The sequence below is a fragment of the Vibrio sp. RC586 genome (genome assembly GCF_000176715.1).
GTDB lineage: Bacteria > Pseudomonadota > Gammaproteobacteria > Enterobacterales > Vibrionaceae > Vibrio.
In genome coordinates this window covers 57,672-115,342 of the sequence record NZ_ADBD01000016.1, presented here as the reverse complement: position 1 = coordinate 115,342, position 57,671 = coordinate 57,672, and the positions used below count along the sequence as shown (strand labels likewise).

49 protein-coding genes and 1 pseudogene (2 of these 50 cut by a window edge) are annotated in these 57,671 nt (G+C 46.0%); 23 read left to right on the top strand and 27 right to left on the bottom strand.

Annotated features, from left to right (window positions below; genetic code table 11):
- The 9 genes from acs to VOA_RS00105 all read left to right on the top strand — a co-directional run.
- A protein-coding gene (acs, locus tag VOA_RS00065) for an acetate--CoA ligase (protein WP_001287256.1) crosses the window boundary here: on the top strand, positions 1 to 1,253 show its 3' portion. The gene continues 697 nt to the left of window position 1, outside the view; the window shows 1,253 of its 1,950 coding nt (coding positions 698-1,950); its start codon lies beyond the left edge, outside the window; its stop codon occupies positions 1,251 to 1,253.
- A gap of 381 nt (positions 1,254 to 1,634) precedes the next feature.
- Positions 1,635 to 2,084, top strand: coding sequence for a type II 3-dehydroquinate dehydratase (gene aroQ / locus VOA_RS00070; protein ID WP_000125572.1), 450 nt, complete (start codon positions 1,635 to 1,637; stop codon positions 2,082 to 2,084).
- A 59-nt stretch (positions 2,085 to 2,143) separates the two neighbouring features.
- Positions 2,144 to 2,602: an acetyl-CoA carboxylase biotin carboxyl carrier protein gene (gene accB, locus VOA_RS00075; RefSeq protein WP_000354612.1), complete on the top strand. Its 459-nt coding sequence runs from the start codon at positions 2,144 to 2,146 to the stop codon at positions 2,600 to 2,602.
- 13 nt (positions 2,603 to 2,615) lie between these two features.
- Positions 2,616 to 3,959 (top strand): acetyl-CoA carboxylase biotin carboxylase subunit, encoded by a 1,344-nt coding sequence (gene accC / locus VOA_RS00080; protein WP_000884886.1) that lies wholly within the window; start codon positions 2,616 to 2,618, stop codon positions 3,957 to 3,959.
- Positions 3,960 to 4,237: 278 nt separating this feature from the next.
- Complete coding sequence (prmA, locus tag VOA_RS00085) at positions 4,238 to 5,125, top strand: 50S ribosomal protein L11 methyltransferase (RefSeq protein WP_001145809.1); 888 nt, start codon at positions 4,238 to 4,240, stop codon at positions 5,123 to 5,125.
- A gap of 139 nt (positions 5,126 to 5,264) precedes the next feature.
- Positions 5,265 to 6,233, top strand: a complete 969-nt coding sequence (gene dusB / locus VOA_RS00090; RefSeq protein WP_032468445.1) for a tRNA dihydrouridine synthase DusB — start codon at positions 5,265 to 5,267, stop codon at positions 6,231 to 6,233.
- A 23-nt stretch (positions 6,234 to 6,256) separates the two neighbouring features.
- On the top strand, positions 6,257 to 6,553 hold the full coding sequence (fis, locus tag VOA_RS00095; protein ID WP_000462885.1) for a DNA-binding transcriptional regulator Fis: 297 nt from the start codon (positions 6,257 to 6,259) through the stop codon (positions 6,551 to 6,553).
- A 138-nt stretch (positions 6,554 to 6,691) separates the two neighbouring features.
- Positions 6,692 to 7,690, top strand: a complete 999-nt coding sequence (locus tag VOA_RS00100; protein ID WP_000163089.1) for a substrate-binding domain-containing protein — start codon at positions 6,692 to 6,694, stop codon at positions 7,688 to 7,690.
- 266 nt (positions 7,691 to 7,956) lie between these two features.
- Positions 7,957 to 10,482 carry a dermonecrotic toxin domain-containing protein gene (locus VOA_RS00105; protein WP_001171803.1) on the top strand — a complete coding sequence of 842 codons (2,526 nt, stop codon included), beginning with the start codon at positions 7,957 to 7,959 and terminating at the stop codon, positions 10,480 to 10,482.
- A 138-nt stretch (positions 10,483 to 10,620) separates the two neighbouring features.
- Here VOA_RS00105 and edd read toward each other — a convergent pair whose 3' ends face one another.
- Positions 10,621 to 12,417 (bottom strand): phosphogluconate dehydratase, encoded by a 1,797-nt coding sequence (edd, locus tag VOA_RS00110; RefSeq protein ID WP_000581776.1) that lies wholly within the window; start codon positions 12,415 to 12,417, stop codon positions 10,621 to 10,623.
- A complete protein-coding gene (locus VOA_RS00115) occupies positions 12,414 to 12,932 on the bottom strand; it encodes a gluconokinase (protein ID WP_000919100.1) in 519 nt (172 codons plus the stop codon). The genes edd and VOA_RS00115 overlap by 4 nt, the downstream gene beginning before the upstream one ends.
- A gap of 153 nt (positions 12,933 to 13,085) precedes the next feature.
- On the opposite strand from VOA_RS00115, the gene VOA_RS00120 reads away from it, so the two are divergent.
- From VOA_RS00120 to VOA_RS00140, 5 genes are all read left to right on the top strand, one after another.
- Positions 13,086 to 14,462: a GntP family permease gene (locus VOA_RS00120; RefSeq protein ID WP_000371405.1), complete on the top strand. Its 1,377-nt coding sequence runs from the start codon at positions 13,086 to 13,088 to the stop codon at positions 14,460 to 14,462.
- Positions 14,463 to 14,474: 12 nt separating this feature from the next.
- Complete coding sequence (locus VOA_RS00125) at positions 14,475 to 15,080, top strand: bifunctional 4-hydroxy-2-oxoglutarate aldolase/2-dehydro-3-deoxy-phosphogluconate aldolase (RefSeq protein WP_000151472.1); 606 nt, start codon at positions 14,475 to 14,477, stop codon at positions 15,078 to 15,080.
- 267 nt (positions 15,081 to 15,347) lie between these two features.
- Positions 15,348 to 17,390, top strand: coding sequence for a TonB-dependent receptor (locus VOA_RS00130; protein WP_000338193.1), 2,043 nt, complete (start codon positions 15,348 to 15,350; stop codon positions 17,388 to 17,390).
- 72 nt (positions 17,391 to 17,462) lie between these two features.
- Positions 17,463 to 18,080, top strand: coding sequence for a PepSY-associated TM helix domain-containing protein (locus VOA_RS00135; RefSeq protein WP_000820626.1), 618 nt, complete (start codon positions 17,463 to 17,465; stop codon positions 18,078 to 18,080).
- A 190-nt stretch (positions 18,081 to 18,270) separates the two neighbouring features.
- On the top strand, positions 18,271 to 19,911 hold the full coding sequence (locus VOA_RS00140; protein ID WP_000205018.1) for a methyl-accepting chemotaxis protein: 1,641 nt from the start codon (positions 18,271 to 18,273) through the stop codon (positions 19,909 to 19,911).
- Between the two features lie 120 nt (positions 19,912 to 20,031).
- On the opposite strand, the gene VOA_RS00145 is transcribed toward VOA_RS00140, so the two are convergent.
- The 4 genes from VOA_RS00145 to zntR all read right to left on the bottom strand — a co-directional run bounded on the left by VOA_RS00145 (position 20,032) and on the right by zntR (position 26,340).
- Positions 20,032 to 22,167 (bottom strand): lysine decarboxylase CadA, encoded by a 2,136-nt coding sequence (locus tag VOA_RS00145; RefSeq protein WP_009356204.1) that lies wholly within the window; start codon positions 22,165 to 22,167, stop codon positions 20,032 to 20,034.
- A gap of 109 nt (positions 22,168 to 22,276) precedes the next feature.
- Positions 22,277 to 23,614, bottom strand: coding sequence for a cadaverine/lysine antiporter (gene cadB / locus VOA_RS00150; protein WP_000097846.1), 1,338 nt, complete (start codon positions 23,612 to 23,614; stop codon positions 22,277 to 22,279).
- Positions 23,615 to 24,173: 559 nt separating this feature from the next.
- Positions 24,174 to 25,733 (bottom strand): lysine decarboxylation/transport transcriptional activator CadC, encoded by a 1,560-nt coding sequence (gene cadC / locus VOA_RS00155; RefSeq protein WP_000579506.1) that lies wholly within the window; start codon positions 25,731 to 25,733, stop codon positions 24,174 to 24,176.
- Positions 25,734 to 25,941: 208 nt separating this feature from the next.
- Positions 25,942 to 26,340, bottom strand: coding sequence for a Zn(2+)-responsive transcriptional regulator (zntR, locus tag VOA_RS00160; RefSeq protein WP_000486335.1), 399 nt, complete (start codon positions 26,338 to 26,340; stop codon positions 25,942 to 25,944).
- A 33-nt stretch (positions 26,341 to 26,373) separates the two neighbouring features.
- Here zntR and VOA_RS19745 point away from each other — a divergent pair.
- The 3 genes and pseudogenes from VOA_RS19745 to purD form a co-directional block, all read left to right on the top strand.
- Positions 26,374 to 26,547, top strand: a pseudogene (locus VOA_RS19745) (phosphoribosylamine--glycine ligase); the annotation flags it as partial.
- An 83-nt stretch (positions 26,548 to 26,630) separates the two neighbouring features.
- Entirely contained in the window at positions 26,631 to 28,223 is a 1,593-nt protein-coding gene (gene purH, locus VOA_RS00165) for a bifunctional phosphoribosylaminoimidazolecarboxamide formyltransferase/IMP cyclohydrolase (protein ID WP_001057876.1), read from the top strand.
- A gap of 58 nt (positions 28,224 to 28,281) precedes the next feature.
- A complete protein-coding gene (gene purD / locus VOA_RS00170) occupies positions 28,282 to 29,571 on the top strand; it encodes a phosphoribosylamine--glycine ligase (RefSeq protein ID WP_001197694.1) in 1,290 nt (429 codons plus the stop codon).
- A 92-nt stretch (positions 29,572 to 29,663) separates the two neighbouring features.
- Here the strand turns inward: purD and VOA_RS00175 are convergent, their stop codons facing one another.
- Positions 29,664 to 30,353: a DUF1481 domain-containing protein gene (locus tag VOA_RS00175; RefSeq protein ID WP_000813304.1), complete on the bottom strand. Its 690-nt coding sequence runs from the start codon at positions 30,351 to 30,353 to the stop codon at positions 29,664 to 29,666.
- Positions 30,354 to 30,398: 45 nt separating this feature from the next.
- Positions 30,399 to 30,671: a nucleoid-associated protein HU-alpha gene (gene hupA, locus VOA_RS00180; RefSeq protein ID WP_001044506.1), complete on the bottom strand. Its 273-nt coding sequence runs from the start codon at positions 30,669 to 30,671 to the stop codon at positions 30,399 to 30,401.
- Between the two features lie 371 nt (positions 30,672 to 31,042).
- On the opposite strand from hupA, the gene VOA_RS00185 reads away from it, so the two are divergent.
- Positions 31,043 to 32,104 (top strand): CNNM domain-containing protein, encoded by a 1,062-nt coding sequence (locus tag VOA_RS00185; protein ID WP_000479235.1) that lies wholly within the window; start codon positions 31,043 to 31,045, stop codon positions 32,102 to 32,104.
- Positions 32,105 to 32,151: 47 nt separating this feature from the next.
- Here VOA_RS00185 and VOA_RS0118865 read toward each other — a convergent pair whose 3' ends face one another.
- Positions 32,152 to 32,739, bottom strand: a complete 588-nt coding sequence (locus VOA_RS0118865; RefSeq protein WP_000941131.1) for a YjaG family protein — start codon at positions 32,737 to 32,739, stop codon at positions 32,152 to 32,154.
- A 73-nt stretch (positions 32,740 to 32,812) separates the two neighbouring features.
- On the opposite strand from VOA_RS0118865, the gene VOA_RS0118860 reads away from it, so the two are divergent.
- The 3 genes from VOA_RS0118860 to VOA_RS00195 are packed head-to-tail and all read left to right on the top strand — an operon-like array spanning position 32,813 to position 35,601.
- Positions 32,813 to 33,736: a D-2-hydroxyacid dehydrogenase gene (locus VOA_RS0118860; protein ID WP_001058644.1), complete on the top strand. Its 924-nt coding sequence runs from the start codon at positions 32,813 to 32,815 to the stop codon at positions 33,734 to 33,736.
- A complete protein-coding gene (locus tag VOA_RS00190; RefSeq protein ID WP_000894082.1) occupies positions 33,736 to 34,308 on the top strand; it encodes a uracil-DNA glycosylase family protein in 573 nt (190 codons plus the stop codon). The genes VOA_RS0118860 and VOA_RS00190 overlap by 1 nt, the downstream gene beginning before the upstream one ends.
- Positions 34,309 to 34,362: 54 nt before the next feature.
- The gene (locus VOA_RS00195) at positions 34,363 to 35,601 is read left to right on the top strand and encodes a mechanosensitive ion channel family protein (RefSeq protein ID WP_000894649.1); all 1,239 of its coding nucleotides are present in this window, start codon (positions 34,363 to 34,365) and stop codon (positions 35,599 to 35,601) included.
- A gap of 94 nt (positions 35,602 to 35,695) precedes the next feature.
- On the opposite strand, the gene VOA_RS00200 is transcribed toward VOA_RS00195, so the two are convergent.
- From VOA_RS00200 to VOA_RS00285, 18 genes are all read right to left on the bottom strand, one after another.
- A complete protein-coding gene (locus VOA_RS00200; RefSeq protein WP_000454269.1) occupies positions 35,696 to 37,012 on the bottom strand; it encodes an MBL fold metallo-hydrolase RNA specificity domain-containing protein in 1,317 nt (438 codons plus the stop codon).
- Positions 37,013 to 37,136: 124 nt separating this feature from the next.
- Positions 37,137 to 39,077, bottom strand: coding sequence for a polysaccharide biosynthesis protein (locus VOA_RS00205; RefSeq protein ID WP_000113253.1), 1,941 nt, complete (start codon positions 39,075 to 39,077; stop codon positions 37,137 to 37,139).
- Positions 39,078 to 39,106: 29 nt separating this feature from the next.
- Positions 39,107 to 39,661: a sugar transferase gene (locus VOA_RS00210; RefSeq protein ID WP_000620307.1), complete on the bottom strand. Its 555-nt coding sequence runs from the start codon at positions 39,659 to 39,661 to the stop codon at positions 39,107 to 39,109.
- Between the two features lie 4 nt (positions 39,662 to 39,665).
- Positions 39,666 to 40,577 (bottom strand): NAD-dependent epimerase/dehydratase family protein, encoded by a 912-nt coding sequence (locus VOA_RS00215; RefSeq protein ID WP_001101756.1) that lies wholly within the window; start codon positions 40,575 to 40,577, stop codon positions 39,666 to 39,668.
- Complete coding sequence (locus VOA_RS00220; protein WP_000592096.1) at positions 40,577 to 41,791, bottom strand: glycosyltransferase family 4 protein; 1,215 nt, start codon at positions 41,789 to 41,791, stop codon at positions 40,577 to 40,579. Before VOA_RS00220 ends, VOA_RS00215 begins: the two co-directional genes overlap by 1 nt.
- Positions 41,792 to 42,922, bottom strand: coding sequence for a non-hydrolyzing UDP-N-acetylglucosamine 2-epimerase (gene wecB / locus VOA_RS00225; RefSeq protein ID WP_000734416.1), 1,131 nt, complete (start codon positions 42,920 to 42,922; stop codon positions 41,792 to 41,794).
- A 16-nt stretch (positions 42,923 to 42,938) separates the two neighbouring features.
- Positions 42,939 to 44,045 (bottom strand): UDP-2-acetamido-2,6-beta-L-arabino-hexul-4-ose reductase, encoded by a 1,107-nt coding sequence (wbjC, locus tag VOA_RS00230; RefSeq protein WP_001028646.1) that lies wholly within the window; start codon positions 44,043 to 44,045, stop codon positions 42,939 to 42,941.
- On the bottom strand, positions 44,045 to 45,088 hold the full coding sequence (locus tag VOA_RS00235) for a polysaccharide biosynthesis protein (protein ID WP_001048199.1): 1,044 nt from the start codon (positions 45,086 to 45,088) through the stop codon (positions 44,045 to 44,047). Before VOA_RS00235 ends, wbjC begins: the two co-directional genes overlap by 1 nt.
- Positions 45,085 to 46,368: a hypothetical protein gene (locus VOA_RS00240; RefSeq protein ID WP_000819145.1), complete on the bottom strand. Its 1,284-nt coding sequence runs from the start codon at positions 46,366 to 46,368 to the stop codon at positions 45,085 to 45,087. The genes VOA_RS00235 and VOA_RS00240 overlap by 4 nt, the downstream gene beginning before the upstream one ends.
- On the bottom strand, positions 46,365 to 47,372 hold the full coding sequence (locus tag VOA_RS00245) for a glycosyltransferase (RefSeq protein WP_001171471.1): 1,008 nt from the start codon (positions 47,370 to 47,372) through the stop codon (positions 46,365 to 46,367). The genes VOA_RS00240 and VOA_RS00245 overlap by 4 nt, the downstream gene beginning before the upstream one ends.
- Entirely contained in the window at positions 47,359 to 48,219 is an 861-nt protein-coding gene (locus tag VOA_RS00250; protein ID WP_001049887.1) for a hypothetical protein, read from the bottom strand. Before VOA_RS00250 ends, VOA_RS00245 begins: the two co-directional genes overlap by 14 nt.
- Positions 48,219 to 50,012 carry an ABC transporter ATP-binding protein gene (locus tag VOA_RS00255; RefSeq protein ID WP_000594114.1) on the bottom strand — a complete coding sequence of 598 codons (1,794 nt, stop codon included), beginning with the start codon at positions 50,010 to 50,012 and terminating at the stop codon, positions 48,219 to 48,221. Before VOA_RS00255 ends, VOA_RS00250 begins: the two co-directional genes overlap by 1 nt.
- The gene (locus VOA_RS00260; protein WP_000606842.1) at positions 50,009 to 51,109 is read right to left on the bottom strand and encodes a DegT/DnrJ/EryC1/StrS family aminotransferase; all 1,101 of its coding nucleotides are present in this window, start codon (positions 51,107 to 51,109) and stop codon (positions 50,009 to 50,011) included. Before VOA_RS00260 ends, VOA_RS00255 begins: the two co-directional genes overlap by 4 nt.
- The gene (locus VOA_RS00265) at positions 51,106 to 52,293 is read right to left on the bottom strand and encodes a formyltransferase family protein (RefSeq protein ID WP_009356202.1); all 1,188 of its coding nucleotides are present in this window, start codon (positions 52,291 to 52,293) and stop codon (positions 51,106 to 51,108) included. Before VOA_RS00265 ends, VOA_RS00260 begins: the two co-directional genes overlap by 4 nt.
- Entirely contained in the window at positions 52,265 to 52,687 is a 423-nt protein-coding gene (locus VOA_RS00270; RefSeq protein ID WP_000052682.1) for a sugar 3,4-ketoisomerase, read from the bottom strand. The genes VOA_RS00265 and VOA_RS00270 overlap by 29 nt, the downstream gene beginning before the upstream one ends.
- Positions 52,684 to 53,565: a glucose-1-phosphate thymidylyltransferase RfbA gene (gene rfbA / locus VOA_RS00275; RefSeq protein ID WP_000676089.1), complete on the bottom strand. Its 882-nt coding sequence runs from the start codon at positions 53,563 to 53,565 to the stop codon at positions 52,684 to 52,686. The genes VOA_RS00270 and rfbA overlap by 4 nt, the downstream gene beginning before the upstream one ends.
- 23 nt (positions 53,566 to 53,588) lie before the next feature.
- Positions 53,589 to 54,653, bottom strand: a complete 1,065-nt coding sequence (gene rffG / locus VOA_RS00280; RefSeq protein WP_000699465.1) for a dTDP-glucose 4,6-dehydratase — start codon at positions 54,651 to 54,653, stop codon at positions 53,589 to 53,591.
- Between the two features lie 39 nt (positions 54,654 to 54,692).
- Entirely contained in the window at positions 54,693 to 55,829 is a 1,137-nt protein-coding gene (locus VOA_RS00285; RefSeq protein WP_000096293.1) for an LPS O-antigen chain length determinant protein WzzB, read from the bottom strand.
- A gap of 217 nt (positions 55,830 to 56,046) precedes the next feature.
- On the opposite strand from VOA_RS00285, the gene rfaD reads away from it, so the two are divergent.
- Both rfaD and VOA_RS00295 read left to right on the top strand, forming a co-directional pair.
- The gene (gene rfaD, locus VOA_RS00290) at positions 56,047 to 56,991 is read left to right on the top strand and encodes an ADP-glyceromanno-heptose 6-epimerase (RefSeq protein WP_000587787.1); all 945 of its coding nucleotides are present in this window, start codon (positions 56,047 to 56,049) and stop codon (positions 56,989 to 56,991) included.
- 104 nt (positions 56,992 to 57,095) lie between these two features.
- Positions 57,096 to 57,671, top strand: partial view of a polysaccharide deacetylase family protein gene (locus tag VOA_RS00295; RefSeq protein WP_001023751.1) — the 5' end (the start) only. Its footprint extends 1,200 nt past the window's final position; the window shows 576 of its 1,776 coding nt (coding positions 1-576); its start codon is at positions 57,096 to 57,098; its stop codon lies off the right edge, out of view.

The window sequence follows — 57,671 nt, the reverse complement described above, 5'->3', positions numbered from 1 at the left end:
GTGATATTTGGTGGCACGAAGCGACAGCAAAAGTATCTGACCAGTGCCAACCGGAAGAAATGAAAGCCGAAGATCCCCTGTTTATCCTTTACACTTCAGGTTCAACCGGTAAACCGAAAGGTGTACTGCACACCACTGGCGGTTATTTGGTTTATGCAACCATGACCTTTAAGTACGTGTTCGATTACCAACCTGGTGAAGTGTTCTGGTGTACGGCTGACGTGGGTTGGATCACCGGTCACTCCTATCTGGTGTATGGCCCATTGTCGAATGGCGCAAAAACCATTCTGTTTGAAGGTGTGCCAAACTACCCAACTACAGCACGTATGAGTGAAGTAGTGGATAAACACAAGGTCAACATTCTTTACACCGCACCAACGGCGATCCGTGCGCTGATGGCCAAAGGCGATGAAGCCATTAAAGGCACCAGCCGTGACAGCTTGCGCATCATGGGCTCCGTGGGTGAACCAATTAACCCAGAAGCATGGGAATGGTACTACCGCACTATCGGTAACGAAAAATCACCGATTGTGGATACTTGGTGGCAAACCGAAACAGGTGGCATCTTGATCACGCCACTACCGGGCGCAACCGCACTGAAACCGGGTTCGGCGACACGTCCATTCTTTGGCGTGCAGCCAGCACTGGTCGATAACATGGGCGAGATTGTTGAAGGTGCAACCGAAGGTAACTTGGTTCTACTTGATTCATGGCCAGGTCAAATGCGTACTGTGTATGGCGATCACGACCGTTTTGAACAAACCTACTTCTCAACCTTCAAAGGCATGTACTTCACCGGTGATGGTGCGCGTCGCGATGAAGATGGTTACTACTGGATCACCGGTCGTGTCGATGACGTACTCAACGTTTCGGGTCACCGCATGGGTACGGCAGAAATTGAATCGGCACTGGTGGCATTCAGTAAGATTGCTGAAGCAGCGGTAGTCGGTGTACCACATGACATCAAAGGCCAAGCAATTTACGCTTACATCACGCTCAATGATGGCGTGTACCCAAGTGCTGAACTGCATAAAGAAGTGAAAGATTGGGTACGTAAAGAGATTGGTGCCATCGCCACACCGGACGTCCTACACTGGACTGATGCGCTGCCTAAAACCCGCTCTGGTAAAATTATGCGCCGTATTTTGCGTAAAATCGCCACCGGCGATACCAGCAACTTGGGCGACACTTCAACGCTGGCCGATCCAAGCGTAGTTGATCGCCTAATTGCCGAAAAAGCGCAACTTAAATAACAAACCCTGCGACTTGAAGTTGTAGCCTCAAGTCGCAAAGGGATACACCTTTGCTTGCGATTTCAAACTCCGGTGCACCTGATGGCCGGAGTTTTTCTTTTCTCTCCCCCATCTTCTGAGAAAATGTGCTGAACTTTCCTGTTCAAGCCGATTAGGCTAAGACGAATCCCTCTGGAGCGCCCAATTCTGTTAACTTCACTCCACATTTCAACCCCGAAACTGGGTGATTAGACCAGTAAATTGCTGCCATTTGTTATGAATTGGCTATAATCGTGGGCAATTTAATAAAAACTGCGAACTTTTGACAAAAACTTTATGTCGAATAAGTAAATTTGTGGGAAACTGCTTATTCACCACACAATAAAGGAAGATGGCTACACGATGACTGCAAAATCTCGCATTCTTGTTCTAAACGGACCAAACCTCAATTTATTAGGTTTACGTGAACCCGCCCACTACGGTTCACAAACATTAGAACAGATCGTATCGACTTTGCGCGATCAAGCGCAAAATGCAGGCATTGAGTTAGAGCATCTGCAATCTAACCGCGAATATGAGTTGATTGAAGCGATTCACCAAGCCTTCGGTAAAGTGGATTTTATCATCATCAACCCAGCGGCCTTTACCCATACCAGTGTTGCGTTACGCGATGCTCTATTGGGGGTGGCGATTCCTTTTATTGAAGTGCATTTGTCCAACGTTCATGCACGTGAGCCCTTCCGTCATCACTCCTACTTGTCTGATAAAGCACAAGGGGTGATTTGTGGTTTAGGAGCTCAAGGTTACGAATTCGCTTTGTCTGCCGCTATCCGAGCTTTGCAGGCTAAGTAATAAAGACACTCTGCAGCCCTTCCTGGCTGTCTTATTCACAAGATAAAAGAGAAAGAAACATGGATATCCGCAAAATCAAGAAGCTTATCGAGTTAGTTGAAGAGTCTGGCATCGCAGAACTGGAAATTTCTGAAGGTGAAGAGTCAGTACGCATCAGTCGTTACGGCGCGCCAGCTCCAGCGGCTCAGGTGCACTATGCAGCGGCACCAGCTCCAATGGCAGCACCAGCGCCTGTAGCTCAAGCAGCAGCGGTAGCAGAAGCACCTGCGGCGAAAGTGCCAGCTGGCCATAAAGTGCTTTCTCCAATGGTAGGTACTTTCTACCGTTCACCAAGTCCAGATGCCAAAGCGTTTATCGAAGTGGGTCAAAGCGTTTCTGCTGGCGATACCCTGTGTATCGTTGAAGCGATGAAAATGATGAACCAAATCGAAGCGGACAAATCAGGCGTGGTAACGGCGATTCTTGTTGAAGATGGTCAGCCAGTTGAATTCGACCAACCGCTTGTTGTTATCGAATAACCGAGGCCACCTTATGTTAGATAAAGTAGTCATCGCGAACCGGGGCGAAATTGCGCTCCGTATTCTTCGCGCCTGTAAAGAATTAGGTATCAAGACGGTAGCCGTGCACTCAACAGCTGACCGTGACTTGAAACACGTACTGCTGGCCGATGAGTCCATCTGTATCGGTCCTGCAAAAAGCATCGACAGCTACCTGAACATTCCACGCATTATCTCTGCGGCGGAAGTCACTGGTGCGGTGGCGATCCACCCGGGTTACGGCTTTTTGTCTGAAAACGCGGATTTCGCAGAACAAGTTGAGCGCAGTGGCTTCATCTTTGTAGGTCCAAAAGCGGAAACCATCCGTTTGATGGGTGACAAAGTGTCAGCGATCAACGCGATGAAAAAAGCGGGTGTACCTTGTGTACCAGGTTCAGACGGTCCATTGGATAACGACGAAGCGAAAAACAAAGCTCACGCGAAACGCATCGGCTACCCAGTGATCATCAAAGCCTCTGGCGGCGGCGGCGGTCGTGGTATGCGTGTGGTGCGTAACGAAGCTGAATTGACTAAATCGATCCAGATGACGCGCGCAGAAGCGAAAGCCGCATTCAACAACGACATGGTGTACATGGAGAAATTCCTTGAGAACCCACGTCACGTTGAAGTGCAAGTGATCGCTGACGGTCAAGGCAATGCCATTCACCTAGGTGAACGTGACTGTTCAATGCAGCGTCGTCACCAAAAAGTGGTGGAAGAAGCGCCAGCACCGGGCATCACTGAAGAGTTGCGTAAGTTCATCGGTGAGCGTTGTACTCGTGCGTGTATCGAAATCGGTTACCGTGGTGCCGGTACGTTTGAATTCCTGTACGAAAACGGTGAGTTCTACTTCATTGAAATGAACACCCGTATTCAGGTTGAGCACCCAGTGACCGAAATGATCACCGGCGTTGACCTGATCAAAGAACAGTTGCGTATCGCCGCTGGTCAACCGCTGTCTTTCAAACAAGAAGACATCAAAATCCGCGGCCATGCGATCGAGTGTCGTATCAATGCGGAAGACCCAGAACGCTTCCTACCTTGCCCAGGCAAGATTGAACGTTTCCACGCAGCGGGCGGTATGGGTGTACGTTGGGAGTCACACATTTACTCTGGCTACACCGTACCAGCACACTACGATTCGATGATCGGCAAACTCATCACTTACGGTGAAAACCGTGATGTAGCGATTGCTCGTATGCGTAACGCACTCAATGAGATGATTGTTGAAGGGATCAAAACCAACATCCCACTGCAACAATCGATCATGAAAGATGAAAACTTCCAGAAAGGTGGCACCAACATCCACTATCTGGAGAAAAAACTCGGTATCAAGTAAGCCGCCGTTTTTATTCTCATCGCGCATAGTCCAATCAACACTCCCCAAGCTACTTGGAATTGCAGGTAGGCGGCAAGTGAGTGAATCCCAATGAGCATAGGCAGACTATGTGATTGGGGTGAACGAACGTAGCCAACACCGCTGCAACTTCAAGTAGGCAGGGGATGAAGCCCACTTCGGTGGGCTTTTTGTTTTATATCTGACCACTTTCTGGCCTGAACATCAGCCGTAAATCTGCTACACTCTGCGCCAATCTAAACCCGATGAGATCTTAAGCCATGCCTTGGATTCAAATTAAACTCAATGCGACCAACGACAATGCAGAAGCGATTGGCGATATGCTGATGGAAGAAACAGGCGCTGTGTCTGTCACTTTCCTCGATGCCAAAGATACGCCTGTATTTGAACCTCTGCCGGGTGAAACCCGCCTTTGGGGGGATACCGATGTCGTCGCACTGTACGAAGCGGATATGGATACCTCGCTGATCCTTCAGCAGATCAAAGCAAGCAACATGCTAGCTGAAAGTTTTGCTCACAAAGTGGAGCAAGTGGAAGACAAGGACTGGGAACGCGAATGGATGGATAACTTCCACCCAATGCAATTTGGTCGCCGCCTCTGGATTTGCCCAAGCTGGCGTGAAGTGCCAGACCCACAAGCGGTGAACGTGATGCTCGACCCAGGCTTGGCTTTTGGTACCGGCACTCACCCCACGACCGCACTGTGCCTAGAGTGGCTGGATAACCTCGACCTGACTGGCAAAACCGTGATCGATTTTGGTTGTGGTTCGGGCATTCTGGCGATTGCCGCCATCAAGCTTGGCGCCGCGAAAGTGATCGGGATTGATATCGACCCACAAGCACTACTGGCGTCCAAAGACAACGCAGCGCGTAACGGCGTGGAAGATCAAATCGAAGTTTACCTGCCGAAAGATCAACCAGAAGGTTTGCTGGCTGATGTGGTAGTCGCGAACATTCTGGCCGGCCCACTGCGTGAGCTTTCGCCCATCATCAAAGGACTCCTGAAATCCGGTGGTCAATTGGCTATGTCTGGCATTCTGGATACGCAAGCCGAAAGCGTAGCGGAATTCTACCGTGACGATCTGGAGCTTGACCCAATCGCAGAGAAGAGCGAATGGTGCCGCATTTCTGGCCGCAAGCTAGGCTAGACAAGACTTTGAGACTTAATTGACTGATAAATCGACTATTTGGCAAAACAATTTGCCAATGCTCAAATATTAGTCTTTTCAGGCATCAAAAAAATGCGTAAAATGCGCGCCCTTGCTGGTACGAAGCTGTGAAGACGTTTTGAAAATCGGAAATCATCAACTTAAGAACAATCTGATCGTTGCCCCGATGGCGGGTGTCACCGACAGACCCTTTCGAGAGTTATGTTTACGCTACGGGGCAGGAATGGCGGTCAGTGAAATGATGTCATGCAATCCTGCGTTGTGGAAAACGGCCAAATCGCAAAACCGTATGGTACATGAAGGCGAATCGGGCATTCGCTCAGTACAAATTGCGGGAAGCGATCCACAGCAGATGGCCGAAGCCGCGCAGTTCAGCGTTGAAAACGGTGCGCAAATCATCGATATCAACATGGGCTGCCCAGCCAAAAAAGTAAATAAGAAGCTAGCCGGCTCTGCACTGCTCCGCCATCCGGATGTGATTGAAAACATCCTGAAGACGGTCGTCAATGCAGTGAATGTCCCTGTGACACTCAAAACCCGTACTGGCTGGGATACAGACAATAAAAACTGTGTCTCGATTGCTCAATTAGCCGAAGACTGCGGCATTCAGGCATTGGCTCTCCACGGACGCACCCGTGCCTGCATGTACAAAGGTGAGGCGGAATACGACAGCATTAAAGCGGTGAAAGCGGCTGTGAGCATTCCGGTTATTGCTAACGGTGATATCGATAGCCCGGAAAAAGCCCGCTACGTACTGGAGTACACCGGTGCAGACGCTTTAATGATTGGCCGTCCAGCCCAAGGACGACCATGGATTTTTCAGGAAATCCAACATTTTTTGGAACACGGCACCACAATGCCAGAACTTCCGATTTTGGAAGTGAAAGACATCATGCTTGGTCATGTAAAAGCACTCCATCAGTTTTATGGAGAGTACTTAGGCCCACGGATTGCACGCAAACACGTGAGTTGGTACCTGCAAGAGCATGAACAAGCGAGTGCGTTTCGCCGTACCTTCAACTCCATTGAGACTGCTGACCAGCAACTTGATGAGCTCGAAGGGTATTTTGATAACGTTGCATCATAATTAAGAGAAGAGCTAGACCGAATATGTTCGAACAAAATCTGACTTCAGAAGCTTTAACCGTTACTACCGTAACTTCACAAGACCAAATCACGCAAAAGCCACTGCGTGACTCTGTTAAAGCGTCTCTTAAAAATTACTTGGCTCAACTGAACGGCCAAGAAGTGACTGAACTGTATGAATTAGTTCTAGCTGAAGTTGAACAACCACTTCTGGACACCATCATGCAATACACTCGCGGTAACCAAACTCGCGCAGCAACTATGATGGGTATCAACCGCGGCACTCTTCGTAAGAAACTGAAAAAGTACGGCATGAACTAATCTTCACCGACGTTTTTTAAGCCCTGACCTTGTCAGGGCTTTTTTATTACCTTTTATTCACCACACACAGTGGTTGTACCCATTCCGTCACTTCTTCATAATGTTACTCATAACATTTTATAAAAGACTCAATAACCTATGACAAAAAAACAGCGCGCGACATTGCAAGATGTGGCGGATCAAGTTGGCGTAACAAAAATGACTGTGTCGCGTTATCTGAGAAGCCCGGATTCCGTGGCTGCGGCCACGCGGGAGAAGATAGCGCTCGCCGTCGAGGCTTTGGGATATATTGAAAATCGCGCCCCCGCGATGCTTTCTAAATCGTCCAGTAAAGCGATTGGTATTTTGCTTCCTTCCTTGTCGAACCAAATTTTTGCCTCTTTTGTGCAAGGGATTGAAGCGGTCACCAAAGCTAATGGCTATGAAACCCTGCTTGCTCACTTTGGTTACGATGAAGAGGAAGAAGAACGCAAGGTCGCTTCCCTGCTCGCTTATCAGGTCGATGGACTCATCCTCACCGAAAGCCATCACACCAAACGCACCTTGCAGATGATTGCCAACTCTGGCGTGCCGGTAGTAGAAACCATGGAGCTGCCTGTTAACCCGATTGATATGGCCGTGGGCATGGATCACGTTGAAGCCTCGTATCAGGCGGTGAAGAAAATCATCGCAGCGGGCAAACGTTCGATTGCCTATTTCGGCGCACGGCTCGATACCCGTACCAAACTGCGTATGCAAGGTTACGATCGTGCGATGCAAGAAGCAGGGTTGCCAATTAAACATGTATTAACCGGTTCACACTCCAGCTTCTCTCTCGCCGCTCAGTTGCTTGATGAAGCCTTCACTCGTTACCCCGATCTGGATGGCGTGTTCTGCACCAACGATGACATTGCGATTGGTACTTTGTTGGTGGCGCAACAACGCGGCATTCGAGTTCCCGGACAGCTTTCCGTGGTGGGCTATAACGCCTTGGACATCGGCCGCACTATTACCCCGAAGCTGACCAGTGTGGATACGCCACGTTATGCGATTGGTGAAAAAAGTGCCGAGTTACTGATTGCCGCACTCAAAGGTGAACGCACTGAAGAATCGGTGGTCGATATGGGTTATCGCTTCACACAAGGTGACAGTATCTAAGCCATATTTTCCACTAACACATCTCTTTCGTCGCGAGAAAAAACCTTCTCGCGATTTCATAAACTCAATAATTCACTATGGTTTTGGGTAATTTCACTACGTGATACTAGTGCCAACCTCCAACAAAAACACCTTACAGCCCAAATGACTGTGCTAGGATTCATTTGCTAGGTGAATATAAATATAAGCTTTTGATTAATTTGAATTTTCTTATTTAGAGCTTGCTTAGCATCCTTTCTTACTCTTAATCCTTTAGAGGTGAATGAATGCAAAAACAGATCATAAATCCCCTGCTACTGGTGATGGCCTTAGTGCTTCCCAATAGTGCCCTCTTAGCCAATAGCCTATTGACGAATGAAGTCAGCGCGCCGGTTGAGCAATTAAAGTTTGATAAAGCTTGGCAGCTGCATTTTGCCAAAGATTATGCAGAACTGATCCAAGCAATGCCCGACCCACACAGAGTTGCATCCCGTGAACTCAAAGCGGCTTTAATTAAGCACGGTTATCGGACTATAGACCCCGACAAGGTGTTCTATAACCGCTTTAATGGTTCAGTCAGTAGCCATCGCACTTATAATGGTTGGTCACATTACGAAACACCGATTGAATCATATACGTTGACTCAAGCCGTTTTGTTGAATGTGTTCAACGTGTATCGTGGCACCCCTTCCAATACCATCAATTCAGATACGGGAATTTATACCCAAGGAGCCACGAGCCAACATTATGATGAACGTAATGAAGTTCGTCTGCTTTCTTCCGAGCTGTGGAATATCGCGTACTACGATCTGGACATTCAAAAAACCTACAGCCAAGAACTGAAAAATTTTTGGGGAAAATACGCAAAGCGTTACACCCAATTAATTCGTGATGGCTATGCCTTTTCTGCCCACCAACAATATCGCCTTGGTTTGCTGGATCAAGCACAGTACCAATTGGCACTGTCGCTGCTCAAAAATCAACGAGCAGCGGATATTCATGTCTACCGCTTTGATATTTATGGCTACGATTCGACCGATATTCTGTTGATCGAGCAAGCAGGTAACAGTGCGGGATTACTCTATATTCCGGGGGCTCCGCAACCCTTTTTCCCCTATACCAATGAGCGACAGTTGAAAAAGCATCTGTTCACCAGTCTTAGAAACTCGGCGAATAGAACCGCTTTAGCAAAACACTTTAGCTTAGCGCTAAGACAAGATGGGACAACCTATTCAGGTGTTGATAGCGCTATAAAAGGCTTTGCCAATGGCGCGTGGGATGAAAGCTATATGATGATGAAGCATCGCCCTGTGTACGGTAACGTCTTTACTCGCATCACTGAACAGGTGAAATCCCGCCTGGAGAGCGATGGCGATACCCAAATCAAGTCCAACAGTGAAGCACAACGTGATTATTTCCTCTCTCTAACCTATAGCTTGTTAACACTGTTTCCTTTGGTCGATTTAGTCGCTCCAGAAGTTGGCATACCACTCAGTATTGGCTTCAGTAGTACCCAATTTGGCTTAAGTTTAGATAAGGCGATCCATGGAGATACGCTGGCTGAACGGTTAGAAGGTACCAAAATGAGCGCGATTAATGGTGCTATTCTCGGTGCAACCACCTTGTTTCCTGCCCTTGCCCAATATGGCCGTTCACTCGATGAATCGGTGACGGTCGCCAGTAATGCGTTAGAAAATACCGTTGTGATCAATCGCGGTTTCCCAAAAGAAGACATGCCCAATTTTATCGCTATGCCACGCATCGTCACCCACCCTCAAACAGGGGAAGAGCTGATTGGCGTGAAACTGACGCAAAGTGGCCGTGGTGCGCTACTCAAACCCAATGGTTGGGGTTATTACCTAGAAGTGGATGCCGCGAGCGGCCGTGTACTGAATACTCCCCCGATCCGACGCGCCATCAATCTGGAAACGGGGGAACCGCGATGGTTAGAGAATTCGGGGCAATTGGGGGGCGGAGATGACCTCACTTCGGAGAACAACAGTCACCGCAGTGAATTACCCGATATCCTATTACCGGAAGACCTGCCTGAACGTCCTGGCTTGGGTGGCTCAGGCTATGCCGATATGACAGGGGGACGTGATTTAGAAGCAGCACGTGACTTCTGGGAGCTCGAGCAAAAAGTCGACCCGATGGCTTATCTGACTGATGTCAAAGCACTGCACCGAATCAATCAGCAAGCGCAACAAGAGATCCTCAACGTACCGTTTTTGCGCACCTATCAGCCTGAACTCAGAGGTTCTATGGTGTTTAGAGGCGATACTCGCTTGCCGGATGAAATCTTCCACTCAGGTTTTAATCGTAGAGCTATACCGGTGCAATATGTACAAGCCACGTCACATACTAATGGCATAATCGGTGTCGTATCGACCAGTACTGAACCATCCGTCGCCGTTAACTTTGGTCTGGAGTATCAAAGAGGATACGTTTATGCCATTGAATTGAATAATGGTGGGACTGCAGTGCAAAGCGCGATACGTGGTCAATCCTTACATGAGATCGCCACTCTCAATATCCCACCTGAAGATATTATGTTTGCTGTCGGTCCCTTTAACGCACTCAACTCTGGCTACCGAGATGTGATTGAAAATGAAGAGCTGAGAACGGCAGAGCTGTTGATTAATCCACACTCCATGGCCACACCAGAGGTTGCAAAACGTGCATTTGATCGGTTAAAGGGCACCCTCAAATACGATTTAAGCCCCGAGCTTTCCTTTGAAGAACGTTATGCCAATCGCGCCGATTTGCTGTGGCATGAAGATGAAGCACCTGCAATACCCAGCACTCAGCCTTAGCCATTTAGGCTAGCCATTTAGGCTAGCCATATCTTGCTGAGTCAGTGGGATAAAATAAAACCCGCAGAAGATACTCTTCTGCGGGTTTGCTTATCAAAAACACGAGTCATTTATACCCAGAGCTGACAACGCCGGCACTTAAACAATAAAACTCGCGCCCTGTTCAGCCGAAGAAACCGCTTGGCGCATCACTTTAAATAGCTCGCGTCCCCACATTTGTTGATCGAGCTCGGTATCTAATGCCAAAGCTTGGCGATGGCTCATGTCGGTCCGATTTTCGAGTGTTCCCGTGCTGCAATCTAGGCGCACTAGGTCACCATCACGCACTAAGCCAATCGCACCACCGCGCACCGCTTCCGGTGATACATGAATCGCGGAAGGAATTTTGCCTGATGCACCGGACAAACGACCATCCGTCACTAACGCGACTTTAAATCCGGCCTTTTGCACGTTGCCCAAAATCGGCATTAATTTATGCAATTCAGGCATACCATTTGCCGCTGGGCCATTATGAGTCACCACCACGATGCAATCTTTATTCAGCTCGCCACGCTGGTACGCCGCTTCCACTTCATGCTGACACTGAAATACCACAGCGGGCGCTTCAATGATGCGCTGGTCATCTTTCACCGCCGAGACTTTAATCACCGCGCGCCCCAAGTTACCGCTGAGCACTTTGGTACCTCCAGTGGTTTGGAAGCACTCGCCACTGGCGGCAATCACTTGGGCATCACGTGTGCCTTCGCATGGTGACCAACGCAGCTCGCCCTCCACCAACTCAGGCAGTGATAGTTGATCACTAAACTCACCAAATACAGGCGTTACATCCGCATGCAGTAATTGGGCTTCATGCAAACGCTTCATCAACGCCGGAACGCCACCCGCTTGTTGGAAGGCATTCATATCCGCTGGGCCATTCGGGTAAACCTTAGCCAGTAGTGGAACGACATCCGACAGATCACTGATGTCCTGCCACGTCAGCAAAATCCCCGCCGCACGTGCGACTGCCAACATATGGATGGTGTGATTGGTACTGCCGCCAGAAGCCAGCAGAGCCACAATACCATTGAGTAGGCTTTGCTCGGTGACCACTTGATAGAGTGGGCGATACTGCGCAGAGCCTTGCGTCATGCTGGCAATTTTTACGGTCGCAGCATCATTGAGGGCTTGGCGTAGCGCCGAATGTGGATGCACGAACGCCGAGCCCGGCAGCATCAGCCCCATGGCTTCAAACACCAATTGGTTGGTGTTGGCAGTGCCGTAGAAAGTACAAGTACCCGGCGCGTGGTAAGCCTGACACTCCATATTCAGTAGTGCGTCTTTACCCACTTCACCCGCCGCATACTTCTGGCGAATATCCACCTTCTCTTCATTGCTGATGCCAGTTGCCATTAAACCAGCAGGCATAAAAGCGGTTGGCAGATGCGCATAAGAAAGTGCGCCCATCAATTGGCCCGGCGCGATTTTGTCACAAATACCAAGCAGTAAAGTGGCATCAAACACATTGTGACTGAGGGAGAGTGCGGTTGCCTGCGCAATCAAATCACGCGAAAACAGCGACATATCCATGCCCGGCTGACCTTGAGTCACGCCATCGCACATCGCAGGTACACCACCCGCCACTTGCGCAGTGTGGCCGTACTCGGCCAAGACACTTTTGATGCGATCGGGATAGTGCTGATAAGGCTGATGCGCACTGAGCATGTCATTGTAGGAAGTCACAATCGCCACATTGCTGCGCGTGAAATCGAGAATCGCTTTTTTCTCTGTACTGCAAGAGGCCGCAACCGCATGCGCCAAGTTGCCACAAGAAAGTGAGTTGCGCCCTTTGCCCGCTTTTTCTTGCGCTTGGCTGCGCGCAATGAAGGCGGCACGTGCTTCTCGGCTGCGCTCAACCAGATTCTGAGTAACCTTGGCTAAAACCGGATGAATCATAACGCCCCCTGCTGCTCTTCTAAGGCAAGAAGGGCGCACTGCACAACTTCAGCAACTTCACCATCAATGGGGATGATCAGGGTTTGCGGCTCACCATCCGGGCGCTCTAAGGTTTCAAACTGACTATTGACCATGTTCTCTTTCATGAAATGACCTTGGCGAGCACGCATGCGTGCCATGATCAGCTCTTTCGAACCGTCCAAGAACAAGAAAGTCACATTTTGGTTGCCTTCGCGGATCTGGTCGCGGTACTGCTTTTTGAGTGCCGAGCAGACAATCACGCCGTGTTCATTTTTACTCTCAAGGCTGTAAGCGGCATCGCGAATTCGCTCTAACCAAGGCTTACGATCTTCATCATTGAGCGGCAGGCCGGAGGCCATTTTCTGAATATTGGCACGCGGATGGAGATCATCCCCATCAATGAATTTACGCCCGCTCTGCTTTGCCAATAACTCACCAATGGTGCTTTTACCGCAAGCACAAACCCCCATCACAATGATGCTACTACCGGCCATAACGACTCCTTAATACCAAACTTGCGCGTGATCGCATTTTTAAAATTCACTTCGAAATATGGGTTTATCTTATTAATGTTATGGGTAACATGTTACCGGTAACTTCACTAAATGTGAGCTATAACACAAACTATAAATCTGGACGGTGAACTCATGGACCCCTTACTACAAACCTCTGATCCTACGTATCTATTATCTGTGGCGGCGGTTGCCATTATTGCGCTACTGCTGCTGATTATTCGTTTTAAAATCCACGCTTTTGCTTCACTGACACTCGTCAGTTTAGGCACAGCGATTGCCACTGGCGTGGCGTCTGACAAAGTGGTTTCGACCATGATGAGCGGCTTTGGCGGCACGCTGGCCTCAGTGGCTCTGCTGGTCGGCCTTGGTGCCATGATTGGTAAAATCTTGGAAGTGACTGGCGGGGCGAAAGTGCTGGCAGACACACTGATCGGCCGCTTTGGTGAACAGCGCGCGCCGTTTGCGCTGGGCGTGGCATCTCTGCTGTTTGGCTTCCCCATCTTCTTTGATGCGGGTCTGATCGTGATGATGCCGATCATCTTCAGCGTCGCGAAACGCTTTGGTGGCTCACCACTGAAATACGCACTGCCTTCAGCAGGTGCGTTTGCAGTCATGCACGCGTTTGTACCGCCACATCCGGGACCAGTTGCGGCGGCAGAACTACTTGGTGCAAACATCGGCTTGCTGCTAATTGTTGGTTTGCTCGTGGCTATTCCTACTTGGTACTTGGGTGCTTACCTATTTGGCCTGTATGCCGGTAAAAAATTCGACATCCCACTGTCTAAAGCCTTCTTCAATACCGATGCGATCATTGATGAAGCCAAACTGCCAAAATTCGCCACGGTAATGACCATTCTGGTATTGCCTGTGCTGCTGATTTTCATGGATACCGGTTTGAACACCCTAGCGGTAGCGGGCATCATCGATGGTAAAACACCTGTGGTGGAATTCCTGCGTATGCTGGGCAAAACACCGATTGCTCTACTGATCACTTTGCTGGTTTGTTTGGCGGCGTTTGCCAAAGATTACGGCATGGCACGACTGGAAAAACTGTGTGGTGATTCTCTTGCACCAATCTGTGCGGTGATTTTGGTGACTGGTGCTGGCGGCATGTTCGGTGGCGTACTGCGCGCGAGCGGCATTGGTAGCACACTGGCGAATGTGTTGTCTGACACCGGTATGCCAATTGTGATTGCTGCGTTTGTGATTTCCACCTGTTTGCGTGTGGCACAAGGCTCAGCAACCGTAGCGCTGACCACCACAGCAGCCCTAATTGCACCTACTGTAGCGGCGACCACTGGCCTGTCAGAACTTGACCTGTGCTTTATCGTGATTTCGATTGCCGGCGGTGCTACTGTGCTTTCACACTTTAACGATTCTGGTTTCTGGCTGGTTTCACGTTTGATGGAGATGGATGAAAAAACCACTCTGAAAACTTGGACTGTGATGGAAACCCTTTTGGGCGGTATCGCCTTCCTGATTGTGGCAACACTCAGCTTTATTCTGTAGAGGTATGGACTCATGACCATTGAACAACGATTAAGAGCGATCAAAATCGTCCCTGTTATTGCGATTAACGATGTCGCTCACGCACTGCCACTGGCCAAAGTGTTGGTTGAAAACGGTTTGCCTTGTGCAGAAGTGACTTTCCGTACGGAAGCGGCGGCAGAATCAATCCGCATCATGCGTGAAGCTTACCCTGAGCTGCTGATCGGTGCAGGCACTGTGCTGACTAGCGCACAAGTGGACGAAGCGATTGCAGCAGGTGCCGATTTCATCGTGAGCCCGGGTCTGAACCCAACCACAGTGAAATACTGCCAGCAGCGTCAAATCGCGATCATCCCGGGGGTTAACAACCCAAGTTTGGTTGAACAGGCAATGGAAATGGGTCTACGTACTCTGAAGTTCTTCCCTGCTGAGCCTTCAGGCGGCATTGCGATGCTTAAAGCGCTCAGTGCGGTTTACCCAGTCAGCTTCATGCCAACGGGTGGCATCAATCCAAACAATGCTCAAGAGTATCTGGCGCTGAAATCCGTCGTGGCTTGTGGCGGCACTTGGATGGTTCCAACTGACCTGATGGACAAAGGCGAATGGGATGCGCTAGCGGAGCTCGTACGCAACGTCTAAATCAGAGACTGCAATAGAATTACGAAGACCAAGCCATGCTTGGTCTTTTTTTTGCGCAGTATTTATACAAAACCACATATGAGTTCTTAGGCTAGACCTTTCATTTTTCTGCTCATTCCTCGGCATGGTCAAAATTCACCCACTCAATATCAAGTGCTGAAATAACACTTGAATCAATAATGAAAATTACTATCATTTGCAATTCATTTTTAGAGTGAATGTATTTTACCCTATCCATTGCCCAATAATAAATAGAGTTCATCTTTTATGTGTTACTTTGCTCGCCCAAAGACCTTAGTCTGTCTCGCGGTTCTTGCTGCCACCGCATCGGCTCACGCCGAACAAGAAACCTTAGTTATCACCAGCCAACAAAGCCAACTGCCAGAAGTGGCCACCGCCACCCGCACCGCAACACCGGCGAAACTGGTACCACAAACTATTGAGTCACTTTCAACAGATGAATTGACCGCTTTTGGCGCGCCCAACCTGAGTGAAGCCTTGGTTGGGGTACCAGGCGTTAACGCCAGCGGCGATACCCGTTTTGATGGTGTCACCATTCGTGGCTTTTCTGCCAATAACGATTTTTACCTCGATGGTTTTCGTGATGACATGCAATACACGCGCGATCTCGGCAACATAGAACGTGTCGAGGTGCTCAAAGGCCCAGCCGCGGTTCTGTATGGCCGTGGCAGCACAGGCGGTATCATCAACCGCGTCAGCAAAGTACCGCACACAGGTGATGCCGCGAGTGTTTCCGCACGAATTGGCAGCCATGATTACCAACGCCTTGCCGCGGATCTCAATGGTGAAGTCAATCAGCAAGTGCAAGTTCGCCTGAATATCGCTCAAGAAGATTACGGCAGTTTCCGTCAAGGTGTTGAAGGCAAACGCACTTTGCTTGCCCCTTCTCTCAACTGGGACATCAATGATGACTTAAGCTGGCTTATCCAGTATGAACAGCATTCCCATCACCGCGTGCCAGATCGTGGTATTCCTGCGGTGAACGGCAACCCTGCCGATGTTCCGGCGAGCAGCGTTTACAGCGATACCAGCCGTGACTTTATTGATGATGATGTGGCCACCACGCGCTCACGCATCACTTGGGCGTTCCACCCAGAATGGCAACTGCGCCAACAACTGAGCTACACCAAGCTCGATAGCCAGTTTGATAACACTTACGTGACGAACGTCAGTGGTGATCAAGTGAGTCGCAGCCGTTGGCAGCAAGATCTGCAAGCCAATAACCTGATCAGCAATACCGAAACAGAAGGCACCTTCAACACAGGTCCGATTGCCCACCGAATTTTGATCGGCTTAGAGCAAGGCTGGCAGGAGCGCTCGCCGAAACTGTATCGCAACGCCAACAGTATCCCGAGTGGCAACCTGTACCAACCGGATTCACTGCCGACTTACAATGGCCCAATGTCGCTATTTAGTGATGCCAACCATAAGGTTCGTAGCTACGGTATTTATGTCCAAGATCAGCTGCAATGGGGAGATTGGATTGTGGTCGCGGGTCTGCGTCACGATGATTTCACCATCACCACCCATCGCAACGACACCAATAAAGAAGAGACACTCTCTTCAAACAGCTTGAGCCCACGTTTGGGCGTGGTATGGAGCCCAGTGCAAGAACATGCGCTGTACGCTTCCTACTCACAAACCTTTACCCCAGTGGGCGGCGGTTTAATTGGGATTACGCCGGGAGACAAAAACAACCAGCTCGATCCTGAACACTCGCGCCTGTATGAGACTGGGGTAAAAAGCGATTGGTTTGATGGCCGCATCTCAACCACCTTGTCCGTTTATCGCTTAGAAATGTATAACCGCCGCACGCGTGATCCGCTCGATCCAAGCCGTTATGTACTCACTGGTTTACAACGCACCGATGGTATTGAACTGAGCAGCCGTGCACTTCTGACCGATGAATTTTCTCTGCGTGGCGGCATGGGTCTGCAAGATGCGAAATATGTCGAAGCCGATACCAATGAACAAGGTAAACGCCCTACTAACGTATCACGCCTCAACGGCGAGCTGTTTGTGGCTTACCAATCGGCAAGCGATGGCTGGTTCGGTGAAACCGGTTTTGTGGCGGTAGGTGATCGTTATGCCGATCGCGCTAACACCACCAAACTCCCCGGATACGCTCGTTTTGATGCTCGTGCTGGCTACCAATGGCAGGCATGGCGTGCTCAATTGAGCATCGAGAACTTACTCGACAAAGCTTACTACCTGAGTGCCACCAGCAGTTCACAAATTCAACCAGGTGCGCCACGCGAGTTTTACCTCACCGCGTCTTACCAGTTCTAAACACCGACATTCTCTCGATTTTCAAGTCGAAAGGGCATACACAGGAGAGCTGGCCTAACGGCCAGCTTGATGATGAAACGACATCGCTTACCACTACACAACAACAAATGGGTACGCCGCCTGCACGCATGGTGTGGCTTTTTCACATTGCTGCTGATGCTGTTGTATGGAATCACTGGCTTATGGCTATCGCACCGCGCAGTCTGGCCATTGCCCGGCCCGCACACCAGCAAGAGTGAAGCGCAGTTGCTCTTAACTGAACCACTGAGTTCGGTAGACGCTTTCCAAGCTCACCTCTTTGCCCAATTTGGTCAAAAAGATTGGACGGTACGTGAAACCACCGCGCAATCTTTACCCACCCCAGAGCAACCTTTGTTAATTCCTGCTCGTTGGGAAGCGCGATCCACCACGGTAACAGAGACTTACAGCGCCCAATACGTACCCGGAACCTTGCTGATTCAGACTCAACAACAGCAGGCCAATTGGGCAGCGGTACTCAACCGCCTGCACCGAGGTATGGGGACAGGTGTCGGCTGGCAGTTATTTTCTGATCTTGCAGCCCTAGCCATGTTGCTGCTCGCACTCACTAGCTTACTGATGTGGACCAAACTCCACGGTTCCCCAAAGCGGGCTGGATGGCTACTCATCGCGGGCGTGATCGCCACTGGCTGCTTCGCTGCGTTTGGCTAACTCAAATTTTTATTCATCGCAGGCAAGCTTATTTCAACTCGCTGATCAGAAAAGAAATCTGACACTGTGCACAACTTCACCAGATTGCCTCATTGGTCGCATTTACCACGCTATGAACATTTTGTTACAGTCTTGCATGCGATGAAAATTTAATCACCGCATGCCTGTCATATCTCAAGGAGTGATGCTTATGACTTCTGTTAGCTTGCGCCGCATCTCGATTCGTAATCGACTCTTTTTTCTTACTGCTGTCATTTTATTACTGCTCTCGGTTCCGTTTGCCGTGACCATTCAGGATTACCAACAAGACCTGATGATCGCCAAACAGACCAAAACTCAGCACATGACGGAAAGTGCCTACACTTTGCTGGCATATTATGCACAGCAGGAAAAACTCGGCACCTTAACCACAGAACAAGCGCAACAGGCTGCGAAGCAGGCGATTGCCGCTCTGCGTTATGGTGACAACGATTACTTCTGGATTAACGATGCCACCCCAAGCATGGTGATGCACCCACTGAAACCTGAACTCGATGGTAAAAATCTCAGCGAGTTCAAAGATCCCAACGGTAAGGCTCTGTTTGTGGAGATGGTCAATGTCACCCGCAGAAATCAACAGGGGCTGGTGGAATATCAATGGCCAAAGCCGGGGGCAGATAGACCCGTTGATAAAATCTCTTATGTGAAACTATTTCAACCTTGGGGCTGGATTATTGGGACAGGCATTTATGTGGATGATGTCAATTCCATCATTTTGAACCGCATGAAATCCATCTTACTGCTGTTTGGCGGAGCGGTGATTTTGATGCTCGGACTGGCAATGGTGATTGGACGCAGCATAGTGCAGCCTTGCCGTGACACGCTGCAAGCGTTGCAAGATATCGCGCAAGGTGAAGGAGATCTCACCCGTCAATTGACTGTACAGGGCAAAGATGAATTGGCGATGATCGCCCACTCTTTTAACCAGTTCACTGCTAAGATTCGCTATATCGTACAAGATATTACGCCAGTCACTGAGAGTGTCACCGGTTCCGCTGATGAACTCACCCAAGTGGCACAGAGTGCTTCCAGCAAAGCCTACGAACAGCATCAAGCGGTGGATACCGTGGCCTCGGCGATGAATGAGTTGCATGCCTCAAACCAAGAGGTCGCCCAAGCCGCTAGCCAAGCCGAACAAGCAGCCCGCAGTGCTGACAGTGCTGCAAGCCAAGGCCGACAAGCGATCAATCAAACCTCTTCGCACATGCAAACCCTGCGTGATCAACTGACTCGTACCGAACAAGAAACTCAAGTGCTGGCCAGTGAAACGCAATCGGTCAGCGCGGTATTAGAAGTGATCCGCGGCGTGGCCGAACAAACCAACCTTCTCGCCCTCAACGCCGCAATTGAAGCGGCGCGCGCTGGCGAACAAGGCCGCGGTTTTGCGGTGGTAGCGGATGAAGTACGCACCTTGGCCACTCGTACTCAATCCAGCACCAATGAAATTGAGCAGATCATTAGTGGCTTGCAAAAGAAAGCGCAAAGCGTCAGTCAATCCATGACTCAGACTCAACAGCAATCACGAGTCACTCAGCAGCAAGCCGAACAAGCGCAGCAGATGCTCAAGGAGATTGAAACCGAGATCCAAACCATCTTGTCTTACAATCAACACATCGCCGAAGCCAGCGCGCAGCAATCTGAGGCCACCAACGAAATCACCCGTAACTTGACTCAGATTGCAGAGCACAGCACGCAAGCCTCTGCGCAAGCCAACCAAGTGGCGGCCGCCAGTGAGCAGTTGATGGAAAACGGTCAGCAACTCGCTCGCAGTTTTGCGGTGTTTAAGATCTGATCCGCTTTGCCCTGTTTCACCCTAGATTGCACCATAAAAAAGAGAGCCGTTAGGCTCTCTTTTGATCGACTGGCGTCCATTGGGGAATTACGCTGTCTTTATAGGGTGATTCAAGCTGGCTTAGTCTTTCAGCACTTTCACGGTGTAAGAGCCATCTTTTTGGCGATACAAACCGTGAATGTCAGTTTCAAAACCTGGGTAATGCGCGCCGATTTCACACAGCATTTCCAAGAAATCCAACACTGGACGAGAGCAGTCTGTCACCATTTCACCTGGCAGTACCAATGGCACGCCTGGAGGATAAGGCAGGATCATATTGGCACTCACGCGGCCAACCATGTCGTTCAGCAGAATTTCTTCGGTTTGGCCACGCAGCTCTTGTTGCCATGCCACATGTGGCGTTACTTTCATTTCTGGCAGCACGTCGAATGCTTTGTACATCAGCTCTGGCAGTTGGTATTTACGGGTTAAGTCGTGGATGCCTTGCGCCAGCTCCTGAATACGCATGCCTTCGTAGAAAGCTGGATCTTCACGGTACAGTGAAGGCAGCATGGTACGAATGGTCAGGTTCAGATCGTAACCGCGTTTGAACTCAGTCAGGCCACGCAGCAGCTGCATTGCTTTTGACTTATCAATACCGATAGAGAACAGGAACAGCAGGTTGTAAGGGCCGGTTTTCTCGACCACGATGCCGTGTTCATCAAGGTATTTCGATACCAGTGACGCAGGAATACCGCTCTGCTCTAATTCGCCATCTTTGCTCATTCCCGGGGTGAGAAGAGTGATTTTGATTGGATCAAGATACATGTGGTTATCATCGAGATTTTTGAAACCGTGCCAATCTTGGTTTGGATCGAGTTTCCAGCACTCGGTGGTATCAATGTTCTCTGGTTGCCAAACATCGAAGAACCAACCTTCACTTTCACCTTTCAGGCGTTTGATCTCTTTACGGAAGCGAATCGCACGATCAATCGAATCTTGCATCAACTTACGGCCGGTGTTGCCACGCATCATTGCGGCGGCGGTTTCAGTCGAAGCCACAATGCCGTACTGCGGTGAAGTTGAGGTGTGCATCATAAAGGCTTCGTTGAATGACTCGCGGTCAAACTCACCTTTGACATGAATCATCGAGGCTTGCGAGAACGCCGCCAGCAGTTTGTGCGTGGACTGCGTTTCGTAGAACACTTTACCCGGCATCGCTTCGCCACTCATGCCGCACTTGCCTTCATAAATACGGTTGAAGTTAGTGTAAGGCACCCATGCACTGTCGAAGTGGATGTGTTTGCAATCCAGCGACTCTTTGATGAACTGGGTGTTGTACAGCAGGCCATCATAGGTTGAGTTGGTGATCACCGCGTAGCTTGGCGCACTTGCACCCGGAGTGTTTGCCACTTTCTCAGCAATCACTTCACGGCTGAATTCACTTTGTGGAATACCACCGAGGATACCGTAAGCGTTACGGGTTGGACGGAAGTAAATTGGCGTTACATCCGTCATCATCATTAAGTGAGTCAATGATTTATGGCAGTTACGGTCAACCAGAACTGTGCTGCCTGCAGGCGCTGAGAACATACCGACGATCTTGTTCGAGGTCGATGTACCGTTGGTCACGATGTAAGAGGCATCGGCATTGAAAGTGCGCGCGATGTACTCTTCCGCTTCTTTGTGTGGGCCAGAGTGATCCAGCAGTGAACCCAGTTCTGGCATCGAAATCGATACGTCCGCTTTGAAGGTATTTGGACCGTAGAAATCGTAGAAAATACTGCCGACTGGGCTTTTCTGGAACGCAGTACCGCCCATATGGCCCGGAGTACAGAAGGTGTATTTACCCTCTTCTACATATTTGAACAGCGCCTTAGTAAACGGAGGCATGATCGCGTCTTTGTACTCTTGAGTTGCTTGGTTGATTTTGATCGCGATGTCGTCCGCCATACCCAGAGCATATTCGAAGAAATGCACGTTCAGGCGCAGGTCAGTCAGTGAAATATCCAGAGTCGATTGCTCGTTAGCAAACGCATGCACCGGCAGTTTTTCGTTGATCTTACTGATACGCTCACACAGCTCCAGCGAATATTTATCCCAGTCGAACAGCACGCCGCAAATGCGTGGGTTCATCTCAATCATCTTGATCAGATCTTTGTCATCAACCGGGTAAACCACTTCATAACCGGCTTTTTCGAGTGCAGCGTGTAGTTGACGAACTGGCTCTTCTTTAAAGAACACACCCATGTGGTTCAAGATAGCGAATATATTCATTTGGACATCTCCAAGGCGAAAAAAGGCGCTCTCTGTGCACCACACAGTGAGTAAGGCGAGCGCCATAGTGAATTCAGAAAGCTGGCGTGGCAGACGCCAGCAGAATCAATCAGTGATTAGCCGAAGCTTGTTGAGGGTGAGTCTCAAGGTATTGAGCAAGACCCGCCTTTTTGCTGTAGAACATGAGAATAATTAGCGACATGATGAAGGTTGCAGTCAGAGTTGAACCTTCAGCCCCCGCCAGCGCCACCATACAGAACAGGCTGGCAATACCGGAGAACAACATCACAAAGGTATTGCGCGTGGTCATGCCCTCGAAGCGGATCAGGTTAATGCTGGAGTAGAAATAAGGCAGCATGGTCAGCAGTACCGCATCGGTGGTCAGTTGGTTAAACAGATCCGAAGCGTGCGCGGTTTCTGAGCTGAAGAACATCAGTACCAGCATCAGCAGCGTCATCATGCTTGACGCAATCAGTAGACCTTTTTTAGGCACGCCGTTGCGGTCAGTTTCACCGAAGATTTTCGGGAAGTTGCCATCGTTCGCGGCACGTTTACCTGCTTCGCCTACAAGCATCATCCATGAACCGAGCGAAGTGAAACACGCCAACGCTGTGAAGGCAGAAACAAAGGGCGCAGTCCAGCTACCAAACAGTTCAGTGGTCGCCAGTGCAAAAGGTGCACCGGATGCCGCTACTTCAGACGCAGGGAACATACCGCTGATCATTTGAGTAGAAAGTACGTAGATAATACCTGCAATACCGGTACCCAACATGGTGGCTAGCGGAACGGTACGTTTTGGATTTTCCACCATACCGGATGATACCGCAGCAGATTCCACACCCACGAAAGACCACAGGCAAATCAGTACCGCAGTGATCACTGCATGGCCATCGCTACCCGCAGACACATTCCAGTTTTGGCTGTAGATGGCACTGTCAAAGTGCGTCCAACCAAACAGAGCGGTACCCACAACAGGGATCAGGATCAGCACCAAACCAATGGTACATAAGCGGCTTACCCAGCTACCCCCAAGCAGGTTCACTAAAGTAAACAACCAAACCGAAGCGATGGTCGCTAAACCTGCTGGAATCGGGTCATTCAACACAGGGAAGAACACAGATAGGTAAGAAACACCGGTAATCGCAATCGCTAGGTTGCCGATCCAGTTAGCGTGGTAATAGAGCACGCCCGTTTGGAAACCAAACACCGGTGACACTTCCCCAGCATAAGCAATCGGGCCGCCGTCTTGCGGGTTTTTGGTTGCCAAACGAGCAAACACAAACGCTAAACTCAATGCACCGATAATGCAGATAATCCAGCTATAAATGGAAATTGAACCTACGCTAGCAAGCGTAGAAGGAAGCAGCGCAATACCACTGCCCATCATGTTACCAGCCACCACACCCGTACAGGCAATCAGGCCGATTTTCTTTGTATTTGATGACATAACATCTCCAAATCGATTCTACTTAAGTACAAAACTCAAACTGAATGGCTTAGCGAGATGTCATGAGTGCAATCACCTGCGCTACCTCGCTAAATTTCGAAGTGCAGACTACGCCCAAAAAAACGAAAAAAAATAAACTTACGGTTATCAATAAAATGATGAGACAAGCATGAGTTTCTTGATATCAACCTGACAAATAAACCCTATAAAATTCACTATTTTCAATCAGTTAAATAAAAAACTAAAAATATCATCTTTGCCGAATAAAAATATCAACCTGAGATCTTAAGGCTCAACAAGCGCATGATGACGTCAAACTTCTGAAGTTTATCTCCCGTTAAAACGAGCTGAGTAACCCATAGCCAAGATTGGCGCTGCCCTGCGCCTGCAGCAGAAGAGAAACCCATTCATCGCGAAGCGATATTGGGAGAGTGAAGAACATAAGGAAGAAGAAAGAATGAAAATACAGAAGGAAGGAAACACAAAGCATCATTCCTTCCCAAACAGGAAGGAATGATGGCGAGAAGGAGAAAATGATGCCGTTCGAGTGCGGATGCTATTACAACAAACGCACCGCGGAAGGATGCACCGAGCGGTACATGGCGTAATCAATGGATTTTAGGTTGGAGTGGAACACCAAGTTTTCGCACAGCAGATAAGTTTCCAGTGACGTGTCCATGTAAAAGGCTTCACTATAGGCATCGCTAGCGCCATCCAGATCGCCTTTGAGTTCAGCGTGCTTGCCTTGCAGCACATACGAGAGCACCGACTCCCGCAACCCCTGCGCTTGCGCCAAATAGTGCGTGGCCGCTTCCACTTGGTTTTCGACCGTTGCTTGCAGTGCTAAAGCCTCATAAATGCGTGGCTGAACCACTGCCTCTGGGGCATAGCTCACCTGTTGTAAGGTTTCACTCAAGACCAAGATTCGATCTTGATTGAGCGCCTGATCAGGGTTCAGAGCTTGCTGAACATGGTAAGCAATCAGCAACTCGGCTTGTACGTAATGGTTGTCCGGCTCCAACTTCAGCACTTGTTCCAATAAATAAATGCCTTTTTGAAACTGCTGACGATCGGCCACATTCAGATAATGATTGGCGCGCACATACAGCCCCAATGCCGCCGGTTGACGCGGAAAGTCCACCAACAAACGCTGCGCTTGCTGCTCTGCATTCGGGATTTTCAACGCTTGCATGACATCCCATTCCGCACTTTTCAGCACAGAGGCCAGATGTTGGCTATCGAGCGGATATTGCCGACTAAACAGCACCGCATCAGAAGAGTTGTTTTTAAGCTCAAGATCTAAAAACTCATGCCCGTCCTTATCATTGACTCGCACCATGATCGACTTACCGGGCAAAATGCCTGAGCTATAAGCCGTTTTGCCGAGAATCACTCGATAATCACTCACCTGGGTCAGATCGGCCATCAGCTTTTGCGCGATACCATCGGCAAGGTCATGCGTGAGCGCCTGTGCATGAAAACTGTCTTGGAATTTAAATTCAATCAGGTGGGTATCCACCACTTGGGTGATGCGCACTTGCGACTGTTGCACGGTAAAAAAGCCCATCGCTACAATCACTAGACCAATCCAGATCGCATTGAGCAAGTTTAAGCGCCAACGGCTCACATTCGGCTTAGCTGATTTTTTCGGCTGCTGACTTTGGCATACGGCACGCGTTAACGGCCCAGCAGGAAACACGATCTCGGGAACGGCTTCTTCCACTTCGTCGATATCGTCCGTCAAACCGACATCACTGGCCGCCGACTCTTCTTGACGAGAGAGGTAAGGATTGCCACCAAGGCGCTGCACATTCGCGACTAACTTATAGCCACGCTTGGGCACCGTCACCACATAACTGAGGTTTTCTTCGCGTCCGTCGCGCAATAGCTTACGCAACTCAAAAATGGATTGAGTGACCACTTGGTCGGTGACAATCGCCCCGTCCCAGACGTGTTGAATGAGTTCCTCACGGCCAAATACCTCTCCGGTATGTTCCGCAAGAAAATGCAGTAAGTTGATAAGACGTGGCTCGACCGAGACCTCCCTATCTTGGCGATACAGCTTATTCTCATCAATGCACAAAACCCAGTCATTGATTTGAAAATAGATTCCAATCATAGAAAAGCTCTTTGTATCAGGAAGATAGCATCGAAAGCAGGTTACAACACATCGAAAACCTGCCGCCAATGAGGGGCGAAATTATAATCGTGCCAAACGGTTTCACCTACTATTGATAAGAGTGAAAAATGCAAACTTAGGTTGTTCACCACTGCTTAAAACGGTGCTGATCTGGCTTCTATTTAAACTAACCAACTGAATTAAAAGCTTATTCTAATGCTGCTAAAATCGAGCAGTGGCTAGCGTTATCTTCCACATGCCCACAACAGGCATCATTGATTTTTTTCAGTGCGCTGCGAATGCGGGTTAACTCTTCAATCTTTTGATCGATCACCGCTAGCTTAGCGCTGGTGATCGCTTTCACTTCGGCACAACTGTGTTCAGTCGCTTCTAAACGAATTTCGAGCAGCTCTTTAATCTCTTCGAGACTCAGCCCCAACTCTTTGGCTTTTAAAATAAACGTGACTTGTTGCTGGCTCTTTTCATCGTACAGTCGATAGCCCGACTCCGTACGCGTTGCCGGAGCAATCAGTTCATTTTTTTCATAGAAACGCAGTGTATCGGTGGAAACGCCACAGCGTTTGGCTAACTCTCCAATCTGAAACATCACTCCTCCTCCTCCCTTACTACTTGGAGTAGTTTGGGGAAATTTAAGCTTTCGTTAAAATTTGTGCTTGAAAAACCGTTTTTTAGCGATTACTTTTCCCATGCCAAACGATTGCGCGAGATCTTTTGTAATAAATTGGTTAGAATACGCGCCATCCAAATTCCGGCGGATAAGGTGTTTCCCCAAACTGTTCTGTTACCTTTCGCTCACTCAGGATTTGAAGAACTCTTCAAACCACTACAGCGCAACAGATCACTTTCGGCAAATATCTTTTAAAGGAAAATGGAAGCATGAACAACGCTCGTCCTATTCACCGTGCGCTTCTCAGCGTATCAGATAAAACCGGCATTGTTGAGTTCGCTAAAGCGCTCGCGGAACGTGGCGTTGAGCTGCTCTCAACCGGTGGCACTGCACGCCTGCTCGCCGAGCAAGGCCTTGCGGTAACGGAAGTTTCCGATTACACCGGCTTCCCAGAAATGATGGACGGGCGCGTAAAAACCCTGCATCCGAAAGTACATGGCGGCATCTTAGGTCGTCGTGGTCAAGACGATGCGGTAATGAACACCCACGGCATCCAGCCGATCGATATGGTGGTGGTGAACCTCTATCCTTTCGCACAAACCGTAGCTAACCCAAATTGCACGCTGGCAGATGCCGTTGAAAACATCGATATCGGCGGGCCGACTATGGTGCGTTCTGCAGCGAAAAACCATAAAGATGTGACCATTGTGGTGAATGCGCACGATTACGACCGTGTAATCCGCGAAATGGATGCTCACCAAAACTCACTGACCTTAACCACGCGTTTTGATCTGGCGATTGCCGCTTTTGAACATACCGCGGCGTACGATGGCATGATTGCTAACTACTTCGGCACGCTCGTTCCTTCTTATGGTGATAACAAAGAAGGCGATGAGGAATCCAAGTTTCCAAGAACCTTCAACGCGCAGTTCATCAAGAAACAAGATATGCGTTACGGTGAAAACAGCCACCAAGCGGCGGCATTTTATGTGGAAGCCACCCCGCAAGAAGCCTCAGTGGCCACCGCGCGCCAAATTCAAGGTAAAGCTCTCTCTTACAACAACATTGCGGATACCGATGCCGCACTAGAGTGCGTCAAAGAGTTCAGCGAGCCAGCCTGTGTAATTGTGAAACACGCGAACCCATGTGGTGTAGCACTCGGCGACGATCTGCTGCAGGCCTACCACCGCGCTTATCAAACCGACCCAACCTCGGCATTTGGCGGCATCATTGCCTTTAACCGCGAGCTGGATGGCGAAACAGCCAAAGCGATCATCGAGCGTCAGTTTGTAGAAGTCATCATCGCGCCGAAAGTCTCGCAAGCCGCGATCGACATCGTTGCAGCCAAGCAAAACGTACGTTTGCTGGAGTGTGGTGAATGGCAAGGCCAAACCACAGGATTTGATTTGAAGCGCGTAAATGGCGGCTTATTGGTGCAAGACCGTGACCAAGGCATGGTGGCACAAGATGACCTACAAGTGGTTTCAACTCGTCAACCCAGCGAAGATGAGCTGAAAGATGCTCTGTTCTGCTGGAAAGTGGCGAAATACGTGAAATCCAACGCGATTGTGTACGCCAAAGGCGATATGACTATCGGTATCGGCGCAGGTCAAATGAGCCGTGTTTATTCAGCGAAAATCGCGGGTATCAAAGCCGCGGATGAAAACTTGGAAGTCGCGGGCAGCGTCATGGCATCGGATGCCTTCTTCCCATTCCGTGATGGGATTGATGCTGCGGCAGCCGCAGGCATTACCTGTGTTATCCAACCGGGCGGCTCAATGCGCGACCAAGAGGTGATTGATGCGGCCAACGAACACGGCATGGCAATGATCTTCACCGGTATGCGTCACTTCCGTCATTAATTGGCATGATTCGTATGGGGTGCAACGCGCCCCATCTTGTTTAAGTAAGGATTTCACAATGCAAGTTCTCATCATCGGCTCTGGCGGTCGCGAACACGCACTGGCGTGGAAAGTGGCACAAAACCCACAAGTTGACACCATTTACGTTGCGCCCGGCAATGCGGGTACTGCGCTTGAGCACAAGGTGCAAAACGTCAGCATCGGTATCACCGATATCCCTGCACTGGTTGCTTTCGCCCAAGATAAAGCGATTGAGCTGACGATTGTTGGCCCAGAAGCACCATTGGTGATTGGTGTGGTGGATGCGTTTCGCGCCGCAGGTTTGCCGATTTTTGGCCCAACCCAAGGCGCGGCGCAACTGGAAGGATCCAAAGCCTTCACCAAAGATTTCCTCGCTCGCCATAACATTCCAACCGCGGCTTACGCCAACTTCACTGAAATTGAGCCAGCACTAGCGTATGTGCGTGAAAAAGGTGCACCGATTGTGGTGAAAGCAGACGGCTTGGCTGCGGGCAAAGGCGTGATTGTTGCGATGACTCTGCAAGAAGCAGAAGATGCAATTCAAGACATGCTGGCTGGCAATGCGTTTGGTTCAGCTGGCAGTCGCGTGGTGGTTGAAGAATTCCTTGATGGAGAGGAAGCGAGCTTTATCGTGATGGTTGATGGTGAAAACGTCCTGCCCATGGCCACCAGCCAAGATCACAAACGCGTGGGCGATGCCGATACTGGCCCGAACACGGGCGGTATGGGGGCTTACTCACCAGCGCCAGTGGTGACACAGGACGTCCATGATCGCGTGATGCGTGAAGTGATTTACCCAACGGTGCGCGGCATGGCAGCCGAAGGCAACACTTACACCGGTTTCCTCTACGCGGGTTTGATGATTGATAGCACTGGCGCACCGAAAGTGATTGAGTATAACTGCCGCTTTGGCGACCCTGAAACTCAACCAATCATGATGCGTCTGCAATCGGATCTGGTTGAACTGTGCCAAGCGGCGATTGCAGGCAAGCTGGATCAAGTGGAGTCTAAGTGGGACCCGCGTGCTTCGATCGGTGTGGTTCTGGCCGCTGGCGGCTACCCAAGTGATTACGCCAAAGGTGACGTGATTTCTGGGCTACCGACTCAAGAAACCGCAGGACAAAAAGTGTTCCATGCAGGTACCGAGACCCAAGGCAACCAAGTGGTGACGAATGGCGGTCGTGTGCTATGTGCAACGGCGCTGGGCAATACGGTATTAGAAGCGCAGCAACGCGCTTACCAGCTCGCCGATCAAATCCGTTGGAATGGCATGTTCTGCCGTCGCGATATCGGTTATCGCGCGATTGCGCGTGAGCAAACCAAGTAATCCGGCATTCAGCTCCCAATCAATACAAAAAAGCGCGAGATTCGCGCTTTTTTATTTCATTTCTGTACTCGAACTCATTGGGATTAATACATTTAATCTAGCAACTCTGGCTGTTGCACACAGTCGTGATCCGCATCATCGAGCAATAGCAACTCATCAATATGCACTTTGTCGTTACGGATCTTGCCTAAAAACGCTACATAGCTTTCGATGGAAGCAAGGCGGTTAAACACAAAGCTCGGTAAAGTTTGATTAAACTCGACGCGTTGGTACTCAACACCTGCACAGGTTTCAAACACTTTGCCATTCCAATAACCTTGGATGAGCTCTAAGCCCTGTTTATCTTGCTCTTTAGTCGCTTCAGCAACAGCTTTGGCTTGCAGTACATAATGCGCAAGCTGTTCTTCACCCATCGGCAGCACTTTTCCGGCCAGCCGATACTGTTGGTACACCGCTTCGCCTTCTTTGCTAAAGCGAATATGCACGCTGAACGGTACTAATTTTTTACCATCGAGGTGCTCACCTTCACGGCGGATCTCACGCACTTGCCCCTCTTCCCAGCGATAACTGGTTTGGTAGCTGCCGTAATCGCCGGAAGTCACATAGTCTGAGGCTGAGCTTGGTTTTTGAAAACGCTCGGTATACCAATAAAAACTGGTCGCATCACCAATCGTTTTACCACCGGTAAATTGATTGATCTGTTCAAGATTAGGATTAGGAGTAGAAGAGCACCCAGCCAACAGGCCAGAGAGCAAAAGAAGAAAAGATAACTGCTGCTTCATAAACAAAAACGCCGAGATGTTCAATCTCGGCGTAGTATAAAGCAATTACTTGATCGCGTCTTTCAGCGCTTTACCTGCTACGAATGCAGGAACGTTAGCTGCCGCAATTTTGATCTCTTCACCGGTTTTTGGGTTACGGCCAGTACGAGCAGAACGATGATTAACTTTGAATGTACCAAAACCAATCAGTTGTACTTGGTCGCCTTCTTTCAAAGCACCTTCAACCGCACCCAGAGTCGCTTCTAGAGCCGCTTTCGCTTGCGCTTTAGTTAGATCTGCTTTCTCTGCGATAAAGTCGATCAATTGGGTCTTGTTCATTTAGGTTTCCCTTCTCAATAGGTTATCGAATCGAGCTCACTCTAAAACATAAATGCCCGATCTGGCAAAGGTTTGTCGCGCAACTTTCGCTTTTATGACGTACTTTTAACCATAATCTGAGTAACAACTCACAATTTGTTACTAATCAAGGCGCGCGTTTGCTTGTAATCGGGGGGCAAAGACCTTATTTAATCAGGGCTAATCGACTGGGAAGCCTGTCATTTCAATCGATTTAGTGACTGAAAAAAGCACTTTTGACTCCTTCAGGCGAAGCGATTTTTCTTCATATTCTCACCGCAATGTTCAGCATCCGCTCAACGTTAGTGAGAAGAAAAGAGCTCGAACGTGCACTCTAAAAACCAAGGAATTTTATGTTTCTGCTTGCGATATATATTTCTGTCGCGATTGGCGTATCGTTTATCTGTTCAGTGTTGGAAGCGGTACTCCTGAGTATTACCCCAAGTTATCTTGCCCAACTGCGCCAACAAGGCCACCCTGCGGCCACTCGTTTGGCGGAGTTAAAAGCGGATATCGACCGCCCACTCGCCTCGATCCTAACCCTAAACACGATTGCGCACACCATAGGCGCTGCGACTGCGGGTGCTCAAGCTGCAGTGGTGTTTGGTAGCCAATGGCTAGGTCTGTTCTCTGCGGTGCTGACTCTGGGTATTTTGGTGCTGTCTGAGATCGTACCGAAAACCATAGGGGCAACTTACTGGCGCGAACTGGCCCCTAATGCTGCCTTAGTGCTGCGCTGGATGGTATGGGCATTGACACCGTTCGTCTGGTTCTCAGAGCAGATCACTAAGCGTTTAGCGCGCAAAGTGGAAACGCCGAAGCTGCGTGAAGAGATCTCTGCGATGGCGATGCTAGCCAATGAGAATGGCGAATTTGCTGCCGGCGAATCGAAAATGCTCAATAACTTGCTGGCGATTCAAAGTGTGCCAGTGACACAGGTAATGACGCCGCGTCCGGTCCTATTTCGCGTTTCATCCGACCTGACGATTGATGCATTTATCGAGAAACACCGCGATACACCTTTCTCACGTCCGCTGATTTACAATGAAGAGAAAGACAATATTGTCGGCTTTGTGCATCGTCTTGAACTGTTTAAACATCAGCAAAATGGTCAAGGCACTGCCACGCTTGGCGAGGTGATGCGCCCGATCCATGTGCTGCTCAATACCTTTAGCCTACCTAATGCCTTTGATCAGATGATGCAAAAGCGCTTACAGCTCTCGGTGGTGGTCGATGAATACGGCTCTGTACAAGGTTTGCTGACCTTGGAAGATATTTTCGAGCATCTACTCGGCGAAGAGATTATTGATGAAGCGGACCACACAACGGATATGCAGCAACTGGCGGCAGAACGTTGGGAACATTGGAAACGTAAACATCGCATGATCGAAAGCCGCGACGAAGAAGAGGAATAGTCAAACGGGAGCTTACGCTCCCGTTTCTCTTGGCAATAGTGGGAGAACTACAACTCCACCCCGATATTGCTGCCCCCTTCTTCGCGCAGCTCTTTGCGTAGGTCTTTGATGAGATCAATGTCGCGCTCAACCGCTTCACGCAGCGGGCGGAAAATCGCCCACTGTACATCCCATTCGGCGCACACGGCTTCATTCTCTTTTTGGTTATCGTTGGTGATAGCTTCACCGGTTTGTGCTTCTTCCAGTTGAGCGACGGTTTGTACCGAAATTTGGCTCACTTTGATCATAGATTCCGCTAAATCATCACGATCCAACAAACCGTGCAGCAGGGTTGCTAAGCCTTCACAGGCATCGATCGCGGGATACACGGCGTACAGATCAAACGCATCGGAAGTTGGGATCAACTCTTCCAACTTTTCTAGCTGATGCTCAAAGTTCACTTTGGCATTTTTTACCGTCATCAATTCCCACACGCTGTCGAGAATGTCACGGTAGATACGCGCCTCAGCAAACTGCGTGTGCTCACAGAACATAGCGTAATTCGGATACATACGTTCACACAAACAGGCCATAAAGGTAATCTGTTGCCAAGGTTCAAACTTCTCAAGACGAAGCTGTAGAGGGTTTTGTAACATAGTCACTTCAAATCGTTGCGGAAAAAGACAGCGGAAGTGTACTGGATAACCATAAGGGAAAAAAGACGCGCCTATGAACAATTTCCACCAGCTGTATATTCTGACTGAACATGATGAACACTACCGCGAGCTGATCTTAGAGCGTCAGCTCGCTGGCCTTAGCGTCACCGATGATCGCACGCAAGCCACGATTTTATTGGCCGCACCACCGATGGCGGCGCGCTGTTTGGATGAGTTCCCGCGCTTGCAATGGCTACATTCCGCCTATGCGGGTGTCGATACCTTAATGGCTCCCAAGCTGCGCAAAAACTATCTGCTAACCAACGTCAAAGGCATCTTCGGCCACCTGATTGCTGAATATGTGATGGGTTACGCTATTCAGTACCAACGCGATTTCAATCTTTACCAAACGCAACAAGTCGAACGGCGTTGGCAAGCGCACCCCTACTCTTCTCTAGCCAATCAAACCCTAGTGATTTTGGGTACAGGCTCGATTGGCAGCCATTTGGCCTGTGTAGCCAAACAGTTTGGGTTACGAGTAGTAGGCGTAAATCGCACCGGTACTCCGGCCAAAGAAGGGCATTTTGATGCCACTTATCACATCAGTGAGCTGTCAGCCGCTTTAATGCGCGCCGACTTACTGGTGAATACACTACCCAATACGCCCGCGACCGAAGGGCTGCTCAACCGAGAGAATCTCAGCCACTGCCACCAAACGCTGCTGTTCAACGTGGGCCGTGGCAAAACGTTAGTGGAGCAGGATCTACCGGATTTAATTGCGGCAGGACACATTCGCCACGCGTTTTTGGATGTGTTTATCAAAGAGCCACTCGCGCAAGACCACCCATTCTGGAGCAATCCGGCGATCACCATAACACCGCACATCGCGGCGGTCAGCTTTCCAGAGCAAGTGGTCGATATCTTCGCCGATAACTACCAACGTTGGTGCGATAACTTGCCACTGCGTAACCAGATTGATTTTGAAAAAGGCTACTGATGCTTGAATCACTGCTGACGGAAATTCGCCAGTGCACAGTGTGTGAACCACATTTACCGTTGGGTGCGAATCCGGTAATCCGCGCCCATCCGGCGGCGAAAATTTTAATTATTGGTCAAGCTCCGGGGACGAAAGTGCACAACACCTCGATTCCGTGGAATGATGCCAGCGGCGAACGGCTGCGTCAGTGGTTGGGGTTAGATCGCGAAGCGTTTTATTGCCAAAAAAACATCGCCATTATGCCGATGGGGCTTTGCTATCCGGGCAAAGGGCGCAGCGGAGATTTACCGCCACGTAAAGAGTGTGCGCCACTGTGGCATGCGAAGGTGCTGGAACAACTGCCCAATCGGCAACTCACTCTCTTGATTGGGCAATATGCACAGAATTATTATCTGCCTGACAAGCCTGCCACTCTGACGGAAACCGTACAGCATTGGCAACGCTGGGCGCCTTCGGTCTTACCGCTGCCCCATCCTTCCCCACGCAACACCTTATGGCTGAAAAATCACCCTTGGTTTGAACAGGACGTGGTGCCTTATCTTCGTCAACGGGTGAAGCAAGCGCTTACATAGCAAGCAATTAGGGTTTGAGGTAGTATGGCGCGCAGATTGATTAAGGAGTACGCCATGCTTGAAACATTAACCTTATGGTTACAGCAATTTGATATAGAAATTGAACGCGTGATTCAGGTTGCTGAAGCGTTAGGGCTGATTGCCGCCATTTCTATCGCTATTCATCTTATTTTACATCGCGGAGTGCTGTTGTGGCTGAAACGCCATACTCGCCACGAGCAAAGTGTTTGGCGCAATGCGCTGTTTAAAGAGCACCTGTTTAGCCGTTTCGCCTTGCTGATCCAAGGTGTCGTGATTGCGGTACAAACTCAGTTATGGCTCACTCCCGGCACGTACTCTTACGACATCCTGCATACTGTCACTGGGTTGTGGATTGTGCTGTTTGGCATGTTGGTCACTTACTCCATGCTCAACGTGTTGGAACTGTTAATCAGCAAAACCCAAGTGGGTAAAAACCTACCGACACGCGGTATTTTGCAGAGCATCAAAATCATTGTTTTTATTATTGCCGCGCTGTTTTTCACCTCGATTTTGATCGGTAAATCACCCGTTATTCTGCTCAGCGGCTTAGGTGCAATGACCGCCGTCTTTATGTTGGTGTTTAAAGATCCAATCCTTGGCTTAGTTGCTGGGGTACAGCTTTCTGCCAACAAAATGCTCTCGGTCGGTGACTGGTTGGAAATGCCCAAATATGGCGCAGATGGCGCAGTGCTAGACATCAGCCTCACCACAGTCAAAGTGCAAAACTGGGATAAAACCATCACTACCATTCCTAGCTACGCGCTAATCTCAGATTCATTTAAAAACTGGAAAGGGATGCAGGAATCCGGTGGTCGCCGCATCAAGCGCAGTATTTTGATTGATGCCACCAGCGTGCATTTTTTGACGGAAGAAGAGAAACAAGCACTGAAAAAAGCGCAACTGCTTGAGCCTTACTTGGCGGAAAAAGAACAAGAGATCAGCAGCTACAACCAACAAAAACATTGGGATTTGGCCTGCCGTATCAATGGCCGCCGCCTGACCAACATCGGCAGTTTCCGCGCTTATTTAGAGCGCTACCTGCGTACTCACCCCAATATTCACCAAGATATGACGCTGATGGTACGTCAGTTAGCGCCCACTCACGATGGCATTTCGCTAGAGGTGTACTGCTTTACCAGCACCACAGTGTGGGTGGAGTATGAGCGTATTCAGTCGGATATTTTTGATCATATCTATGCGGTACTGCCCGAGTTTGACCTGCGCGTTTCGCAAGCCCCCACTGGCAATGACTTTCGGGCACTGAGAGGCTAAACACAGTCCCTCCCTTCGCGCGCATCGATCTTACCCCTCCCCCTTCTCGGGGGAGGTCGGGAGGGGGTATTTCACACCAAGCCAAACTCCCAACTCAAAGCACCGAATATCCGAGTTGAGTAAGCTCCGCCGCGAACGCTTGCTTGGCTGAGGCTTCACCGTGGATCAGGTGCACTTGCTTGGGCTTTTCAGGAATGCCGGTAATAAAGCGCAGCAAATCCGCTTTATCGGCGTGGGCGGAATAACCGGACATCGTATGAATATGCGCGTTGACTTCAATTTCATCACCATCAATCCACACCGACTTCTCACCACTTTGAATTTTACGCCCAAGCGTGCCTTCGGCTTGAAATCCCGCCAAAATCAGGTCGGTTCGCTTATCCGGCAGCAGCGCCTTTAAATAATCCATAATGCGGCCGCCCTGACACATCCCCGAAGCCGCCACCACAATCGCCGCCTCTCCGGTTGAGGCTAAACGGTTGACCAAACGCTCATGGGTTCGGTGATCTTCCACCGTAATACACTGCTCAAACGCCAACGGATGCCGATGCATTTGCAGCCGCGCTTTGGCTTCTCGTCCCCATAACTGCTTAAAGCGACGATAAGAACGCGTCACCCGCTGCGCCATCGGCGAATCGAGAATAATCGGCAAGTTAGCATCGATTTGCTGAGAAAAGATGAGCTGCTCAATATCAAAGAGCAGCTCTTGCGTGCGTCCGACACTGAACGCCGGGATCAAAATTGCACCGCCGTCAGCCAGTGAGCGCTCAATCATCGCGCGCAGCCGCTGCCCTCGGCTCTGCACATCCTCGTGCTGCTTATCGCCATAAGTAGTTTCAATAAACAGATAATCGGCCCGCTCTGGCGACTGCGGATCGGGCAACAAAGGCGTATGGCTTGGCCCCAAATCTCCCGAAAACACCGCCACCTCACCATTCGGACGCCGAATTTCCACATACGCCGAGCCCAAAATATGCCCCGCAGGCTGAAAGCGCACCCAGAGCGAATCGGCACGCTTAGGCTGCACCGCAAACCACTTTTGATAATCTTGCACCCGCAGCAAACGGCGCACCTCGGTCAGTACGCGCTCACTCTGCTTGGGAGACATCCCTAACTGCAGCTTTAAACCATCTTCCAGCATCAATGGCACCAGCTCCGCCGTTGCCGCCGTGCAGTAAATCGGCTGCTTAAAACCTGCCGCCAATAACCAAGGCAAACGGCCAATATGGTCGATGTGCGCATGGGTTAAGATCAGCGCATCCACATGCCCCAGCGCAAACTCCACCGCCAACGGGCGTTCATCCGCCCCTTGAAACAGGCCGCAATCAATCAGCAGCGCTTGCCCATCGGCTCGCAATTCATGGCATGAACCCGTGACACTCGCCTTCCCTCCGTGATGAACCACTTCCATGTTGTTTTCCACTCCTGAGTACATTAATCAACCGATGGGATCATACCGATTTCGCACAAGCATGAATCGAAAGGATAAAAAAACCGCGGTAGAGGCCGCGGTTTTTCAACTTAAATCGACACCATTAATGCACAAGCTGTTTTTCAAGCTGAGTTTGGTTATCTTGCGTACGCTGCCAGACTAAGTCACCAATACCATCTGTCGGATTAAAATCGGTCGGCGCTTCAAGCAATAGCTCTCGGATACGCTCATGGTTAAATGCATGACACGCTTTGTCTAGCTCGTTAAGATGCTGTTCAAATTCCGCTAAAGGTAAATAACGTTCATTGGCTGTCATGATTCGCTCATGAGCCGTTTTTCGAACATTATCGCCAATCAGCAGTTCTTCATAGAGCTTCTCACCTGGCCTTAACCCTGTGAACTCAATAGCAATATCCCCATAAGGATGCTGCTCATCTTTCACTTCCAGCCCAGAAAGCTGAATAAGGTTAACCGCGAGGTCAGTGATGCGCACAGGCTCACCCATATCAAGCACAAACACATCCCCACCTTTACCCATAGCTCCTGCTTGGATCACCAGTTGCGCCGCTTCAGGGATGGTCATGAAATAACGAATAATGTCTGGGTGCGTCACCGTAATTGGGCCGCCTGCCTCAATTTGACGTTTAAACAGCGGAACCACAGAGCCCGATGAGCCCAAAACATTACCAAAACGCACCATACAAAAGCGAGTACCTTTGGCTTTACGGTTTTCTTGTTCCGCAAGCGCTTGCAAACCGAGTTCGGCCATACGCTTGGTGGTTCCCATGACATTGGTCGGGCGCACCGCTTTATCAGTGGAGATCAGAACAAACGATTCAACACCTGCTTCAATGGCCGCCTGCGCAGCGTAGTAAGTACCAAAAACGTTATTGCGTACCCCTTCAACGACATTGTACTCAACAAGAGGTACATGTTTATAAGCAGCAGCATGATACACAGTTTGAACCTTGAAGCTTTTCATCGTTACCACAAGGCGATTAATTCGCTGTACTGACCCCAGTAGCGGGATGATTTCAACGTGCAGCTCCTCGGCTTCCATCAGTTGTTTGAGTTCTCTATCGATTTGATATAACCCAAACTCTGAAAGCTCAAACAACACTAGTACTTTAGGTTTTTGCCGCACAATCTGACGACAGAGCTCAGAGCCGATAGAACCACCAGCCCCAGTCACCATGACGACCTTACCTAAGATATTCGATTCCATTAAACATTGCTGAGGTGTCACCGGATCGCGCCCCAGTAAGTCTTCAATCGCCACATCTTTCAGCTGATCGATGGATGCCTTGCCTTCAACGATATCTTTCATATCAGGAACCGTAAGCACTTCCGCCGACAAGTCTATCAATGACTCGAGAATCTTCTTCCTACGCGCTCGTGAAGCACTCGGTACTGCAAGTAGCACTTGGGTAACATCGTACTTATCAACGAGGTAAGCAGCTCGGCTAATATCATAGACTTGCAAACCCATGATTACGGTATTTTCAAGGGTTTTATCTTGATCGATAAACCCAACCACTTTGTAATTTTCTGAGTTACGTAAAGCTATCGCTAGTTGACGACCAGCAGAGCCCGCACCATAAATCAGCACGACTTTACGACCTTTGCCATTGAGCCCAGAAACCAATACACGCACAATTAGACGCGATCCACCACACAACAGGCACAAAAAGGTGCCATAGATGATAGGCAAAGAACGGGGCACTGGTGCATTAAAATAAAAAGCGGCAATAGCAACAGATGCTGTAGAGATTAGGGTACCAACACTCACCACAGCAAGAGCATGGAAAGTGAGGTAACGTAGGATAGCTCGATACAACCCAAGTCGAGTAAAACTTAGGATTGTGACCACGATAACCGTTGCAAGAAGATAAGGTATCGAGTCTGAGTGAATAATCTCAACGTTCCCGACTCGAACCCAGTAAGCACTGTAAAATGAGAAAATGATAAAAAACGCATCCACCAAAACGCTGATGATGCGCTTATTTACACGCGAAAGATTCCAGATAAAGTTTAGCCTAGCCATAGTAATTGCTTCACACTTTTCTAATTAGTCTATTTTTTATTTACTACGTCACCAGCACCACTCCCCGTTACTGTTTTGAGGATATAACGAAAGTAGTCCTTCAATGTCAGTGTATCAATCATCTTTTTGTCGGTTTGAGCTAGAAGCCTTGGGGTAGACATATCAATATTTTGAATTTGAGCCAGTCCAGTGATTCCGGGAAGCACATCATAAACCCCTAAAGCATCACGTTCGGCAATCAACTCCTGTTGATTAAAAAGGTTGGGGCGTGGTCCTACTAAACTCATTTCACCTTTCAAAACGTTAATGAGTTGGGGTAATTCGTCAAGCTTAGTTTTGCGCAAAAAAGCGCCAAACTTAGTAATTGAACTCGCACTAGCCAGATGTGACGCTACTGACTGAGTATCGACCGACATGGTACGAAACTTAACCAAATTAAATGGTTTTTTGTTACGTCCAACACGCTCCTGAACAAAAATCGGCGAACCAGTATCAAAAAGACCAATGATGGTGACTACCAATAGCAGTGGCCATAAAAACAGCAGGCCAAAGAAGGCTGCGAAGAAATCTAATAAACGAATCATGATATTATTTATCCGAATCTTTTAACGAAGCCATGGCTTGTTCCATGGTGAATGGTGAAGTCCAATCCAAAACTTGTTGGATATTTGAAGAATCTACTTCTAAATTGCCAAATAACTGTTCAATGATTGCTGATTTACCCGTTACTTTACCAACTAAACGCATTAGACCAACAGGGATTGGCAGTTGAACCACTCTCTTATCCAATCCTTTAGCCATAGCATTGGTAAATCCCTTGATAGAAACCGTTTCACCATCAGAAGCTAAAAAAGTATGTCCTGCTGCATTTGGGTGGGTAGCACATGTTATCAGCAAATCAGCTAGGTTTTGCACTGCAATAAAATCACGACGATTATTGGCTAAACCGAAAGGCAAAACAGGCAGCTTTCTTACTAGCTTAGTCAGCATACCAAAGTTTCCGGGAGCATTAGGGCCATAAACGAGTGTAGGCCTAACAATCACTAGCTCAAGACCTGTTTCCTCGGCAATTTTTTTTAAACCAAGTTCAGCTTCATATTTTGATTGAGCATAGTCGTTATGAGGGGCGGGTTCAAACTTAACAGAAAATGGCTCTGTCTGAGTAGATGTGCCATTTACACCAATGGAACTTACAAAGACAAAGCGTTGAACACCCGCCTTTCTAGCTTCAGTTGCTAATTTTAATGTACCATCAACATTCACATTTTGATAATGTAGAGTTGAATAATGAGCTGAGTGGGCTAATCCAGCTAAATGTATAATAACATCAACCCCTTCAAACGCATTGCTCCAGTTTGTTGCAGCGTTTATGCTTTCGACAATAAAAACGTTGCTAAAAAAATGAACATCACTTGCTCTAACTACATGCTTAAAAATATCATGTTTAGCCACTAGATGATCCCCAACAAACCCAGAACTACCTGTTAGTAAGACATTCATTAGTCAGCCAAATCCTTTACTTGATGTAAAATATTATCTAAAGCCATTTTTTCGGAAAAGTTTTCCTTAAGAACAGCTCTTGGATTTAGTTTATTGCTAATACCTTGCTCATATATGTCAGTGATTTTATCAATTATGCTAGCTAACATTTGAGGGTTATCTGGCTCACAATACCATCCGATACGATGTTCTCGAATGAGGATTTCAAGCTCTGTTCCTACATCACCAACATAGATAATCGGCTTATCAGCAGCCATTGAAAAATATGCTTTACTAGGAACTCCTAAACCATACATTCCACTCGAAAGAGTTACAAATGCAACATCGCAGGCATTAAGACCTTGACTGTTTTTTTCTAGCTCTAAACGTCCATAGTATTGAACACGCTCGTATTCATATTTGTCATTAATCTCCTGCATCATTCTCTCAACGTAACTAGATTCAGATCCGCAACCAATAAATAAAAATCGAGCATTTTCGTTTTTTGTTAATGATATTGATTTCAATAAGTTTGATATACCTTGTAGACGACCCATATTTCCGAAAAACTGGAAAACAACACAGTTTCTTTCCCATCCATATTGGGTCAATATTTTATTTTCAATTTTTGGTTCATTTTTCGTTATATCTGTTGAAGCCCAGTTTGGTATATATACAGATACTACCGAATCATTGGTTTTACTATCTAATAAGACCTTCATATCTCGACCAATACAAATCAAACGATCCGGTGCTGAATACACTCTCTTAGACAAAGATTCTAAAGCCCGATAAAACAGGCTATTTGATGTCGTAACACCAGCTGGAATTAAATTATTAGGAAAAACATCATGAACTAATACCAACCATTCAAAAGGTTGAATTCTTTTTAATACAGCCATCATAAAAAGAGTTAGAACTGGATTAGTTCCTGAGAATACCAAGTCCATATTTTTTAATTCATTACGAAAAACACTACTAAAAATAATGGCTTGCTTAACCTGCCCCCAAAATCTTGATACCAAATTATTTTTATTGTACTTATACCGTTTAACGAACCTTGTCGCGACCTGATGCTTCTCTGAGAATGCTCTTGAAGAGGGCGTATCAGGAGTAATAAGCAGCACATCAAAGTTACAATTCAGCTTATTAACAATCTTTGACCAATAATAAGACGTTGAATTGCTATCTTCACCAATATATTCAGCGAGAACAAGTATTTTCTTCTTTATCACTTAGTACTCTTTCCACACTACACGCTTAACATAATCAGTATAGGAATGAATAATTCGAACAACCTTGTCCGAAACGTTCGGCATGCTGTAGTCAGAGACTTCGCGCAATAGGCGCTCATCACCCGATGGTTGTGATTCGAGAATTTGCAAAGCCTGCATTACCCGCTCAACACCTAAACCAACCATCATCACTGAAGCTTCTTCCATTCCCTCAGGGCGTTCATGTGCTTCTCGCATATTTAATGCTGGAAAGTTCATGATGGACGATTCTTCATTAATCGTACCGCTATCTGAAAGTACCACTTTGGCATTTTTCTGCAAATGGTTGTAATCATGGAACCCTAGCGGTTTGAGTAACTGAATATTCGGGTGGAACTCCAATCCTTGCGCCTCAATACGGTTACGTGTACGTGGATGGGTTGACACAATCACAGGCAGATTATAATGCTGCGCAACGGTATTAAGCGTTTGTGCTAATTTGGCCAACTGTTTTGGCGAATCGACATTCTCTTCACGATGTGCGCTAACAACAAAAAATTGCCCTTTTTGCAAACCCAAACGAGAAAGTACATCTGAGCTATCGATTTGCGGCATATAATGATTGAGCACCTCAAACATCGGGCTACCTGTTTTGATTACACGGTCAGCAGGCAAGCCTTCATCTAAGAGGTAATCACGAGCAATGGTACTGTAAGTCAGATTGATGTCGGCAGTATGATCCACAATTCGACGGTTTGTTTCTTCAGGAACACGCTGATCAAAACAGCGATTACCCGCTTCCATGTGGAAAATTGGCACTTTGCGACGCTTGGCCGGAATAGCCGAAATACAAGAGTTAGTATCACCTAGTATAAGCATCGCTTCAGGTTGAATCTCTTCTAATACTTGATCAACTTTAATGATCACTTGACCAATAGTTTCAGCGGCGTTTTTACCCGCAGCGTTTAGAAAATAATCAGGTTTACGTACCCCAAGATCATTAAAGAACACTTCATTGAGTTCAAAATCATAATTTTGACCTGTATGAACCAAAATATGCTCGCAGTGCTCATCAAGTTTAGCGAGTACGCGGGATAGGCGGATAATTTCAGGGCGAGTGCCCACAACTGACATTACTTTAAGTTTTTTCACTGTAATTTCTCTTGAATCAAGACAATGGACGGGCAAAGGTATCAGGCGCTTCGCGATCGAAGATTTCATTCGCCCATAGCATTACGATCATTTCTTCATCACCAATATTGGTGATGTCATGAGACCAGCCAGGAACCGTTTCAACGACTTGCGGTGAACTGCCATCAGTATAAAGTTCATGAAGTTCACCAGTAGCAATATGCTCAAATTTAAATAACGCCTTGCCTTTAAGCACTAAAAATTTTTCATTTTTACTATGGTGATAATGGCCACCTCGAGTGACGCCAGGATGAGCAGTAAAGAAAGAAAACTGACCCGCTTGCTTGGTTTTCAACATTTCGCTAAAGACACCGCGCTCATCACCATAACTGGGAATGGAATAACTAAACTGCTCTGGTGTCATATAACTAAGGTAAGTCGAGTAAAGGGCGCGAGTTAAACCCGTACCAACATTTTCAGTAACAAGATTGTCTCTACTTTCTTTAAAGGCACGCAATAGTTCAGCGACCTGACCGACCGTAGTCGGATACTCTGGTGTTACGCTCTTATAGCCGCTTTCTAAGCCACCTTCTAACAATGAAATTAAATGGGTACACACATCATCAATGTAAACCAAGGTTACTGGCGCACTCGGGTCGTTTATCGTGATGTCAAGATCGTTTAGCGTGTTGTAACAAAAAGTGGCGACAAAGGAGTTGTAATTCGGCCGACACCACTTCCCAAACACATTTGGAAAGCGGTAAATGAAGTACGGTGCTTGTATCTGCTGGCCATACTGCTCAACTGCTTGCTCGGCCAGACGCTTACTTTGTCCGTAGGCATTGTCTTGCTCTGCCTGTGTCGAAGAACTCACCACCAAAGGAACCTTCTTATCGTTAAGCACGAGTTGCTCTGCAATAAAACTGGTTAAACCTGCATTACCTTGCTGAAACTCAACTTCATCTTTTGGGCGGTTGATACCCGCTAAATGATAGACAAAATCAGCATTAGCGAGAACTTGGGATAATTGCTCACGCGATGTTTCGCGATCGACCTCGACAATATCTTGATAACCATGTTCGCGGAGCATAACGCAAAGGTTTTTGCCAATAAAACCTTTGGCACCAGTGACAACAATGTTCATTACACACCTTCAGGAACGTTTAGACTACCTGCCTTAATATCAGCGATAAAATCCAATTTGTGAAGTAGTTTTACCATGCTTTGTACATCTAGACGCTCGGTATTATGTGAATTGTAATCTTCAATTAGAGAAAGATCCGTCTCACCTTCTTCGTTGTACTTTGAATAGTTCAAATCACGATTATCCGCAGGGATGCGGTAATACCCACCTTGATCTTCGGCTACAAACATTTCCTCACGACTGCAAAGGGCTTCATAAAGCTTTTCACCATGACGAGTTCCGATAATATTGACGGGATGATTAGGCTTACCTGTAATTTGAAACAATGCTTTAACTAGAATATCAATTGTCGCAGCTGGCGCTTTTTGCACAAAAATATCGCCATTAGATCCATGCTCAAAAGCATGTAAAACTAGATCAACCGCATCACTGAGCGTCATCATAAATCTCGTCATATTTGGATCAGTTACAGTTAATGGTTGATCATGAATAATTTGACGTAAAAAAAGTGGGATCACTGAACCACGCGAGGCCATCACGTTGCCATAGCGAGTTGCAGAAATAACGGTCTTCTCAGGGTCAACATTACGTGACTTTGCAACAATCACCTTTTCCATCATAGCCTTGGAAATCCCCATAGCATTGATTGGATAAACCGCCTTGTCTGTACTTAAGCAGACCACTCGTTTGACTTCATTTTGAATGGCTGCTTCAAGGACATTCTCTGTTCCCAACACATTAGTTTTCACGGCCTCCATAGGATGGAATTCACAAGATGGAACTTGCTTAAGAGCTGCAGCATGATAAATATAGTCAACACCACGTGTTGCATTTAAAATACTTTGATAATCACGGACATCACCAATATAAAACTTCAATTTAGAGTTGTTATATTTTTTACGCATGTCATCTTGCTTTTTTTCATCACGAGAAAAAATTCTTATTTCGGAAATATCAGTACCTAAAAAACGATCTAAGACGGCGTTACCAAAAGATCCGGTACCACCTGTTATTAGTAGCGTTTTATTCATAAATAAATTCATCTATACACAACCTTCTTGTTTTCAAAAAACCATAGAGCTAAAATTACAAAAAAGTAAGAAATAGTATCTATAAAACCAAAAATCTGATTATTCGCTGGTAGGAATATAAAAAAAACCACTAAAATAGGCATCAAAGCAGAACCATAAAAACTTTTTTGAAATATAATTGAACACCAAACTCTAGAAAGTAAAAAACCGAATAAAAACATTATTAAAGACACACCAGCAAAACTAACATCATTAGCCATTTGTGCATAAAAACTATGCCACATTGCCTTTTCATCCCAAACTGATGATATTCTCGACTGGAATGTCAAATTTGAAACATCAACACCAAAAACAAGCAATAATTGGTTTTGTAAAAAATGTGAACTACCAAAGCCATATGTCCAAATCCAAGGTTCACTTAGAGCTAAGCAAAAACCATAATAACCTTGAACTAAGTACGAACTTAACCAAACGAACGAGTATAAGTAGAAGCCAATTATACTGCCAAGTTCAGGTGTCGCAATATTTACACTGATATCACCGAGAGGTGATAGTGTATTAAAATATTCAAACCCTCCACCACGCTGAGTCATCATAAAGCCGAAGAAACCTGAAAAGAGCAAAAAAACTATAGTCGACACCGCAAAAATTTTTAAAATTGCAAGTTCATTACTCATGAGCTTGACAAAAAACAATGAAACAGATAAAAAAATAAAAAAATAAAAAAGGATACTACTAACACCTCCCGCTAACGAGGGCAAAATAAACAAAATGGAATACATTATGAATAATAATTTCTTGGAACAATCATACATCCGCCAAAAATAAACAGAATAATAAATAAATAAAAACTTAAAAAACATAAAGAAAATTGATAAAACATTGAAAAATCTTGAAGACGCGACATTTTCAGCATTAATTTTCTCCAATCGTTGCACATATACTTCAGCTGGAGACTGAATACCATCACTGATCTGACTAAAAATATCCCATGGAATCAGAGATGAATTAATCATGACATTTTTATAGGTAACAAGAGATGCTAATACAGCAAAGAAAAAAATTATATAAAAAGTCTCGCTTCTGAATTCAAAAACATGATGAACACCACTATTCCTATATAGAATATTAGAAACTACGTATCCCAGTATAAATGCGAGGTGATAACTTATCATGCAAACATAAAATAACAATTCATTATGAATCACAAAGGTTATAGGACCAAACAAAAAAACAAGCAAAGTAAACAACAAATAAGCTTCAATAAAGATGAGAGGGGCAAACCTTTTCATTTTCTAATTTCGTCCCTAAAAAATTTACAAGAACGCTGGATAATCTTATTAAGATGAACATTATGATCTTCAATTTCTATAGTACATTGATTTTTCAGAGAATTTATGGATCTATAGTTTAGTAACGATTTTATTAAAAAAATATAAAAACCAATATTAAGAAGCTTATTTAATTTTGTGTTATTCAAAATAAACAAAAACCGCCTATTTCTAATTAAAATCTTGTCCAAAAGGTTATTCGAACGACTTTCTAGATAATTATAAATTTTCGTTTTATCATCAATAAACCTACGATTTGCAATTATATAAGTAGAACCTTGAGTCCTTCTGTAATAAACATAAACTTTATTTTTCAGCATATATGGCTGCTTAATAATTTGTTCTGCAATTGCTATTTGAATAGGCCAATCTTCAACAACATCAAAACGCTTTAGAAAAGATAAGGTTTTATCGGAGGTTAATAGTCTAGTGTTATAAAAAATATTAGGCGCATTGTTAATACTAAGGAATTTAAAACGTTCTATAAGGGGTTTATTCTTATAGATCGCTTGACTTGCCAACAAACCTAAAACTTCGGTTTTATCTAAGTACAGATCCGCGTCAGAGAAATGCAAAGGTATACCAGAAAGAATTGAGTAACTATCATTATCTTCACAAACTTCAAAAATATTTTCAAAAGAATAAATATCATCCCCCCCAGTTATCTTGAAAGTAGCATCGTCAGATGCTAAGCGCAACATATTGCAAATGCTTTTGCAAGTCCCAACATTTTTAGTGTTGTAGAACCTTTTAACATTTCTAAATATTTCAGAATTAACAGATAACCATTTTTCGACTAATAAAATAGAGTTATCAGTAGAAGCGTCATCATTTATGTATAGATCAACTTTATACTTTTCACCATATAACTCAACAAGAAATTTAATACTTTCAAGATGTTCAATTATATAACTCTCATGGTTATACATTAAAGTCATGAAGACGAAGATATTATTTTTTTGCACAATACTTTGCCTTAAAATAACGAGGAATAAAGTTTAAAGATTTAAATCCAACCATTTTAAATCCAAGACATATAAAATTTATTTTCCAAGCAATGCTACGCGCTTCTGAAATTGCATCTTCTGAAAAACCACGCAGGCTTACATCTATATCTAACTTAAATTTCTCTATTTTATCTAAAACTACAGCTCTAACCCATTTTCCACGATAAATTGCTCCACCTTTAGTATAATTATAAGGATATAGGTCGCTCCCATTGATATTTAAACTATAAAATTTTTTGCCATCGTTAAAGGTGCGATAACTACCAAACACTTCCCAAGCCCACGGGTTATCATGATTTCCAGTATATCTTATCAAGTCAGACTTACGCCAAATTGCAGGAGCAGAGTTAAGTTTGTAATCACTGTAATCAATAATTTCTGAGAACCTATTATCAAATTTATTAATTTTAGTCATGGGAGAATTTGTGTTTATTAAATAATAAACAGCAACACTGGGGTCAGCCTTCATAAAATCAACAATAGATATTAAATCTCTTTCGTTTATATAATCCTCAAGAATAAAATCATCATACACAACCAAGACAAATTCGGAACGTACGTCTTCTAGTGTTTTGAGAAAACGATCCCCCCACGTATTAAATCCTTCAGGCTTATAATTATGGATTATTGCTGGATAGTTATCATGTAAGTTATTTTCTGTATTAACAATCACTTCAAAACTGCAATTTGGCCAATATTCAGAAAAAGAAGCAAAGAAAAGAGATAGAACGTCAGAATAAGAATCACAAGTATTAATTATTACTGTCAACTCAGAATTTAAGTCACTTTTATTTTTAAGATTCATTATTTTACACCTGCAATCTTTTTGAAAAATTCATTTTTCTCAATCAAATCTGAGTAACTACCAGTTGCAGTAATATGACCATCATTCAGAACATATATTTTGTCACAGTTTTTTATTGTATTAACCCTATGGGCTATCATAACAATGGTTTTGTTACCTGATATATCAGAGATAGAACGCATTATTTGTTTTTCTGTTATACCATCCAAAGCACTTGTTGCTTCATCAAAAAATAGGTACTCTGCATCATTGTATAACGCCCTTGCAATTGCGATACGTTGCCGTTGGCCACCTGATATTTGTATTCCTTTGTCCCCAACTTTGGTGTCAAAACCTTTTTCCAGCGAATTAATCCAATCATTTAACTGTGCAAGCTTAGACGCAGTACGTAATTTTTCCATATTAATGTCGTTATATTCAACGCCAAAGGCTATATTTTCGCTGACTGTTCCATCTCTAATTAATGCCATTTGTGACACATAGCCCAAGCTATTCTTCCATGTGAAATTATTTGATTTGTTTAATTTTTTTCCACCAACAGAAATAGTCCCGTTTTCAATCGATAAACAACCAATTAAAATATCCAACAACGTAGATTTTCCGGACCCAGAAAATCCAACAATTCCAATGCTAGATTTGTAAGGTATTTCAAGTGATATACTATTTAGAACTTTCTTGTGTTTTCCTTTGTAACTGAATGAAATATTTTCGACGACAATATCACCAGTCAGTTTTTCTGAATTTTCTTCCCTCGTATGTGGATGCTTATTTGTATTGGCAGCTTCTAAATCCGTCTTGAGTGCAGTAAAAGCAGATACGTTGCATCTTATTTGTGCTGCTCCGCTATATATTTGCTGAAAAGAAGGTAGTAATTTGAAAGCTGCAACTCCAAAAACCCCCATCACAGGTAATACTGTTGCTAAGTTAGAATTATTTGCTTTAAGTAGCAATAAAATCATCGCAACCATAGAGCTAAAAACAACAAGCTCTATAAAATATCTTGGAATATTATATAAGCTGTTACTCGAACCATAGGAGGTAGAAAATATTTTACCGCTTTCTTTAAACTGACGAATAAAATAGTCCTGACGCCCTAAAACCTGCACCTCTTTTATCGAACCAAAACCCTCATTCATCAAGGAGAAACGTTTCTTAGAGTATTCACTAATTAAAGAACCATTTCGAGCTAGCTTGTTCTTTACGACTGAGAACAAAGTGAAATATGCAGTACCTAGAATAGTGACACCTACAATAGCTACTATAGGATTGTAAAGGAAAACAAAAATTGATATTAATACAATAGTTGCAATTCTAGCATTTATCTGAACCAGCGGTTGTAAAATATTGTCAGTTACACGAGATACTTCAGTGGCGATTTTCTTAACTAGGTCAGCGCTATTAATCCTTGTGTAATATTCATAGTCCATATTGATGTAGTGCTCATACAATCTGTCACCGAATTCTGAACCTACTGAAGCGGCAAACATTGACAATTTCCAAATCGTAATCATAGAAGCAATCGCAGCAATAAGCATAAGAACTAATACTGCAACACCAAGCGAAAACATAAAGTCAATATTACTACTTACACCAGAAAGCTTATAAATTTCACTGATAATACGATTTGATTGAATATACTCATCATTACTCACAATAGCCATAAATGGACCTATCGATAATACTGATAACACCTCTAGGATTGCTGACAAAACAACCATCACCTGTAAAGGGAATAAGTCCTTTCGTTGCTTGGAATTTAATACACTAAGTAATTCTTTTACTAGTTTTATCATATGAACCTATTAATGGAATTAATAATTAAATTAACCTCTTCATCCGACATAACAGGGCTTATAGGCAGGCTCAAAACTGTGTCATGAATTTTCTCTGTTATCGGTAAATTCAGTTCGAATAGTGATTCATAAGCTTGTTGCTTATGTGGAGGTATAGGATAATGGATCAGAGTCTGGATTCCGTTTTTAACAAAATATTGATGTAAACCATTACGCCGTTCACACCGTACTACGAACAGATGCCAGACATGGGAAAGTTCGTCCTTCACTTGTGGTAACGTAATCAGAGAATTATTGATCTGAGTACGAAATGTCTGAGCAATATGCTGACGGCGAGCAGTTTCGGCCTCTAAATGGCGTAACTTCACGCGCAACATCGCGGCTTGTATTTCATCTAAGCGGCTGTTCACTCCTTGGAAAAGGTTCTCATACTTTTTATGTGAGCCATAATTACGCAGTGCCTTTAAAGTATCAGCTAACTGATCATCATTTGTGGTAATCGCTCCCGCATCGCCTAAAGCACCTAAGTTTTTGCCTGGGTAAAAACTAAACCCCGCCGCATGCCCCCAATTACCGGCTCGCTGTCCATTAATTTCTGCGCCATGAGCTTGCGCGCAATCTTCTAGCACTAATAGATCATGTTCTTGAGCAATTTGCATAATCTCAGGCATAGGCGAGATTAAGCCATACAGATGCACCGGAAGAATCGCTTTGGTCTTTGGTGTGATCGCCGCCTTGATGCCTTCTTGGCTCAAGTTATAGGTATTGATGTCTGGCTCAACCAGTACTGGCGTTAAGCGATTTTCAGTAATAGCTAAGATGCTGGCAATGTAGGTGTTAGCCGGGACAATGACTTCATCCCCTTCTTGCAACTTACCTAACTCTTTCCAAGCTCTCAGCACTAATATTAACGCATCAAGGCCATTCGCGACGCCAATTACGTGTTTAGTGCCACAATAGGAGGAAAATTCGGCTTCGAACTGTAGTAACTCTTGGCCTTGAATATACCAGCCAGAATCAATCACCCGTGCACAAGCTTGTTTGAGTTCTTGCTGATACTGTTCGTTGATAGACTTTAAATCTAAGAAATTTATCATTTGAATACTCTCATTTGCTCGACTGCGTCAATATTTCCAGACTTATTGACATAATCAAAGACATCAAGTCCATTATTATCTTTTATTTTCACATCAGCTCCTAGCTCAATAATTTGTTCTAATATTGAGTAGTCATTGTTTTTGATTGCAAAATCCTTGGCATACATAAAAACGGTAGTGCCATTTACATTTCGATCGTTTATATTAGCCCCGAAAGATAATAACCTTTTAATCATGTCTATTCGACCATGATATGCGGCGACAATAATAGGGCTCCACCCTTTTGCATTTCTTTCATTCACATTAAAACGATTAACATACTTAAGAAACAACTTAATATCATTTTCTTCAATGGAAATCAGCAATTCATCAAAAAAATCTTTGTAAACCAAAATATCAAAATCAATAGTTGCAACCATGAAGCTGATATCGTCTTCAATTAAACTACCAGGTTTTTCTTTACTTTTATTATCACTAATTTCAACACCACAGACTTTTCTTCCATTAATATCCGGAAGTTGATAGTCTCTAAAAGTAAACGCGTCAATTTGTCTCTTTACTTGAAACGCTGCTTTATTAAAGTCAATCTTGACATTAGAATAATCAATCGACTTTTTACTATAATAGCTTGATTTATCTGACCCTTGGGGTCTTTTGACTAGATCACCACTGAGAATGTTCTTTAAATTCCTTAAAATAAGACATGTACCAGTATCGATATACTTTTGATATAAACTTTTTGCAGTTTCATGTTCCGCTAGTGTAAATGCCTCTTGGAATATGATGTCTCCGGTATCAATGCCTCTATCAATGCAGTGAAATGTAACACCACTGGTAGATTCACCATTAATTATTGGCCATGCTGACGTATACATACCTTTGTATTTAGGAAGTAATGAAAAATGTATGTTATAAATATTTTTATGAGAAAAACGATTGGGGTCGACTATTTTGTCAAATTCTAACGATAGAAATAACGCATCTTCACATCCATAAGCTTCGGATAATGACAATGATTTTATACCGTTACTTAAGCAAAACTTCTTAAATGAACGCTGAAAGCCATCAATACCATTATCATTAGCATTGAATATAGCAAAAACCTCATCAACTTCTGGTCTATAAAGTAGGGCCTTTACAACGTCTATAGCGATATTATTTTTTCCAGCCACTAATACTTTCAAGCTTCACCTCTAAAAATTCACTATAGTCACGAATATAATCACTTTCATCATAATGTTCACTGGCTAACACCATCAGTACGCAATCTTCTGAAAAATCGTGCATTTCTCGCCATAAACATGAATCAATCAATATGCCTTTCGTTGGGCAATCGAGAATAATCTCTTCTTTAGTAATCCCATCATCAAGCACAAAACGGCAACTGCCTTTAAGCACAATCGCGACTTGTTTGAGTGCTTTGTGCGCATGTAAGCCACGCACCACACCTTGCTTAGTATCGAAGATGTAATAAATACGTTTTATAGCAAACGGTATATTCTTCATCTCTTCTAATGCGACGAGGTTGCCTCGCTCATCCCCTAAACAAGGGAACTCAATCCACTTAATTAAACTCATGCCTGACCTTCTAAAAGTGATGAAAGATACTGCCCATACCCATTTTTAGCCATTAGATCTGCACGCTCTGTCACTTGCTCAGTAGACAGCCACTGTTGACTATAAGCGATTTCTTCTAAACAAGCGACTTTATAACCTTGGCGTTTTTCAATGGTTTCCACAAATTGTGCCGCTTCTAGCAAGCTTTCATGGGTGCCAGTATCAAGCCAAGCATAACCACGACCGAGTAATTCAACATTAAGTTGATTGCGTTTTAAGTACAGCTCATTAAGACAAGTTATTTCTAGCTCACCACGCGCTGAAGGCTGCACCTCTTTGGCCAGTTTTACGACTTGATTATCGTAGAAATACAGTCCAGTCACAGCAAAATTGCTTTTTGGTTGGCTTGGTTTTTCTTCAATTGAAATCGCGCGTTTATTCTCATCAAACTCGACCACACCAAAACGTTCAGGATCTTTAACTTGATAACCAAACACGGTTGCCCCTTGGCCGTTGTTTGCATTCGCCACCGCTTGTTGCAACTTAGGTCGAAAACCTTGCCCCCAAAAAATATTATCGCCCAACACCAGACAGACTGAGGAATCGCCAATGAACTGTTCACCAATAATAAAGGCTTGGGCAAGGCCATCGGGTGATTCCTGCACTGCGTATTCAAGAGTAATACCAAACTGACTGCCATCTCCAAGTAGACGCTGGAAACTGGCTTGATCTTCTGGAGTGGTGATGATCAAAGTCTCGCGAATACCTGCAAGCATTAATACTGATAGCGGATAGTAAATCATCGGTTTATCGTAAACCGGTAGCAGCTGTTTAGAGACTCCCATCGTGATGGGATAAAGACGAGTGCCTGAGCCACCCGCTAAAATAATGCCTTTCATGCTATTGCCAACTTCATTGATTGTTATTGTCCGGTACCTAAACGCTCACGGCTGTATGAGCCGTCCAACACTCGGCTCCACCATTCATGGTTATGTAAATACCACTCTACGGTTTTGCGAATACCGGATTCAAAGGTCTCTTCTGGCTTCCAACCCAGCTCTCGCTCGATTTTCGACGCATCAATCGCATAGCGAACATCATGCCCTGGGCGGTCTTTGACGTAAGTAATGAGGTCGGCGTAGTGTGCAACACCCGCGGGCTTATTCGGCATCAATTCTTCAAGTAATGCACAGAGTGTGTTTACGACTTCAATATTGGCTTTTTCATTGTGTCCACCAATGTTGTAGGTTTCACCCACCAGACCTTCAGTCACCACTTTATACAATGCTCGTGCGTGGTCTTCGACAAACAGCCAATCGCGAATTTGCATACCATCGCCATACACAGGCAGGGCTTTCCCTTCCAGTGCATTCAAAATCATCAATGGAATGAGCTTTTCTGGAAAATGATACGGGCCGTAGTTGTTTGAGCAGTTGGTGACTATAGTGGGTAAACCATAAGTACGTAGCCAAGCGCGCACCAAGTGGTCACTGGATGCCTTAGACGCAGAATAAGGACTACTTGGTTCATAGGCTGTCGTTTCGGTAAAGAGCTCGTCCGTACCTTCTAAATCACCATACACCTCATCGGTTGAGATGTGATGAAAACGAAACGCGGCTTTACGTTCACTCTCCAAATGATTCCAGTAATGACGAGCCGCTTCGAGGAGGGTATAGGTGCCAATAATATTGGTTTCGATAAAGGCCGCTGGACCATCAATAGAGCGGTCAACATGAGATTCAGCCGCCAAATGCATAACCGCATCGGGTTGATGCTCTGCAAAAACACGGTCTAGCTCGAAACGGTCACAAACATCGACTCGCTCAAAAGCATAACGTTCACTACCAGCCACTGACGCTAAAGATTCTAAATTGCCTGCATAAGTCAATTTATCTAAGTTCACGACACTGTCTTGAGTGCTCTGGATGATATGGCGAACAACAGCAGAGCCAATAAAGCCAGCTCCACCTGTAACAAGAATTTTCATTTTTATTCCCTAAATAACAAAGATCTGAGATTTCTAGGGTTATTGGTCTAAGCCCTTTCCTCTTCTAAACGCAAACCTCACCAACACCATAGCCACACCCAACATTCCTCCAAGCAAACTACCAAGCACCACAATCAAAGCGCGCTTGGGTTTATCTCGGGTGAGTGGTTGTTCCGGTTGGTCTAAATAGTAAAAACCATTTACTGACCACTTAGTCTCTGCACTTAACGTTTCTAAGTCAAATTGGCTCAGCTTACTTTGTAAAATAGCCAGTCTTGGCTCAAACACACTCAAATCTTTGATGGATTTTAAGGCATCTACCTTAGCTTTTAAGGCGCGGCTACCAATGTTAATCGCGAAAATCTCTTGTTCACCTAAATTTTGTACTGGCTGTTTAATATCAGCCGCTTCAGCAATATTTAAAGCATATTGCGTACGCTCTAACTCAACTTGTAAACGCAATTGTGCTTGTTGCTGTAGGTTTTTCTCTTGCTGTGTCAGTTCACCATATTTCGCAGCTAAGGTGCTAATTAAATTAGCATTGAGCTGTTGATTAAGGGTTTGGTTAACAAACTGAATGTAGTCACTAAGCAAGGTTAAGCTACTGGTTTTATCTACCGACTGAAAAATTAAAGTAAATGTGTCGTTGTTTTTACCTACCGCTGAAGCTTTAATGCGCTCAAACCACTCTTCGTACAGCGTCTGCATAACTTCCGGATCATTGTTTTGCTCCAGCATCTGCTTTTGCAGAGTTAAAAAAGTAGAGTTAGCTTGCATAAAGCTACGTTTAGTGCCATTAGCATTAAACTCTTGAATAAAACGTTTAAAAATAACCTCAGGATCAATCAATGAATCTAAGGTCTCACTGACAATAACGGTGCCGTCTTCTTGGTACACATCAAACAACGGTTGATAACGCTTTACCGCCTGCTGGTAACTAGTAATACCTTGCAATTGCGGTTGGCTAACGGTTGCTTTGGCACTCCACCATTCTTGGGCGGTTAATGCATAGCCTATGGCGATCACACTGCAAAATAATGTGGTCATAATGATTAGCCACTTTCCTTGCCATAGGGCTGCAAAAAGCTCTTTTAAATCAATTTCATCATTAGCAGGATAAGCGTAATGTGGGTATTGTGGGGGCTGAACGGGGGGGGTATTAGCTAATGAACTCACTGATTGCTCCTGCAGTATAGATGTACAATTTTTTGACACGCTACCGCCCTTAGGTCTCGCTCCTAATAGCGTTATACAACATGCGTTTTGCCACGGAGTTTAAACCAAAACCCCTAACAGGGCGAGCCCTCAAAAGGCGGAGATTAGATTTTGTGATTACAGTAAGAAAATGACAGTCTATAATGCGTGCAACTGTTCGCATCTATAGGAATTCATAATGATTATCGTAACTGGCGGCGCTGGCATGATTGGCAGCAACATTATCAAAGCGCTTAATGAGCGTGGTATCAATGACATTCTGGTTGTCGATCATTTGAAAAATGGTCGTAAGTTCAAAAATCTGGTTGACCTACAGATCGCCGATTACATGGATCGAGATGACTTCCTTGCTCAGATCATGGCCGGTGATGATTTTGGGCCCATTGAAGCCATTTTCCATGAAGGTGCTTGCTCTGCGACCACAGAATGGGATGGCAAATATGTCATGCTCAACAACTATGAATACTCTAAAGAGCTGCTGCACTACTGTTTAGATCGTGAAATTCCCTTCCTGTACGCCTCTTCGGCAGCCACCTATGGTGAAACCGATACCTTTATTGAGGAACCGCAATACGAAGGTGCACTCAACGTTTACGGTTACTCGAAACAGCAATTTGATAACTATGTGCGCCGCCTATGGTTAGATGCGAAACAACACAACGAAACCTTATCGCAAATAACGGGGTTTCGTTACTTCAACGTATACGGTCCTCGTGAGCAGCATAAAGGCTCGATGGCTTCGGTTGCCTTTCATTTGAACAATCAAATGAATGCCGGTGAAAACCCGAAACTGTTTGCTGGCAGTGAGCACTTCAAACGTGATTTCGTGTATGTCGGTGATGTCGCGGCGGTCAATTTGTGGTTTTTAGATCATGGCGTATCCGGCATTTTTAACTGTGGTACTGGTAAAGCGGAATCGTTCAACGAAGTGGCGAAAGCGGTGATCGCATTCCATGGTCGTGGCGAAGTCGAAACCATTCCATTCCCAGACCATCTTAAAGGTGCTTACCAAGAGTTTACCGAGGCTGACCTTACCAAACTTCGTGCTGCTGGCTGTGATGTACAGTTCAAAACTGTGGCTGAAGGTGTCGCTGAATATATGGCGCTGATTAATCGTAAGTAAGGGAAACCCTTAAACCCCCTCCTAACCTCCCCCTTAAAGGGGGAGGAACAAATAGAATTAGCCCTGTAAGGGGTGTATTAGCAAATGTGGAAATTGGAGTTTAGATGAATATTTTGATGGCCCTATCCCAACTCGAAATAACGGGAGCCGAGGTGTATGCCACTAGTGTAGGTAATGAGCTCACTCAACGTGGCCATCAGGTATTTTATGTTTCCGATACGCTCACCAAAGCTCACGATGGCCTGTTTTTTAAACTGCGCTTTAATAAACGCAGCATCCCGCGGCGCTTTTGGCATGTCGCCTATCTGGTTTACCTGATCAAGAAACATCAGATCCAGCTAGTCCATGCTCACTCACGAGCATCAAGCTGGAGTTGCCATATTGCCTGCCAGTTGACTAATACTCCAATGGTTACCACGATCCATGGTCGTCAACCGGTACATGCTTCGCGCAAAAAATTCCATGCAATGGGAGATAAAGCACTGCCTGTTTGCGAAGCAATACGAGAGCAATTAATCAAAGATCTCGATGTACCAGAGAGCCAACTGCACGTAAGCCGTAATGGGATAGAAACAGGTACCTTCAAGCGTAGCTCTGCACCCAATAATCCTAAGCCGGTTATCTCTATCATTGGCAGACTCAGTGGCCCTAAAGGTGAACTTTGCTATAGGTTGCTGACA

What these genes read in the sequence shown, in the direction of transcription:
- VOA_RS00200 (WP_000454269.1), bottom strand. Translation starts at nt 37,012, where the DNA reads ATGGAAGTGGTTCATCACGGAGGGAAGGCGAGTGTCACGGGTTCATGC.
- VOA_RS00105 (WP_001171803.1), top strand. Translation starts at nt 7,957, where the DNA reads ATGCAAAAACAGATCATAAATCCCCTGCTACTGGTGATGGCCTTAGTG.
- VOA_RS00135 (WP_000820626.1), top strand. Translation starts at nt 17,463, where the DNA reads ATGAAACGACATCGCTTACCACTACACAACAACAAATGGGTACGCCGC.
- hupA (WP_001044506.1), bottom strand. Translation starts at nt 30,671, where the DNA reads ATGAACAAGACCCAATTGATCGACTTTATCGCAGAGAAAGCAGATCTA.
- VOA_RS00145 (WP_009356204.1), bottom strand. Translation starts at nt 22,167, where the DNA reads ATGAATATATTCGCTATCTTGAACCACATGGGTGTGTTCTTTAAAGAA.
- VOA_RS00140 (WP_000205018.1), top strand. Translation starts at nt 18,271, where the DNA reads ATGACTTCTGTTAGCTTGCGCCGCATCTCGATTCGTAATCGACTCTTT.
- prmA (WP_001145809.1), top strand. Translation starts at nt 4,238, where the DNA reads ATGCCTTGGATTCAAATTAAACTCAATGCGACCAACGACAATGCAGAA.
- VOA_RS00255 (WP_000594114.1), bottom strand. Translation starts at nt 50,012, where the DNA reads ATGATAAAACTAGTAAAAGAATTACTTAGTGTATTAAATTCCAAGCAA.
- accB (WP_000354612.1), top strand. Translation starts at nt 2,144, where the DNA reads ATGGATATCCGCAAAATCAAGAAGCTTATCGAGTTAGTTGAAGAGTCT.
- VOA_RS00125 (WP_000151472.1), top strand. Translation starts at nt 14,475, where the DNA reads ATGACCATTGAACAACGATTAAGAGCGATCAAAATCGTCCCTGTTATT.
- VOA_RS00260 (WP_000606842.1), bottom strand. Translation starts at nt 51,109, where the DNA reads ATGATAAATTTCTTAGATTTAAAGTCTATCAACGAACAGTATCAGCAA.
- VOA_RS00270 (WP_000052682.1), bottom strand. Translation starts at nt 52,687, where the DNA reads ATGAGTTTAATTAAGTGGATTGAGTTCCCTTGTTTAGGGGATGAGCGA.
- VOA_RS00115 (WP_000919100.1), bottom strand. Translation starts at nt 12,932, where the DNA reads ATGGCCGGTAGTAGCATCATTGTGATGGGGGTTTGTGCTTGCGGTAAA.
- VOA_RS00185 (WP_000479235.1), top strand. Translation starts at nt 31,043, where the DNA reads ATGTTTCTGCTTGCGATATATATTTCTGTCGCGATTGGCGTATCGTTT.
- VOA_RS00120 (WP_000371405.1), top strand. Translation starts at nt 13,086, where the DNA reads ATGGACCCCTTACTACAAACCTCTGATCCTACGTATCTATTATCTGTG.
- edd (WP_000581776.1), bottom strand. Translation starts at nt 12,417, where the DNA reads ATGATTCATCCGGTTTTAGCCAAGGTTACTCAGAATCTGGTTGAGCGC.
- VOA_RS00100 (WP_000163089.1), top strand. Translation starts at nt 6,692, where the DNA reads ATGACAAAAAAACAGCGCGCGACATTGCAAGATGTGGCGGATCAAGTT.
- VOA_RS0118860 (WP_001058644.1), top strand. Translation starts at nt 32,813, where the DNA reads ATGAACAATTTCCACCAGCTGTATATTCTGACTGAACATGATGAACAC.
- rffG (WP_000699465.1), bottom strand. Translation starts at nt 54,653, where the DNA reads ATGAAAATTCTTGTTACAGGTGGAGCTGGCTTTATTGGCTCTGCTGTT.
- purD (WP_001197694.1), top strand. Translation starts at nt 28,282, where the DNA reads ATGCAAGTTCTCATCATCGGCTCTGGCGGTCGCGAACACGCACTGGCG.
- VOA_RS00250 (WP_001049887.1), bottom strand. Translation starts at nt 48,219, where the DNA reads ATGAATCTTAAAAATAAAAGTGACTTAAATTCTGAGTTGACAGTAATA.
- VOA_RS00235 (WP_001048199.1), bottom strand. Translation starts at nt 45,088, where the DNA reads ATGAATTTATTTATGAATAAAACGCTACTAATAACAGGTGGTACCGGA.
- VOA_RS00215 (WP_001101756.1), bottom strand. Translation starts at nt 40,577, where the DNA reads ATGAATGTCTTACTAACAGGTAGTTCTGGGTTTGTTGGGGATCATCTA.
- VOA_RS00175 (WP_000813304.1), bottom strand. Translation starts at nt 30,353, where the DNA reads ATGAAGCAGCAGTTATCTTTTCTTCTTTTGCTCTCTGGCCTGTTGGCT.
- VOA_RS00130 (WP_000338193.1), top strand. Translation starts at nt 15,348, where the DNA reads ATGTGTTACTTTGCTCGCCCAAAGACCTTAGTCTGTCTCGCGGTTCTT.
- cadB (WP_000097846.1), bottom strand. Translation starts at nt 23,614, where the DNA reads ATGTCATCAAATACAAAGAAAATCGGCCTGATTGCCTGTACGGGTGTG.
- VOA_RS00240 (WP_000819145.1), bottom strand. Translation starts at nt 46,368, where the DNA reads ATGAAAAGGTTTGCCCCTCTCATCTTTATTGAAGCTTATTTGTTGTTT.
- rfaD (WP_000587787.1), top strand. Translation starts at nt 56,047, where the DNA reads ATGATTATCGTAACTGGCGGCGCTGGCATGATTGGCAGCAACATTATC.
- cadC (WP_000579506.1), bottom strand. Translation starts at nt 25,733, where the DNA reads ATGATTGGAATCTATTTTCAAATCAATGACTGGGTTTTGTGCATTGAT.
- zntR (WP_000486335.1), bottom strand. Translation starts at nt 26,340, where the DNA reads ATGTTTCAGATTGGAGAGTTAGCCAAACGCTGTGGCGTTTCCACCGAT.
- VOA_RS00195 (WP_000894649.1), top strand. Translation starts at nt 34,363, where the DNA reads ATGCTTGAAACATTAACCTTATGGTTACAGCAATTTGATATAGAAATT.
- accC (WP_000884886.1), top strand. Translation starts at nt 2,616, where the DNA reads ATGTTAGATAAAGTAGTCATCGCGAACCGGGGCGAAATTGCGCTCCGT.
- VOA_RS00210 (WP_000620307.1), bottom strand. Translation starts at nt 39,661, where the DNA reads ATGATTCGTTTATTAGATTTCTTCGCAGCCTTCTTTGGCCTGCTGTTT.
- fis (WP_000462885.1), top strand. Translation starts at nt 6,257, where the DNA reads ATGTTCGAACAAAATCTGACTTCAGAAGCTTTAACCGTTACTACCGTA.
- VOA_RS00190 (WP_000894082.1), top strand. Translation starts at nt 33,736, where the DNA reads ATGCTTGAATCACTGCTGACGGAAATTCGCCAGTGCACAGTGTGTGAA.
- rfbA (WP_000676089.1), bottom strand. Translation starts at nt 53,565, where the DNA reads ATGAAAGGCATTATTTTAGCGGGTGGCTCAGGCACTCGTCTTTATCCC.
- purH (WP_001057876.1), top strand. Translation starts at nt 26,631, where the DNA reads ATGAACAACGCTCGTCCTATTCACCGTGCGCTTCTCAGCGTATCAGAT.
- wbjC (WP_001028646.1), bottom strand. Translation starts at nt 44,045, where the DNA reads ATGAACATTGTTGTCACTGGTGCCAAAGGTTTTATTGGCAAAAACCTT.
- VOA_RS00205 (WP_000113253.1), bottom strand. Translation starts at nt 39,077, where the DNA reads ATGGCTAGGCTAAACTTTATCTGGAATCTTTCGCGTGTAAATAAGCGC.
- aroQ (WP_000125572.1), top strand. Translation starts at nt 1,635, where the DNA reads ATGACTGCAAAATCTCGCATTCTTGTTCTAAACGGACCAAACCTCAAT.
- VOA_RS0118865 (WP_000941131.1), bottom strand. Translation starts at nt 32,739, where the DNA reads ATGTTACAAAACCCTCTACAGCTTCGTCTTGAGAAGTTTGAACCTTGG.